Origin of the sequence: Micromonospora zamorensis (assembly GCF_900090275.1) — a bacterium.
Taxonomy (GTDB): domain Bacteria; phylum Actinomycetota; class Actinomycetes; order Mycobacteriales; family Micromonosporaceae; genus Micromonospora; species Micromonospora zamorensis.
Genome location: NZ_LT607755.1, coordinates 4,222,235 through 4,278,904, shown reverse-complemented (window position 1 = coordinate 4,278,904; position 56,670 = coordinate 4,222,235). Strand labels below are relative to the sequence as shown.

Genomic DNA, 56,670 nt, shown 5'->3' with positions numbered 1-56,670 from the left:
GAGAAACCTGCGCAGCCGGCTCAACTCCTACTTCGGCGACGTCTGGAACCTGCACGAGCGCACGCGGCAGATGGTCACCACCGCCGAGTCGGTGGACTGGATCACCGTCGGCACCGAGGTCGAGGCGCTCCAGCAGGAGTTCACCTGGATCAAGCAGTACGATCCCCGGTTCAACGTCCGCTACCGCGACGACAAGTCGTACCCCTATCTGGCCGTGACCCTCAACGAGGAATACCCACGGCTCCAGGTGATGCGTGGTGCCAAGCGCAAGGGGGTGCGCTACTTCGGTCCGTACTCGCACGCCTGGGCCATCCGGGAGACCCTCGACCTGCTGCTGCGGGTGTTCCCCGCCCGGACGTGCTCCGCCGGCGTGTTCAAACGCGCCGGCCAGGTCGGTCGTCCCTGCCTGCTCGGCTACATCGGCAAATGCTCGGCGCCGTGCGTCGGCACCGTCTCCGCCGACGAACACCGCGCGATCGTGGACGGGTTCTGCGACTTCATGGCCGGGCGCACCGACACCATGGTCCGCAAGATCGAGCGCGAGATGACCGAGGCGAGCGAGCAGCTGGAGTTCGAGCGGGCCGCCAAACTGCGCGACGACGTGGCCGCGTTGCGCCGCGCCATGGAGAAGCAGACCGTGGTGTTGGGCGACGGCACCGACGCCGACGTGGTCGCGTTCGCCGACGACCCGCTCGAGGCGGCCGTGCAGGTCTTCCACGTCCGCGACGGCCGGGTCCGGGGGCAGCGCGGCTGGGTGGTGGAGAAGACCGAGGACCTGACCACCGGCGACCTGGTGCACCACTTCTGCACCCAGGTGTACGGCGGCGAGCACGGCGAGGCCGACGTGCCCCGGGAGCTGCTGGTGCCCGAGCTTCCCGCGGACGCCGACGCGCTGGCGGAATGGTTCTCCAACCACCGGGGCAGCCGGGTGTCGCTGCGGGTGCCGCAGCGCGGCGACAAGCGCTCACTGATGGAAACGGTCGAGCGCAACGCCAAGGACGCGCTGGCCCGGCACAAGCTGAAGCGATCCGGTGACCTCACCACCCGGGGCAAGGCACTGGACGAGATCAGCGAAGCACTGGACATGCGCACCTCGCCGTTGCGCATCGAGTGCTTCGACATCTCCCAGATTCAGGGCACCGACGTGGTGGCCAGCATGGTGGTCTTCGAGGACGGGTTGCCTCGCAAGAGCGAATACCGACGGTTCATCGTCCGCGGCGCCACCGACGACCTCTCCGCGATGTCCGAGGTGCTGCGCCGTCGCTTCGCCCGCTACCTGGACTCGCGGGCGGAGACGGGCGAGGTGGGCGTCGAGTCGGCCGACGACCCGATCACCCCGGAAGACGCGGCCGAGCCGCAGATCGGTGTGCTCATCGATCCGACCACCGGCCGGCCGCGGAAGTTCGCGTACCCGCCGCAGCTGGTGGTCGTCGACGGCGGTGCTCCGCAGGTCGCGGCGGCCGCACAGGCCCTTGCCGACCTGGGCATCGACGACGTGGCGTTGTGCGGCCTGGCCAAGCGGCTGGAGGAGGTCTGGCTCCCCGACGACGAGTTCCCGGTCATCCTGCCGCGCACCTCGGAGGGTCTCTACCTGCTGCAACGCATCCGCGACGAGGCCCACCGGTTCGCCATCACCTTCCACCGGCAGCGCCGCTCAAAGCGGATGACCGAGTCGGCACTCGACCACGTACCCGGCCTCGGCGAGGTGCGGCGCAAGGCGTTGTTGCGGCACTTCGGCTCACTCAAGCGGCTCTCTGCCGCAACGGTCGAGGAGATCACCGAGGTGCCCGGGGTGGGTCGACGCACCGCCGAGGCGATCCTGGCCGCGCTCGACAAGGACACGAAGACCGACGACAGCGCGGAGGCGACCCCCAACACCTGACGCCGCGCCGCGCGGCCTCGGAGTCAGTCGCACGGCACGCATGATCGCGCTCGTAGTGGCCTCGTCGGCGCCGGACGGGGCCTGTTTCGTGGAGCGAGCACGATCTCGGGTGATGCGTCGCGTGGGGCGTCCCCGGGGGTGCGGTGTCCGGTATCGCCAGGTCGATCAAGATCCGCGCAAACACATCGGGCAACCGCCCGCCGCCCGCCACCCGGGTCAAGATCCGCGCAACATCAGGGAACTTGCTGCCTCGGCGTGGTCTGAGGCAGCACTTTCCTGGAAAGTGCGCGGATCTTGGATTGCCCACGCCCGGGGTTGCGGGGTGTGGTGTCCGGTTCGGCGGATCCGGCCGTGGGGTGGGTGTCGGGTTTGGGGGTCGGTGTCGCGTGGTCGGCGCCACCCTGGCGGCGGAATCGTGGGCCGGGCGGGGTCGTTATACCTGGCATGCCACCGCGACTTTCGGGTCGTGGGGCGAGGGCGCACCGGCCGGGAACATCCGCTGGGCCGCCCCGGTTACATCCCCCGCAACGCCCGAGCAGGTCCCCCGGGGATCGCCGGCGTTCCCCCCGAGACTTTCCCGCACGGTCGCCGTTCCCCCTTGTGACGTGCCGTGCGGACACCCCCAATCGCAGAGGAGCACGCCATCATGCGTACCGATCTGATTCGTAAGACCGCTCTGACCGCTGCTGGCCTGGCCTTCACCGGCGGCGCGATCGTTGGACCGATCACCGCCGCGTACGCCGCGGACGCGAAGCCGGCGTCGCAGACGCAGTCTGACCGCAAGCCGTCGGGTGAGCGTCAGCTGGGTGTGCGCTACGAGGCGCAGCCGAACTTCTACTACTGCGGGCCCGCCGCGACCCGTAACGCCCTTTCCGTGCAGGGCAAGGACATCAGCGTCGACGCGATGGCCAAGGAGATGGGCACCACCGAGGCCGGCACCAACTCGATCAACGACATCACCCCGGTGCTGAACAAGGAGACCGGCAAGAACGACGCGTACCGGTCCGTGGAGATCAGCACGCCCGCGGCCGACGATAAGCAGACCGACAAGCTGCGCGCCGACATCGTCCGCACCGTCGACGACGGCCGGGCCGTGGTCGCCAACATCGCCGGCACCACCACCGACACCGACGGTGCTATCCACTCCTTCGAGGGCGGGCACTACATCAGCGTCGTCGGCTACCGCGACAACGGCCAGATCGTGAAGATCGCCGACTCCGCCGACCCGAACACCGCCTCCTACGAGGTCACCGTCGAGCACCTCGCCGACTGGATCGCCACCCGCGGCTACGCCACCAGCTGACCGCGACTGACACGAAGCGAAGGGCCGGACCCCACCACGGGGCCCGGCCTTTCGTCTTGTCCTCAGTCCTCGGCGAGGACGGCCAGAATCTGCTCGCCGTACTTGGCGAGCTTGTTCTCGCCGACCCCGCTGACGCCGGACAGCTCGGCAAGCGAGCCCGGCGCGTCGCTGGCGATCTGTCGAAGAGTGGCGTCGTGGAAGATGACGTACGCCGGAACGCCCTGCTCTTTGGCGGTGGTCGCCCGCCAGCCGCGCAGCCGCTCGAAGAGCGACGCGGCGGCCGGGGTCAGCTCGGCCACGACGGTGGCCGAGCCGCGCGGCTTCGACGAGCGGGTCGAAGCTGGCTTCTCCGGCTCGCGGCGCATCGTGACCGTACGACGGCGACCCAGGACGTCGGCACTGGCCTCGGTCAGCGCGAGCGTGCCGTAGTCACCCTCGACGGCGAGCAGCCCTTCGGCGAGCAGTTGCCGGACGACGCCCCGCCACTCCGCCTCGCTCAGCTCGGAGCCGATGCCGAAGACGGTCAGCGAGTCGTGACCGTGCTGGCTGATCTTGTCGTTCTGCTTGCCGAGCAGGATGTCGATGCAGTGCCCCGCGCCGAACCGCTGGTTGCGCTCACGGTCGAGACGAAAGACCGCGGAGAGCAACTTCTGGGCGGCGACAGTGCCGTCCCAGGTCTCCGGTGGGGTGAGGCAGGTGTCGCAGTTGCCGCAGGCCGCCGTGGACGTCTCGCCGAAGTATTCGAGCAGCTGGACCCGCCGGCAGCGCACCGTCTCGCAGAGGGCGAGCATCGCGTCCAGGTGCGCGGCGAGGTTGCGGCGGTGGGCGAGGTCGCCGTCGGACGTCTCGATCATCTTGCGTTGCTGGACCACGTCCTGCAGCCCGTACGCGAGCCAGGCGGTGGACGGCAGGCCGTCCCGCCCGGCGCGGCCGGTCTCCTGGTAGTAGCCCTCGACGGACTTGGGCAGGTCGAGGTGGGCGACGAACCGCACGTCGGGCTTGTCGATGCCCATGCCGAAGGCGATCGTGGCCACCATCACCAGACCGTCCTCCCGTAGGAAGCGTTGCTGGTTGGCGGCGCGGGTGGCCGCGTCCAGACCCGCGTGGTACGGCAGTGCGGCGACCCCGTTGGCGACGAGGAACTCGGCGGTCTTGTCGACCGAGGCCCGGGACAGGCAGTAGACGATGCCGGCGTCGCCGGGGTGCTCGTCGCGCAGCAGCGTCAGCAGTTGCTTGCGCGGCTCCCGTTTGGGCACGATCCGGTACTGGATGTTGGGCCGGTCGAAGCTCGCCACGAAGTGCCGGGCGTCGTCGAGGTTGAGTCGGGTGGCGATCTCGGTGCGGGTGGCGCTGGTCGCGGTGGCGGTCAGCGCGATCCGCGGCACCTCTGGCCAGCGTTCGTGCAGCATCGACAGCGCCAGGTAGTCGGGGCGGAAGTCGTGCCCCCACTGGGACACGCAGTGCGCCTCGTCGATCGCGAACAGGGAGATGCGCCCCCGGTCCAGCAGGGCGAGGGTGGACCGGACGCCGAGCGCTTCCGGGGCGAGGTAGAGCAGGTCCAGCTCGCCGGCGACGTAGGCCGCCTCGACCCGACGTCGGGCGTCGAGGGTCTGGGTCGAGTTGAGGAACCCGGCGCGGACGCCGACGGCGGTGAGGGCGTCCACCTGGTCCTGCATGAGGGCGATCAGCGGGGAGACGACGACCGCGACGCCGTCGCGGACCAGGGCCGGGATCTGGTAGCACAGCGACTTGCCACCACCGGTGGGCATCAGCACCAGCGCGTCGCCGCCGGCGACCACGTGGTCGATCACGTCCTGCTGGAAACCGCGGAAGGCGTCGTAGCCGAACACCCGGCGCAGCACCGGCAGCGCGTCCTCGGTACGCAGGTCGGTGGGGGAAGCCATCTGCGGAGTCTACGAGCCCACCCCGACACCGCCGACCCGGCGCACCCGAGCGAAGGGTGTTCACCCCACGACCCGTGGCGGGTGCGTGGGCTTGCGCCGGTGGCGGGATAGAGTCGCTGATTGACCAATCGCGGCCAACGGAGGCCGCGGCGCCACGGCTTGGGGGTACGGGTGAGCGAGGCGCGCACAACCGGTGACCGGATCGACGACCCGGCGGTGGTTGACGGGCAGGTGGCGGCCGAGTCGGAGACCACACTCGTGGTCGTCACCGGCCTCTCCGGCGGTGGCCGCAGCACGGTTGCCAGGGCGTTGGAGAACGTCGGCTACTACGTGGTCGACAACCTGCCGCAGGCACTGATGCTGGACATGGCCGAGCTGGCGTTCAAGGCGGGCGGGGCCGCTCGGCGCACCGCGATGGTGCTGGACGTGCGGTCCCGGGCCTTCTCCACGGACCTGGCCGGGGCGATCCGTGAGCTCAAGGACCGTGGGTTCTCGCCCCGGGTGGTCTTCGTCGACGCCGACGACGAGGTGTTGATCCGACGGTTCGAGAGCGTGCGTCGGTCGCATCCGCTTCAGGGCGACGGACGGCTGGCCGACGGCATCGCCGTGGAGCGCGGTCTGCTGGAGGAGGCGCGCGACCAGGCCGACGTGATCGTCGACACCAGCCACCTGAACGTCAACCAGCTCCGTCGGCGCATCGAGGAGCTGTTCGGCGGCGAGGACGCCCGCCGGCTGCGGGTAACCGTGCTGTCGTTCGGCTTCAAGTACGGTCTGCCGCCGGACGCCGACTTCGTGCTGGACGCCCGCTTCCTGCCCAATCCGTACTGGGTGCCGGAGCTGCGCGAGCACACCGGTCGGGAGGAGGCGGTCAGCGCGTACGTGCTGGGTCAGGAGGGTGCGGACGCCTTCGTCGCCTCGTACGCCGACCTGGTCAACGCCACCACCGCCGGCTTCGAGCGGGAGGGTAAGCGCTACCTCACGGTCGCCGTGGGCTGTACCGGCGGCAAGCATCGCAGCGTGGCCATCGCCGAGGAGCTGGCCGGGCGGTTGCGCCACTCCGGGTTGGCGGCCAACGCCCAGCACCGTGATCTGGGGCGGGAATGACGGCCCGGCGGGTGGTGGCGTTCGGCGGCGGGCACGGGCTGTCCGCCTCGCTGCGCGCGCTGCGTCACTGTGCCCCCGAACTCGACCTCGACATCACCGCTGTGGTCACCGTGGGTGACGACGGGGGTTCCAGCGGCCGGTTGCGGGCCGAGCGGGGCGGTCTGCCCCCGGGTGATCTGCGTCAGGCGCTGGTGGCTCTGGCTGGGGATCACCCGGCGACCCGGCGCAGCGCCGGGCTGTTCCAGCACCGCTTCGCCGCCGTGCCGGCCGGCGTACCCCCGCTCGGCGAAGCCGACCTGGCCCCGGCGGCGACCGACCGCCGCAACCCCGACCCGCGCGACCAGGGCGCAAACAGCCAGGGCGCCGGCGCGACCGTCCCCGGCGCTGAGCGGGCGAGCATCCGCGCCGACGGGCTGGCCGGGCACGCGGTGGGCAACCTCGTGCTCTGCGGCCTCATGGAGATGCTGGGCGACCCGGTGGCCGCGCTGGAGCACGCCGGCGCGATGCTGGGCACTGTCGGCCGGGTGCTGCCGATGTCCCGTCAGCCGGTCGGCATCGAGGCGCAGGTCCGAGGTGTCGACCCGGCCGCCCCCGACGAGGTACGCACCGTGCGCGGCCAGCACCAGGTGGCGGTCACCACCGGGCGGGTCGAGTCGCTGCGCCTCACCCCGCCCGCCCCGCCGGCCTGCGCCGAGGTGATCGAGGCGATCAGGGCGGCGGACTGGTTGATCTTCGGGCCGGGCAGCTGGTACACCAGCGTTCTCCCGCACCTGCTGGTGCCGCAGTTGGCCGACGCTATCGTGTCCACCTCGGCCCGGCGGTTGGTCACGTTGAACCTCGCGGCCGAGAAGGAAACTCTCGGACTCTCCGTCGCCGATCATCTCGCGGCGCTGCACTGGTACCTGCCCGAGCTCAAGGTGGATCTCGTGCTCGCCGACGCCAAGGCGGTGGGTGACCCCGAACCGGTCGAACGTGCGGCAGAATCGCTGGGTGCCCGCCTGGTCCTCGCCCCTGTCGCCGTCACCGGTGGCACTCCCCGCCATGATCCGGCTGCCCTGGGCGCCGCACTGGTGCCTGTCCTGGGTGCCGATCGTTAGACACGTACGTAATCTCCGGCGACACGCCGGAACCGGTCCGTGAGGGGACGCACAATGGCGATGACGGCCGCGGTCAAGGACGAGCTGAGTCGGGTCGACGTGCCCAAACCCTGCTGTCGGCGGGCGGAGATGGCCGCACTGCTGCGCTTCGCCGGCGGGCTGCACATCGTCTCCGGCCGCGTGGTGGTGGAGGCTGAACTGGACACCGGGGCGGTGGCCCGACGGCTGCGCCGGGAGATCGCGGAGGTCTACGGGTACCCGAGCGAGATCCACGTGCTGGCCTCCGGTGGGCTGCGCAAGGGCAGCCACTTCATCGTGCGCGTGGTCAAGGACGGCGAGGCTCTCGCCCGGCAGACCGGCCTGCTCGACGTGCGGGGTCGTCCGGTGCGCGGGCTGCCCCCGCACGTGGTGGCTGCGAACGTCTGCTGTGCGGTCTCCGCCTGGCGGGGCGCGTTCATGGCGCATGGCTCGCTCACCGAGCCCGGCCGCTCCAGCGCCCTGGAGATCACCTGCCCGGGGCCGGAGTCGGCGCTGGCGCTGGTCGGCGCGGCCCGCCGGATCGGCATCACCGCCAAGAACCGTGAGGTACGCGGGGTGGACCGGGTGGTGGTCAAGGACGGCGACGCCATCGCCGCGCTGCTCACCCGGATCGGCGCGCACTCCAGCGTGCTGGCCTGGGAGGAGCGTCGGGTGCGCCGCGAGGTGCGGGCCACCGCCAACCGGCTGGCCAACTTCGACGACGCCAACCTGCGTCGCTCGGCGCGCGCGGCGGTCGCCGCCGCCGCCCGGGTCACCCGGGCGTTGGAGATCCTCGCCGACGAGGCGCCCAACCACCTGACCGACGCCGGGCGGCTGCGCCTGGAGCACCGGCAGGCCTCGCTGGAGGAGTTGGGCGCGCTGGCCGACCCTCCGCTGACCAAGGACGCCATCGCCGGGCGGATCCGCCGGCTCCTGGCGCTGGCCGACAAGCGGGCCCGGGACCTCGGCATCCCGGATACGGAAGCAGCCGTCACGCCCGACATGCTCGTGGTCTGATAGGACGGTGGGGCCGCACGGTGCGCCCGGGGCACTACCCGGCGCAGCGGGGTCTCGCACGCTCGGATAGGGTCGCTGCGTACGGCAAGGGGGCCGACACAGGCACTCCTCGTCGTGCGCACCGCCTCGGGCGGTCAGGTCCTCAGACCGCGGCGGGGTGGCCGAGAAGAACCGTCAACGGCCGGCTCCAACGGTCGGCGCACACCACTCCGCCGGCCCGTTGTCTGAAGCCGGCGGACCAGAACGCGAGGAGCTGGAACCTGTGACCATCCGGGTTGGCATCAACGGCTTTGGCCGAATCGGCCGTAACTTCTTCCGGGCAGTGCTGGCGTCTGACGCCGACATTGAGGTCGTGGCGGTGAACGACCTTACCGACAACGCGACGCTTGCCCACCTGCTCAAGTACGACAGCATTCTGGGTCGCCTTCCCTACGAGGTCAAGGCCACCGCCGACGAGATCACCGTCGGTGGCAAGACCATCAAGGCGTACGCCGAGAAGGACCCGTCGAAGCTGCCGTGGGGCGATCTGAACGTCGACGTCGTCATCGAGTCGACCGGCTTCTTCACCGACGCCACCAAGGCCAAGGCGCACGTCGACGGCGGGGCCAAGAAGGTCATCATCTCCGCCCCGGCGAAGAACGAGGACGTCACCGTCGTCATGGGTGTCAACCACGACACCTACGACCCGGCGAAGCACACCATCATCTCCAACGCTTCGTGCACCACCAACTGCCTCGCCCCGATGGCGAAGGTCCTGCACGACACGTTCGGCATCCAGCACGGTCTGATGACGACGATCCACGCGTACACCCAGGACCAGAACCTCCAGGACGCGCCGCACTCGGATCTGCGTCGTGCCCGGGCCGCCGCGCTGAACATCGTCCCGACCTCCACCGGCGCCGCCAAGGCGATCGGTCTGGTCCTGCCGGACCTCAAGGGCAAGCTCGACGGGTACGCCCTGCGGGTGCCGATCCCGACCGGCTCGGTCACCGACCTCACCGTCAACGTGGGTCGCGAGACCACCGTGGACGAGGTCAACGCCGCGCTGAAGGCCGCCGCGGACGGCCCCCTCAAGGGCATCCTGGTCTACAACGAGGACCCGATCGTCTCCAGCGACATCGTCACCGACCCGGCGTCGTGCATCTTCGACGCGCCGCTGACCAAGGTCGTCGGCAACCAGGTGAAGGTCGTCGGCTGGTACGACAACGAGTGGGGTTACTCCAACCGGCTCGTCGACCTGGTCAAGTTGGTCGGTAGCTCGCTGTGAGCATCCGGACCCTCGACGACCTGCTCGCCGAGGGGGTGTCAGGTCGGCGCGTGCTGGTGCGCGCCGACCTGAACGTCCCGCTCGACAAGCAGACCGGTGCCATCACCGACGACGGGCGCATCCGCGCGGTGCTGCCGACCCTCGGCGCGCTGGTCGAGGCCGGCGCGAAGGTGGTCGTCTGCTCGCACCTGGGCCGCCCGAAGGGCGCGCCGGACCCGCAGTTCAGCCTGGGCCCGGTCGCCGGGCGGCTCGGTGAGCTGCTCGGCGCCCCGGTGCACTTCGCCACCGACACCGTCGGCGATTCCGCCCGCTCCACCGTCGCGGACCTGGCCGACGGCCAGGTCGCCCTCCTGGAGAACCTGCGTTTCAACGCGGGTGAGACCAGCAAGGACGAGGCCGAGCGGGGCGCGTTCGCCGACCAACTCGCCGCGTTCGGCGACGCGTACGTGGACGACGCGTTCGGCGCGGTGCACCGCAAGCACGCCAGCGTCTTCGACGTGCCGGCCCGGCTGCCGCACGTCGCGGGCCGACTGGTGCTGCGTGAGGTCGAGGTGCTCTCCAAGCTCACCGGTGACCCCGAGCGGCCGTACGTGGTGGTGCTCGGTGGGTCGAAGGTGTCCGACAAGCTTGCCGTGATCGAGGCGCTGCTGCCCACCGTCGACCGGCTGCTCATCGGTGGCGGGATGTGCTTCACCTTCCTCAAGGCCCAGGGCCTTGAGGTGGGCACCTCGCTGCTGGAGAAGGACATGGTCGACACCTGCCGCAACCTGCTGGAGCGGTCCGGCGGCAAGATCATGCTGCCGGTCGACGTGGTGGTGGCGGACGCGTTCGCCCCGGATGCCGCGCACGACACGGTCCGCGTCGACGGCATCCCGAGCCACCGGCTCGGGCTGGACGTCGGCCCGGAGACGGTCGCCGGTTTCAGCGCCGCACTGTCCCAGGCGAAGACGATCTTCTGGAACGGCCCGATGGGCGTGTTCGAGATGCCGGCCTTCGCGGCGGGCACCCGGGGCATCGCCGAGGCGATCACCAAGGCCGACGCGTTCAGCGTCGTTGGTGGCGGTGACTCGGCGGCGGCGGTCCGTGCCCTGGGGCTGGACGAGTCGTCCTTCGGGCACATCTCCACGGGTGGCGGCGCCTCCCTGGAATACCTCGAGGGCAAGACCCTCCCCGGCATCGCGGCCCTGGAGAACTGAATGTCGAGCACCACCCGCCGGCCGTTGATGGCCGGCAACTGGAAGATGAACCTCAACCACCTCGAGGCCAACCTGCTGGTGCAGAAGCTGGCGGCCAGCCTCACCGAGAAGCAGCTCACCGCCGTCGAGACGGTCGTGCTGCCGCCCTTCACCGACCTGCGTACCGTGCAGACCGCGGTGGACGGCGACAAGCTGCTGATCGGCTACGGCGGGCAGGACCTGTCGCCGCACGCGTCCGGCGCGTACACCGGGGACATCTCCGGTCCGCTGCTGGCCAAGCTCGGCTGCACGTACGTGGTGGTCGGGCACTCCGAGCGGCGGGCCTACCACCACGAGGACGACGCGCTGGTCAACGCCAAGGTGAAGGCGGCGCTGACGCACGGCCTGACCCCGATCCTCTGCGTGGGGGAGGGGCTGGACGTGCGCGAGCAGGGCACCCACGTGGCGCACTGCTCCGACCAGCTCGACGGGGGCCTCGCCGGGCTCACCCCCGAGCAGGTGCGCCAGGTCGTGATCGCGTACGAGCCGGTCTGGGCGATCGGCACGGGCAAGACCGCGACGCCGGAGGACGCCCAGGAGGTCTGCGGGGCGGTCCGCCAGCGACTGGCGGAGCGCTTCGACCAGGACACCGCGAACCAGGTCCGGGTCCTCTACGGCGGCTCGGTCAAGGCGTCAAACGTCGCCTCGATCATGGCCCAGCCGGACGTGGACGGGGGCCTGGTGGGGGGTGCCAGCCTGGACGCGGAGGAATTCGCTCAGATCTGCCGCTTCCCGGAGCACCTCGCTCGCTGATCGCTCGGTATCCTTGACACCGCCCGTCCACCGGTCGGTGCCACCGTGCCCGATCAGACCGGGCGAGGATCGCTACGAGAGGAACTGACCCCAGCCATGCCGATCTGGTTCGCATACACGTTGATCGTGTTGCTGGTCATCACGAGCATTCTGCTCACCCTGCTGATCCTGCTGCACCGCGGCAAGGGCGGCGGTCTGTCGAGCATGTTCGGCGGTGGCGTCAGCTCCAGCCTCGCCGGCTCTTCGGTCGCGGAGAAAAACCTGGACCGTTACACCGTCCTGGTGAGCGTCGTCTGGTTCGCCGCCATCGTCGGGCTCGGGCTCTGGCTCCGCCTCCAGATGAACAGCGGCGCCTGAGCAGGCTCGCCAAGTCGTACAATCTGCGCGCGGTCCGTCACTCGACGGGCCGCGCGCAGGCTTTTCTCCGCTGCACCGCGTCGCCCGCCGCCCATCCTGAGAAAAAGACGGCGGGTCCCCTCCGACGACAGGAGCGAGCAGCCGTGCCAAGTGGCAACGTCATCCGCGGCGCCCGAGTCGGGTCCGCACCCATGCGGCCCGACGAGCGGCACCAACCCGCCCCCCGACAGGACGTCACCTACTGGTGCCGCAACGACCACCGGATCGACATCCGGATCGCCGCGGACGCCGAGGCGCCGGCCCTGTGGGACTGCCCCCGCTGCGGCCTGCCCGCCGGGCGGGACGCGCAGAACCCGCCCGGCCGGGTCCGCGCCGAGCCGTACAAGAGCCATCTGGCGTACGTGAAGGAGCGGCGTACCGCCGAGGAAGGCGAGGCGCTGCTGGCCGAGGCGCTCGCAGCGCTCCGCCGCCGCCGCGGCGAATAAGAAGGAAGGGCCCCCGTCGAGGGGCCCTTCCTGTCGGTCAGCGGAGGCTGCGCAGCCGGGCGGGTACGTCGGCTGCGGCGGCCCGATCCAGCAGCCAGCGGGTGCGACCCACACCGTGCACCCCGGCGGCCGGCAACTGCACCGGCCCGGCCCCGGCCAGCGCCATACCCACCGCGCGGGCCTTGTCGGCGCCGCCGGCCACCAGCCAGACCTCCTCGGCGGTGTTGATCGCCGGCAGGGTGAGGGTGGTCCGCACGGCCGGCGGCTTGGGGCTGCCCCGCACGGCGCTGCACGGGCGGGTGTCGTAGTGCACCGGGTGCTCGGGGAAGATCGACGCCACGTGCCCGTCCTCGCCGACGCCCAGCATCAGCACGTCGAAGTGCGGCAGCGTGCCGTGCCCGGGTCCGGCGGCGCGGGCCAACTCCTCCCCGTACCAGGCCGCAGCGGCCTCGGGGTCGTTGCCGGCGGGGCCGTCGGAGGCCGGCATCGGGTGCACCCGGGCCGGGTCGAGCGGCACCACGTCCAACAGGGCGGCCCGGGCCTGGGTCTCGTTGCGGTCCGGGTCGCCGGCGGGCAGGAACCGCTCGTCACCCCACCACACGTCGACCCGGGACCAGTCCACCGCGTCGCGGGCGGGCAGCGTCGCCACCGCCCGGTACACGGCGGCGGCGATCCGACCGCCGGTGAGCACCACCGACGCCTCACCCCGGTCGGCCTGGGCGTCGAGCATCTTCACCAGCAACCGGGCGGCCACGGCCTGCGCCAGCAGATCGGCGTCGGCGTGGACCGCGACACTCGCCTCACTCATGGGTTGCGCCTTCGTTTCCCGACCGCGTGCGGTCGCTGTCGAGTCGTACCCGGGCTGGAGGCCCGAGGTGGCGGGGCGAGTGCCCCGGAGGTTCCGGGGCAGGGCCCGGTGGGTGACCCGGCCCTGCCCCGACGTTGTCGTGCCCCGGTCGGGCTCAGCCCTCGCCGCTGGTGCCGGCGTGTGCGGTGACCCCGGCCTCGGCGCGCCGGGCGGTGGCCGGATCCTTCCAGACGTGCACCCGCTGCGGGGGACGCTGCTCCAACCCCCGCAGACCGACCGTCGCACCCAGCGCCTCCGCGTACACCTGGTCGGCGTCCAGTCGGCGCAGCTCCTCGGCGAGCTCGTCACCGAGCGGACGGCGGACCAACGGCAGAGCCCGGTCGTCCTGGCCGGTCCGCCGGAAAACGGCCATGCTCTCCTCGCGGGTCAGCGTGAGCTGATCGCCGTTGGCGCAGCTCAACTGCACCTCCCGCATCCGGGGGAACTCGTTGGTGTCCACCCGGCGCGGGGTGATGCCGAGCCGGCTGGACAGCCAACCGACCATCAGCGCCGCCGTCGGGTCGCTGGGCGGCGCGACGACTGTCGCCTCGGTGACCCGCTCGCTGGTGGTGTCGAACGCCCCGGCGACAAGGGTCCGCCACGGGGTGATCCGGGTCCACGCCAGGTCGGTGTCGCCCGGGGCGTAGTCCCGGGCACGCTGGTGCAGCGCCTCCACCGGGTCGGCGGCCTGCGCCGAGTCGGTGATCCGCCGGTCGGCGACCACCCCGAGGAAGTCGGTGGCGATCTCCGCCGGTGGCTCGCCGTGCCACCAGGTGACCACCGGCACGTCGGGGACGAGCAACGGCATCACGACCGACTCGGCGTGCAGGGCCAGCCGCCCGTACATCCGGGTGACCACGGCCTCGCACGGGCCGAGCCGGCCACCGACGACGATCTCCGCGTCCAGCCGGTTGCGGTCCCGCTCGATCTCGGAGCGAACCACCACCACCAGCCGGCACGGGTGGGCGGCGGCGGCGATCGTCGCCGCCGCCTCCGCCTCCCGGACCCGCTTCTCGTCCACCACCACGATGAGGGTGAGCGCCATGCCGCTGGCCACCCCGCCGGCACTGCGCCGCTCGGCGGCGAGCGCCTTGACCACCTCGTTGCCGGTGGTGTCCCACAGCCCGATCATGCTCGTCTCCAAGCGCGGCCCTCGCGGGCCAGCATCTCGTCTGAGGCGCGTGGACCCCACTCGCCGGCCCGGTACGGCTCCGGCGTGGTGCCAGCCCAGGCGTGCTCCAGCGGGTCGATCACCTGCCAGCTCTGCTCGACCTCGGACGCGTCCGGGAACAGGGTGCGGTCGCCGATCAGCACGTCCAGGACCAGCCGCTCGTACGCCTCGGGGCTAGACTCGGTGAACGCCTCGCCGTACTGGAAGTCCATCGCGATGTCGCGGACCTCCATCGTGGTGCCCGGCACCTTCGAGCCGAACTTGAGCACCACACCCTCGTCCGGCTGCACCCGGATCACGAGCTGGTTGTTGCCCAGCGACTCCATGTCGGCGTCGTTGAACGGCAGGTGCGGTGCCTTCTTGAACATGATGGCGACCTCGGTGACCCGCCGGGGCAGCCGCTTGCCGGCCCGGATGTAGAACGGCACCTCGGCCCAGCGGCGGTTCTGGATGCCCAGCCGCACCGCCACGTACGTCTCCGTGGTGGAGTCGCTCGGAACGTCCTGCTCCTCCAGGTAACCGACAGCGCGCTCGCCGCCCACCCAGCCGGGCAGGTACTGACCGCGAACGGTGTCCCGGGCGACGTCCTTGGGCAGGGTGATGGCCTTGAGCACCTTCAGCTTCTCGGCCCGGATCTCGTCGGCGTCGAAGCTGGTCGGCTCCTCCATCGCCACCAGGGCGAGCAGTTGCAGGAGGTGGTTCTGGAGCACGTCACGGGCGGTGCCGACGGTGTCGTAGAAGCCGGCGCGGGTGCCGATCCCGACATCCTCGGCCATGGTGATCTGCACCGAGTCGACGTACTTGGAGTTCCACAGCGGCTCGAACAGGTTGTTGGCGAACCGCAGGGCCAGGATGTTCTGGACCGTCTCCTTGCCCAGGTAGTGGTCGATCCGGAAGACGTCCTCCCGGGTGAACACGTCGTCGACGAGGTCGTTGAGCGACTTCGCCGACGGCAGGTCGTTGCCGAACGGCTTCTCCACGACGACCCGACGCCAACCGCCGGACTTCTCGTTGTCGGCCATCCCGGTGCGGGCCAGCTGCTTGAGCACGACGGGGAACGCGGCCGGGGGGATGGAGAAGTAGAACGCCGCGTTGCCGGTGATGCCGTGGGTCTGGCGCAGGTCGTCCAGCGTCGAGGCGAGCTGGTCGAAGGCCGCGTCGTCGTCGAACGACCCGCCGACGAACTTGATGTTGCCGGCCAGCCGTGCCCACACCTCGTCCCGCCACGGAGTACGAGCGTGCTTGCGGGCGGCCTCGCAGGCCAGCGTCTCGAAGTCGCCGTCTCCCCAGTCGCGGCGCGCGAAACCGAGCACCACGAAACCCGGCGGCAACAGCCCTCGGTTGGCCAGGTCGTAGACGGCAGGGAGCAGCTTCTTGCGGGCCAGGTCGCCGGTCACCCCGAAGATCACCAGAGCGCAGGGCTCCGGGATCCGGGGCAACCGGCGGTCCTGCGGGTCGCGCAGCGGGTTCACCGAGCCATCGTCGGTTCGCGACTGCGGGGCTCGCAAACCCGGCTCACTCCTCGCGCTCACGGCGCCCCCTCGCTTCCGCCTCAGTCACGTCGTCCATCCTCACGCCCGCAGATCACCGGCCGCGTCGAGCAGTTGGGCGACACCGGCGGCACGGTCGGTCAGATGCAGCCGCAGCACCGGGCGCTCCCGGCCGGCGAGCGCCTGCCGGTCCCCGGCAGCCTGCGCCGCCTGCAACTCACCGAAGGTGTACGGCTTGCCCGGCACCGCCAGGTCCTCCGCGACCGCGCCGGTCACCTGGAGGTAGCTGCCCACCTGCGGGCCGCCCTTGTGGTACTGACCCGTCGAGTGCAGGAACCGCGGTCCCCAACCGAAGGTGACCGGCCGGCCGCCCGCCTGGGCCAGCAGCGGCCGCAGCTTGGCCATGTCGGCGTCGGCGAACCGGTCGAGGTACGCCATCACCGCGAGGTAACCGTCGTCGCCCAGCCCGTCGAGCAGCCAGCGCAGCACCCCGGCCAGGTCCCCGGGGGCGCCCTGCGGGGCGTACACCTCGATCGCGCCCTCGGTGAACGACGGCGTCTCCGCCGGCAGGCCCGAGGCCAGGATCTTGTTGGTGTTCTCCTTGGACTCGGTGACGTTCGGCTGGTTGAACGGGTCGATGCCGAGCACCACACCGGCCACCGCGGTCGCGTACTCCCAGGCCAGGAACTGCGCGCCCAGCGGGCCGTTGACGGCCACGTCCGGGGCCGCGCCGCCCCCCGGCATGTCACCAGGTGCCAGCGCGCCGCCGTAGCTGACGGTCAGCACGTCCGCACCACTGGCGCCGGGGCTCTGCGGAGACTCCACGACCACCGGCAGGATGCCCACCCCGGCCTTGCCGGTCGACTCGGCGATCAGCTGCTCGGCCCAGTCGCCGAGCCCGTCGATGCCGGTGCCGTCGGAGACCAGCGCGATCTTGTCCCGGGCCAGCGTCGCCGCCGCGCCCAGGGCGGCACCCAGGGCGAGCGCCGGGTTGTCCCGGTCCGCGCCGAGCGACGCGGCCAGCGCGTCGGCCTGGTCGAGCAGTTCCGCGACCTCGACCCCGGCCAGCGCCGAGGGCACCAGGCCGAACGCGGTCAGCGCCGAGTACCGGCCGCCCACGTTCGGGTCGGCGAGCACGGTGAACGCGCCCATCTCGGTCGCGGTGGCCTCCAGCGGCGAGCCCGGGTCGGTGACGATGACGAAGTGCCGGCCGGCCTCCGCCTCCGTCATCCCGGCGTCCAGGAACGCCTGCCAGTAGGCGCGCCGGTGGCTGTCGGTCTCCACGGTCGAACCGGACTTGCTCGCCACCACGACGACGGTGCGCTCCAGCCGGTCGCCGAGCGCCGCTCGGACCTGGCCCGGGTCGGTGGTGTCCAGCACGGTCAGCGGGCGGCCCAGGGTCCGCGTGATCACCTCGGGGGCCAGTGACGAGCCACCCATCCCGGCGAGCACCACGTGGTCCAGGTCGGCCAGCTCCGCGGTCAGCTCGGCCAGCTGGGCCAGCAGCTCCCGGCTGCGCTGGTGGGTGTCCACCCAGCCGAGCCGGACCTTCGCCTCGGCCTCGGCGTCCGGACCCCACAGGCTCGCGTCCTTGCCGGCCAGCTTGCCCGGGACGCCGGCCTTGACCAGCGCGTCCCGGGTCGAGGCGGGAGCGGACTTGTCGACCGCGTCCGCGCCGTACACGGCCAGCCCGGCGGCGGCCTCCACCTTCCCTGCCAACAGGTCACTCATGCCGCTACCTCACTGCGCTCGACGGTGGCACGGATTCGCTCGCTCATGCGCCACCGGCCTTCTCGGCGCCCTTGGCGTTGCCCTTGGCAGCCTTGTTCGGAGAACCCTTACCCTTCGCCGCCGCCTCCAGCGACTTGCGGACGCCGTCGAGCAGCTCCTGCCAGCTGGCCTCGAACTTCTCCACGCCCTCGCGCTCCAGGGTGGCGATCACGTCGGCCATGTCCACCCCAACCGACTCCAGGTCCGCGAAGACCTTGCGGGCCGCGTCGTAGGCGCCGGTGATGGTGTCGCCGCGGGTCTCGCCGTGATCGGCGTACGCGTGGATGACCGACTCCGGCATGGTGTTGACAGTGCCGGGGGCGATCAGCTCCTCGACGTAGATGACGTCGCGGTAGTCCGGGTTCTTCGTCGAGGTGGACGCCCACAGCGGCCGCTGCGGGTGCGCCCCCGCGTCGGCGAGCGCCTTCCAGCGGTCGGAGGAGAACACCTCGGTGTAGCGCTCGTACGCCAGCTGGGCGTTCGCGACGGCGGCCTTGCCCCGGAGCGACTTGGCCTGCTCGGAGCCGATCTTTTCCAGCCTCTTGTCCACCTCGGCATCCACCCGGGAGACGAAGAACGACGCGACCGAGCCGATGGTGGACAGGTCGTGGCCGTTGGCCTTGGCCTTCTCCAGGCCGGCGAGGAACGCCTCCATCACCGCCGAGTAGCGGTCCAGGCCGAAGATCAGCGTCACGTTGACGCTGATCCCCTCGGCCAGCGTGTCGGTGATCGCCGACAGGCCCTCCTCGGTGGCCGGGATCTTGATGAAGAGGTTGGGGCGGTCGACCAGCCACCACAGGGCCTTGGCCTCGGCAACCGTCCGGTCGCTGTCGTGCGCCACCCGGGGGTCCACCTCGATGGAGACCCGGCCGTCGACCCCCGCACTGCCGTCGTAGGACGGGCGCATCACGTCGCAGGCCCACCGCACGTCGTACGTGGTGAGCATCCGCACCGACTCTTCGACCTCAATGCCACGGGTGGCGAGGTCGCGCAGCTGCCAGTTGTACTCGTCGGCGTCGCTCAGCGCCTTTGCGAAGATCGTCGGGTTGGTGGTGACACCGGCCACGTGCTTCTCACGGCGGAGCTGGTCCAGCCCGCCGGAGCTCAGTCGTACCCGGGAAAGATCGTCGAGCCACACCGCCACGCCTGCGGCGGTGAGCTCATTCAGCTTGTCCGTCATGCCGTCCACGCTCCCTCAGTTGCCGGTCGTGAAACCGGTGATGTCGCCCACCCGGGCCAGCGAGGCGTGCGCCGCCGCCACGATCCGGTCGCCGGTGAAGCCGAACTGCTCGAAGAGCACGGTGTGCGGGGCGCTCGCTCCGTAGTGCTCCAGGCTGACGCTTTCGCCGAGGTCGCCGACGACGCCGCGCCAGGACATCGCGATGCCCGCTTCCACGCTCACCCGTGCCTTTACCCCGCGTGGGAGCACCGACTCCCGGTACGCCTCATCCTGCTCGTAGAACCACTCCTGGCAGGGCATCGAAACCACCCGGGTGGGGGTGCCGTCGGCCTCCAGGCGCTCCCGCGCGGTCAGGCAGAGCTGCACCTCGGAACCGGTGCCGACGATGATCACCTGAGGCTTGCCGTTGGACGCCTCGGCCAGCACGTAGCCGCCCTTGGCGACCCCCTCCGCGCTGCCCAGGACGTCCCGGTCCAGGGTTGGCAGCGGCTGGCGGCTCAGCGCCATGGCGGTCGGCCGGTCGGTGTGCTCCAGCGCCATCCGCCAGGCCCAGGCCGTCTCGTTGGCGTCCGCCGGGCGGACCACGTCCAGACCGGGGATGGCGCGCAGCGCGGTCAGGTGCTCCACCGGCTGGTGGGTCGGGCCGTCCTCGCCCAGGCCGATCGAGTCGTGCGTCCAGACGTAGGTCACCGGCAGCTTCATCAGCGCGGCCAGCCGCACCGACGGGCGCATGTAGTCGCTGAACACCAGGAACGTGCCGCCGTACGGGCGGGTGCCGCCGTGCAGGGCGATGCCGTTGAGGATCGCTCCCATGGCGTGCTCACGGATGCCGAAGTGCAGCGTGCGGCCGTACTCGTGGCCGGGGAAGTCCTTGGTGGCGTGCGAGGCCGGGATGAACGACGGCTCGCCCTTCATGGTGGTGTTGTTGCTCTCCGCCAGGTCGGCCGAGCCGCCCCACAGCTCCGGCAGCACGGGCGCGAGCGCCTCCAGGACCTTGCCGGACGCGGCACGGGTGGCCACGCCCTTGGCGTCGGCGGGGAAGACCGGCAGCGCGTCGGCCCAGCCGTCGGGGAGCACCCGCCCGGCCATCCGCTCGTAGAGCGCGGTGCGCTCCGGGTTGGCCTTCTTCCAGGCGTCGAACTCGCCGGTCCATGCCTGCTCGGCGTCGGAGCCGCGGCCCATCACCGTGCGGGCGTGGGCGAGCACCTCCTCGTCGACCTGGAAGGTCTGCTCCGGGTCGAAGCCGAGGATCTGCTTGGTGGCCTTCACCTCGTCGGCGCCGAGCGCCGAGCCGTGGATCTTGCCGGTGTTCTGCTTGTTGGGTGCGGGCCAGCCGATGATGGTGCGCAGGGCGATGAAGGAGGGACGGCCGGTCTCCGCCTTGGCGGCCAGCAGCGCGGCGTGCAGGGCCTCGGCGTCCTCGTGGTAGTCGCCCTGGTCAGCGTCGCCGCTACGCCAGTCGACGGTCTGCACGTGCCAGCCGTACGCCTCGTAGCGGGCTGCCACGTCCTCGCTCTTGGCGATGCGGGTGTCGTCCTCGATCGAGATCTCGTTGTCGTCGTAGATCACCGTGAGGTTGCCCAGCTGCTGGTGCCCGGCGAGGGCACTGGCCTCGTGGCTGATGCCCTCCTCGATGTCGCCGTCGGAGACGATGCACCAGATGTTGTGGTCGAAGACCGACGCGCCCGGCTCGGCCTCCGGGTCGAACAGGCCGCGCTCGCGACGGGCCGCCATGGCCATGCCGACCGCGTTGCCCAGACCCTGCCCGAGGGGGCCGGTGGTGGTCTCGACGCCCGGGGTGTGCCCGTGCTCGGGGTGACCCGGCGTGAGTGAGCCCCACTGCCGCAGCGACTTGAGGTCGTCCAGGGCCAGCGGGTAACCGGACAGGAACAGCTGGATGTAGAGGGTCAGGCTGGAGTGCCCGGCGGAGAGGACGAACCGGTCACGGCCGGGCCAGTTCGGGTCGGCCGGGTTGTGCCGCATGACCCGGTTGAAGAGGAGGTACGCCGCGGGCGCAAGGCTCATCGCGGTGCCCGGGTGGCCGTTGCCGGATTTCTCCACGGCATCCATGGCCAGCACGCGGACGGTATCGACGGCCCGGCGATCGAGGTCGGACCAGTTCAGTGCGGAGTGCTCGGGTCGTTTGGCAGCCACGATGGTTGTGCTCCTCGGCAGATGGGCGGAACCCTCACTGATGACCCTATCGAGCGTCCCTAAACGCGCGCCCGGGGATCTCCGCATGGTGTGCGCTACGTGACGAACCCGTCGCGCCGGTCAACCCGGTGGTGTGACCGTCCGCACCGTTGTCGGGTCGGCCGGGCAGCCAAAACGACAACGCGTAGTGTGTGGGTCGGTATGCGGACCCGGGCGGTCCCGACCAATCCGATCTCCCCGTGCCCGATGCCGGAAGGTGGCAATCCGTGAGCATGATCACCGAGCGCCCCGCGAGCAACCCGGCCGGGCAGCACCCGGCGCGGGCGGCCGAGGGCCCGGTGGCCCGGCGGGACGTACGCGCGGTCCTCTCGGCGTACGTGGCGCTCACCAAGCCGCGGATCGTCGAGCTGCTGCTGGTCACCACCATCCCGGCGATGATGCTCGCCGAGGGCGGGCTCCCGTCGCTGTGGTTGATGGCCATCGTGCTGATCGGTGGCTCGCTCGCCGCCGGCGCGGCCAGCGTGCTCAACTGCTACATCGACCGGGACATCGACCAGTTGATGCGGCGTACCAAGCGTCGGCCACTGCCGGCGCACACCGTGTCGCCACGCAGCGCGCTGGTCTTCGGTCTGGTGCTGGCGGCGATCTCGATCGTCCTGATGGCGGCGTTCACCAACCTGCTCGCCGCCGGGCTGACCCTTGCCGCGATCGTCTACTACGACGTCGTCTACACGCTGTGGCTCAAGCGCTCCACCCCGACGAACACGTTCTGGGGAGGCGCCTGCGGGGCCGCTCCGGTGCTCATCGGATGGGCGGCGGTCACCGGCGGGCTGGCCCCGGCGGCCTGGGGGCTGTTCGCGGTGGTCTTCTTCTGGCAGATGCCGCACTTCTACCCGCTCGCCATGAAATACAAGGACGACTACGCGCGGGCCGGCATCCCGATGCTCCCGGTGGTGGCGTCGACCCGACGGGTGAACGCCGAGATCCTGATCTTCGCGTGGCTCACCGTGCTCACCTCCCTGGCTGTCTGGCCGCTGGGGCTCAGCGCGATCTACGGCGTGCCGACCCTGGTGGTGGGCGCCATCTTCATCGTCGAGGCACACCGACTCTGCCGGCGCGCGACGCGGGGCGAGGCGGTCAAGCCGATGCGGCTGTTCCACTGGTCGACCACGTACCTGACGATCGTGTTCGTGGCCGTCGCGCTCGACGCGCTGATCTGAGGCCCGCCTCGCGTCTGAGGCCCGCCTCGCGGTTCCGCCCCGCCGTATCGAGTGGGTGGCCTTCGTCGTCCGACTAATCATGCCCATGGATGAGTTGTCCGGTTTAACGTCACATCAGGGTAACTTTCGGCATGAGCCGGATGGGCTCAACCTGTGGCGGATGCGCAGGGGTTTGCCGCGAAGTTTTGCGATGAAAAGTCCGTATATAAACGGACAGCTTGCCTGTGGTCGGCCTTAAACCTGTAGGTAATTGGCATCACAAAAGGTTCATGGTTCTCGCCCGAGAGGGTGCGGGTCTGCTTAGGCTTCGCGTCATGGCAGATGGTTCCGATACGACGCTGACGGCCGAGCAGACCGCCGGCGAGCAGACGCCCCAGGGCCTGGTTGCGGGCCTCAAGGCGTTCGCCGCCGGGCACGGCGGCGCGAAGGCGGTCATCGAGTACGTCGGCAAGCGTGGCGCGCGAATCGTCCTGGTCGGGTCCGACGGTGAGTGGGGCGACCAGTTCGCCGACGACACCGTCACCGCCCGGGAGGCGTGCGCCAAGGCGGGAGTCACCGTCGAGAACGCCTGGGAGCGTGAACTGATGGACCAGATGCGTCCGAGCAACGACCTGTGGCGGTCGATGGCCCGGCGCACGATGGCCCGCTGAATAGACACCTGAATTGACCACCGATCACCAGTCGACCCGGGGGGAACCCCGGGTCGCTCTCGTCACCTGCGCCGACCTCGCCGACCTCGACCCGGACGACCGGCTGGTCCTCGCCCCGCTCAGCGCCCATGGCATCGCCGTCGACACCGCGGTGTGGGACGACCCCGATGTCGACTGGTCCTCGTACGACCTGGTCGTGCTCCGCTCACCCTGGGACTACGCGCTGCGCCGCGACGAGTTCGTCGCCTGGGCGGCAACCGTCCCAACGCTGGTCAACCCGGCCGACGTGGTCCGCTGGAACACCGACAAGCGCTACCTGGCCGAGCTGACCGCCGCCGGGGTGCCGACCGTTCCGACGTCGTGGGTCGAGCCGGGGGAGAGCTGGCAACCGCCCGCCGAAACCGGCGAGTACGTGCTCAAGCCCTCGGTCAGCGCCGGCAGCCAGGACACCGGCCGCTACGACCTGGCCGACCCGGAGCACCGGGACCTGGCCGCCGCACATGTCCGCCGGCTCTCCGACGCCGGCCGGGTGACCATGGTCCAGCCGTACCTGCGCGCCGTCGACACCGAGGGCGAGACGGCACTGCTCTTCCTGGCAGGGCCGGACGGGCTCACGTTCAGCCACGCGATCCGCAAGGGGCCGATGCTGACCGGCCCGGACCTCGGCCCGGACGGGCTCTACAAGGCCGAGGAGATCACCTCCCGTACCGCCCGACCCGAACAGCTCGCGGTGGCCGAGAAGACCCTCGCCACGGTGCCCGGCGGCACGCGGCAGCTGCTCTACGCCCGGGTCGACCTGATCCCCGGCCCCGACGGCGAGCCGGTCCTGGTCGAGCTGGAGCTGACCGAGCCGTCGCTCTTCATCGGGTACGCCGACGGGGCCCCCGACCGCCTCGCCGCCGCGATCGCCACCCACCTGGCCCGCCGCGCCTGACCGCCCCCGGCGCACCGCCCGCCGTGCCACCGCGCAGCGCGCCACCGCGCAGCGGGCCACCGCGCCCCGCCAAGATCCGGGCAACTTCGGTGAAGTTGGTGCCTCAGGGCCCCGGGACACAGCACTTTCCCCGAAGTTGCGCGGATCTTGGCGGGGCGCGGGGCGGCAGGCGTCAGGCGTCGTCCGGCCGCTCCTTGCGGAAGCGCAGAACCGGACGCCCGACGCGGGAGGGCTCGGACCGGTGGCGCGGGGCGCGGGGCCGCGCCCTGGGGTCAGGCGGTGACCGGGACGGATTCCTCGGCGCGGGTCGCTGCGACATCTGCTGCCGGGGTGACCGGGCGGCGTTCGCGGGTCGACCACTGCACCGACAGCGCGGCCAGCAGCACCAGGCAGGAGCCGAGCATGTGTGCGCCGACCAGGATCGCCGGCACGTGGGTGAAGTACTGCACGAAGCCGATCAGGCCCTGGCCCAACTCCACGGCGACCAGCACGATCGCGGCGCGGGTGGCCCGCTGGGCGCCGACGGCGCGGAACGCGAAGATCAGCGCCACCGACAGCCCGATCAGCAGGAAGACGCCGTCCGCGTGCACCTGCGAGATCGTCTCCGGGTCGAGCCCGTTGCGGGCGGCGCCGTGGTCGCCGGCGTGCGGGCCGCTGCCGGTGACCCAGGTGCCGACGACCAGCACGGCGACGGTGACGCCGGTGGTGACCCGGGCCAGCGCGCGAAGCGGTGCGGGCACCACGGCCACGGGCGGGCCGTCGGGGTCGCCGATGCGCCGCCAGAGGGCGTACGCGGCGGCGATCACCGCCATCGAGGCGAGGAAGTGCAGCCCGACCACCCACGGGTTGAGGTTGGTCAGCACGGTGATGCCACCGATCACCGCCTGGGCGGGGATGCCCAGGAAGACCGCCACGGCCAGGGCGAGGAGCCCGGGTCGGCGGGGTCGGTGCAGGAGTACGGCCAGCACGGTGGCCAGCGCGATGAGGCCCACCGCGAACGTCAGCATCCGGTTGCCGAACTCGATCACCCCGTACACGCCCATCTCGGGCGTGGTGACGTAGGAATCGTCGGTGCACCGGGGCCAGGTGGGGCAGCCGAGGCCCGAGGCGGTCAACCGGACGGCCCCGCCGGTGACGACGATGCCCACGTTCGCGATGATCGAGGCGAGCGCGAGGCGGCGCAGCAGGATGCCGGAGACCGGACGGACGATTCGGTTCACGGCGCAAATCCTACGCACTGTAGTGATCGAGGTTCGTCCGACTCCGTCGGCTCGGTGGTTCGGATCACCGGGGCCCGGGTTTGCGACCCTCCGGGTAATTACGTAACGTTGGCGTTGTGAAAAACGCGGCGGCGCTCTCCGGGCACCAGTCGGCGGCTGTTCCGGCCGTCGGCGCGTCCGCGTCCGCGCTCGTCACGACCACCTCGACCGCCCTCGGCGCCGGCACGGCGACCGAGATCTCCACCCGGGACCGGGTCACCCAGTTGCTGCTGGAGCGGGGTGCGACCACCGCTGCTCAGCTTGGCGCGGCCCTCGGGCTCAGCCCGGCGGCGATTCGCCGGCACCTGGACGCGATGCTCGCCGAGGGTGACGTCTATGCCCGCGAGCAGACCGTGCAGGGCAGCCGCGGGCGTGGGCGTCCGGCCAAGGTGTTCATGCTGACCGAGGCCGCCCGGGTGCGCTGTGGCACACACCACTACGACAACATGGCCACCGCCGCGTTGCGGTGGATCGCCCGCAGCGGCGGTTCGGGCGCGGTCGAGGCGTTCGCCACCGAGCAGGTGTCGGCCCTGGAATCCCGCTGTCGAGCGGCCATGGAAGACGCCGGCGAGGACCCTCTCGCGCGTGCCGAGGCACTCGCCTCGGCGCTCACCGCCGAGGGTTACGCTGCCAATGCGACCACGATCGCCTCCGGCGGTCAGCTCTGCCAGCACCACTGCCCGGTGGCGCACGTGGCCGCCGAGTTTCCCCAGCTGTGCGAGGCCGAGACCGCGGTGATTTCCCGTCTGGTCGGCACCCACGTGCAGCGCCTGGCCACCATCGCGCACGGCGACGGGGTGTGCACCACGCACATTCCGACCCAGCCGGGCCGTGTTCAATCCGGTAATCCCGTCACCACTGTGAGGACAGATAGATGACCGAGCAGATCGTCCAGCCCCTGACCCAGGAAGAGCAGCTCGCGGCCCTGGGTCGGTACGAGTACGGCTGGTCCGACCCGGACGCCGCCGGGGCGGTTGCCCAGCGCGGCATCAACGAGGCGGTGGTGCGGGACATCTCGGCCAAGAAGAGCGAGCCGGCGTGGATGCTCGACCTGCGGCTGAAGGGCCTGCGGCTGTTCGGCCGCAAGCCGATGCCGGCCTGGGGCGCGGACCTCAGCGGGATCGACTTCGACAACATCAAGTACTTCGTGCGGTCCACCGAGAAGCAGGCCACCAGCTGGGAGGACCTGCCGGAGGACATCAAGAACACGTACGACCGGCTGGGCATCCCGGAGGCGGAGAAGCAGCGGCTGGTCGCGGGTGTCGCGGCGCAGTACGAGTCCGAGGTCGTCTACCACAAGATCCGTGAGGACCTTGAGGAGCAGGGAGTTCTCTTCCTGGACACGGACACGGCGCTGCGCGAGCACGAGGACGTCTTCAAGGAGTACTTCGGCACGGTGATCCCGGTCGGCGACAACAAGTTCGCCGCCCTGAACACCTCCGTGTGGTCCGGTGGCTCGTTCATCTACGTGCCGAAGGGTGTGCAGGTGGAGATCCCGCTGCAGGCCTACTTCCGGATCAACACGGAGAACATGGGCCAGTTCGAGCGGACGCTGATCATCGTTGACGAGGGTGCGTACGTGCACTACGTCGAGGGCTGCACCGCGCCGCTCTACTCCTCCGACTCGCTGCACAGCGCGGTCGTGGAGATCATCGTCAAGAAGAACGCGCGCTGCCGTTACACGACCATCCAGAACTGGTCGAACAACGTCTACAACCTGGTCACCAAGCGCGCCGTCTGCCACGAGGGCGCGACCATGGAGTGGGTCGACGGCAACATCGGCTCCAAGGTGACGATGAAGTACCCGGCGGTCTACATGACCGGCGAGCACGCCAAGGGCGAGGTGCTCTCGGTGGCGATGGCTGGCGAGGGCCAGCACCAGGACGCCGGCGCCAAGATGGTGCACGCCGCGCCGCACACCTCCTCGACCATCATCTCCAAGTCGATCGCCCGGGGCGGCGGCCGCACCTCGTACCGGGGTCTGGTGCAGGTGCTGGAGGGTTCGCACCACAGCCGGAGCACTGTCAAGTGCGACGCGCTGCTGGTCGACACCATCTCCCGCTCGGACACCTACCCGTACGTCGACATCCGTGAGGACGACGTGTCGATGGGTCACGAGGCGACCGTGTCCAAGATCAGCGACGACCAGCTCTTCTACCTGATGAGCCGGGGCCTGAGCGAGGACGAGGCGATGGCCATGATCGTGCGTGGCTTCATCGAGCCGATCGCCAAGGAGCTTCCGATGGAGTACGCCCTGGAGCTCAACCGCCTGATCGAGCTTCAGATGGAGGGCGCGGTCGGCTGACGCCGCCGCTCCCGCGTGGCGGGCCGGGAACCTCGGCCCGCCACACCAGGACCCCACCTCGTCGCCACGGAACAGACAGACCAAGGAAGAAATGACTACCCAGGCTTCCGCGCCACCCAGCACCAAGTCGCAGGCGCTGCGCTCGTACGACGTCGCCGACTTCCCGGCCCTCACCGGCCTGGAGGAGGAGTGGCGTTTCACCCCGCTCAAGCGCCTCCGCGGCCTGGCCACGGCGGACACCTCCGCCGCCACCGGCCGGGGCGTCACCATCGAGCACCCGGACCTGCCGGCCGGGGTGTCGGTGCGGCTCGTCGAGCCGAGTGACGCCAGCGTCGCGTCCGCGCCGGTGCCGACCGACCGGATCAGCGCACTGGCGCACGGCGGTGCCGCGCGGGTCACGCTGGTCGAGGTGGCCGCCGACGCGGTGGTGTCCGACGCGGTGATCGTCCGACTGCTGGGCGCGTACCCCGAGGAGCTGGCCTTCGCCCGGACCCAGGTCCAGGTGGGTCGGTTCGCGGAGGCCACTGTCGTGCTCTCCCAGGAGGGCTCGGCCACGCTGGCCGACAACGTCGAGGTGTTCGTCGCCGACGGCGCGAAGCTGACCCTGGTCACGATCGCCGACTGGGCCTCCGACGCGGTCCAGGCGCAGCACATCCAGGTGAAGCTGGGCCGCGACGCCCGGGTCGTGCACATCCAGGTCACCCTCGGTGGTGACCTCGTCCGGCAGTTCACCAGCGTGGAATACACCGGTCGGGGTGGCGAGGCCGAGCTGTACGGCGTCTACTTCGCCGACTCCGGTCAGCACCTGGAGCACCGGCAGCTGGTCGACCACTCCGTGCCGGACTGCCGCAGCTACGTCGGCTACCGGGGCGCCCTGCAGGGCGAGGACGCGCACACCGTCTGGGTGGGCGACGTGCTGATCCGCGCCGAGGCGACCGGCACCGACACGTACGAGATCAACCGGAACCTGCTGCTCACCGAAGGCGCTCGGGCGGACTCCGTACCCAATCTGGAGATCGAGACCGGCGAGATCGCCGGCGCCGGCCACGCCAGCGCGACCGGCCGCTTCGACGACGAGCAGCTCTTCTACCTGATGGCCCGGGGTATCCCGGAGAGCGAGGCCCGCCGCCTGGTGGTCCGCGGCTTCTTCGCCGAGCTGATCAACAAGATCCCGGTGGAGTCCCTGCGCGAGCGCCTGGGCGACGCGATCGAGGCCCGGCTGACCAAGGCGGGCGCCTGATGATCCGGATCTGCTCCACCGAGGACGTACCGAAGGGCACCGCCATCAGCGCGGACGTCGACGGCACGTCGATCGCCCTGGTGCACGGCGAGGACGGCAACTTCTACGCCGTGTACGACGAGTGCTCGCACGCCTCGGTCGCCCTCTCCGAGGGCGAGGTCGACGGCTGCACGCTGGAGTGCTGGTTGCACGGCTCGCGCTTCGACCTGCGCACCGGTGAGCCGACCGGGCTGCCCGCCACCGAACCCGTCCCCGTCTACCCCGTCGAAGTCCGCGACGGCGACATCTACCTCAGCCTGACGCCGAGTAATGGAGTGACCCGATAATGAGCACCCTGGAGATCCGCGACCTGAAGGTGTCGGTCAAGCTGCCCGAGGGTGAGCTCAAGCCGATCCTGTCCGGCGTCGACCTGACCGTGAAGTCCGGCGAGACCCACGCGATCATGGGCCCGAACGGCTCCGGCAAGTCGACCCTGGCGTACTCGATCGCCGGTCACCCCAAGTACGAGATCACCGGCGGCACGGTGACCCTCGACGGCGAGGACGTGCTCGCCATGACTGTCGACGAGCGGGCCCGCGCCGGCCTCTTCCTGGCCATGCAGTACCCGGTCGAGGTGCCCGGCGTCTCGGTGGCCAACTTCCTGCGCACCGCGAAGACCGCCATCGACGGCGAGGCACCGAAGCTGCGCACCTGGGGTGGCGAGCTGCGCGGCGCGATGGAGCGCCTGCAGATGGACCCGGCGTTCGCCCAGCGCAACGTCAACGAGGGCTTCTCCGGTGGTGAGAAGAAGCGGCACGAGATCGTCCAGCTGGAGCTGCTCAAGCCGAAGATCGCCATCCTCGACGAGACCGACTCGGGCCTCGACGTGGACGCGCTGCGCGTGGTCAGCGAGGGCGTCAACCGGGTCCGCGACGACGGCGACACCGGCGTGCTGCTGATCACCCACTACACGCGGATCCTGCGCTACATCAAGCCGGACTTCGTGCACGTGTTCATCGCCGGCCGGATCGTCGAGCAGGGCGGCCCGGAGCTGGCCGACAAGCTCGAGGCCGAGGGCTACGAGCGGTACGCCGCCGGGGCCGGCACGGCCAAGGCCTGAGCGGGAGAGGCGCTGCCGAGATGACCAGCATCGCGATCCCCGAGGGGATGCCGCAGTACGACGACGTGCCGCGTTTCGACGTGGCCCGGGTACGCGCCGACTTCCCGATCCTGGATCGCGAGGTCAACGGGCACCCGCTGGTCTACCTCGACAGCGCCAACACCTCGCACAAACCCCGCCAGGTGCTCGACGTTCTCGACGAGCACTACGCGCGGCACAACGCCAACGTCTCGCGGTCGGTGCACACCCTGGGCACCGAGGCCACCGAGGCGTACGAGGGGGCGCGGGCGAAGATCGCCGCGTTCATCAACGCGCCCAGCGTCGACGAGGTGGTCTTCACCAAGAACTCCACCGAGGCGATCAACATCGTGGCGTACGCCTTCTCGAACGCCTCGCTGCGCCCGGACGCGGACCCGCGGTTCCGCCTGGGCCCCGGCGACGAGGTGGTGATCTCCGAGATGGAGCACCACTCGAACATCGTCCCGTGGCAGTTGCTCTGCGAACGGACCGGCGCGACCCTGCGCTGGTTCCCCGTCACCGACCAGGGCCGACTGGACGAGTCGGGCCTGGAGGACCTGGTCACCGAACGGACGAAGATCGTCTCGCTGGTGCACGTGTCGAACATCCTCGGCACTGTCAACGCGACCTCCCGCATCACCGCGCGGGTCCGCGAGGTGGGCGCGCTGCTGTTGCTGGACTGCTCGCAGTCGGTGCCGCACCTGCCCATCGACGTGGTCGACCTGGACGCCGACTACATCGTGTTCACCGGCCACAAGATGTGCGGCCCGACCGGCATCGGGGTGCTCTGGGGCCGGGGTGAGCTGCTCGCGGCCATGCCACCGGTCTTCGGCGGCGGCTCGATGATCGAGACGGTCACCATGGCCCGATCGACGTTCGCCGCCCCGCCGGCCCGGTTCGAGGCCGGCACCCCGCCGATCGCCGAGGCGGTCGCGCTCGGCGCTGCCGTCGACTACCTGACCGGTGTCGGGATGCGGGCCATCCAGTGGCACGAGAAGGAGCTGACGGCGTACGCGCTGGACGCCTTCGGCTCGGTGCCGGACCTTCGGATCTTCGGCCCGACCGTGCCGGTTGGCCGGGGCGGCACCATCTCGTTCGCGCTCGGCGACGTGCACCCGCACGACGTGGGTCAGGTGCTCGACTCGCTCGGCGTGCAGGTGCGGGTGGGTCACCACTGTGCCAAGCCGGTGTGCAGCCGGTTCGGCGTCCCGGCCATGACCCGGGCCTCGTTCTACCTCTACACCACCACCGAGGAGATCGACGCTCTGGTGGCCGGTCTGGAGCAGGTGCGGAAGGTGTTCGACTGATGCAGCTCGACCAGCTCTACCAGGAGATCATCCTGGACCACTACAAGCGCCCACACGGGCGCGGTCTGCGCGACGCCGAAGACTCGGGCGACCGGGTCGAGGAGGCGCACCACGTCAACCCGACCTGCGGCGACGAGGTCACCGTCCGGGTGGCCACCGACGGCACTGTGCTGCACGACATCTCGTACGACGGCATGGGCTGCTCGATCAGCCAGGCCTCGGCGAGCGTCCTGCACGAGTTGCTGCGCGGTCGGGGTGCCCGGGAAGCATTCGAGGTGCACGAGGCGTTCGTGGAGTTGATGTCCGGACGTGGTCAGGTCACGCCGGACGAGGACGTGCTGGGTGACGGGGTGGCCTTCGCGGGTGTGGCCCGTTATCCCGCCCGGGTCAAGTGCGCACTGCTGCCGTGGATGGCGTTCAAGGACGCCGCGGCACGCGCGGGTGTGGGCGCGAGCCCGGAGGTGAAGGCGTGATCGAGCGTCAGCGAGCCAATCATTGTTGCAGCACCGTGGCGCCTGTCGGCGTCACGGAGCGAAGCGGAGGGACGGCATGAGCGAGAACACGGCTACCGAAGCGACGCCGGAGGCCGGTGACGCCGTCGCGGCGTCGCAGGTCGACTCCGTGACGACCGACGCCACCGCGACGCCGGAGGCCGGCGACGCACCGACGGCCGGCGTCAGCAAGGCCATGATCGCCGACATCGAAGAGGCCATGAAGGACGTCGTCGACCCGGAACTCGGGATCAACGTCGTCGACCTGGGTCTGGTATACGGCGTGCACGTCGACGACGAAAACGTCGCCACCCTGGACATGACGCTCACCTCGGCGGCCTGCCCGTTGACCGACGTGATCGAGGACCAGACCCGGCAGGCGCTGACCACCGGCCCGGGCGGCGGCCTGGTCAACGACATCCGAATCAACTGGGTGTGGCTCCCGCCGTGGGGCCCCGACAAGATCACTGACGAGGGTCGGGACCAGCTCCGTTCCCTCGGCTTCAACGTCTGAGCCGACTCCGGTCGGCTCTGCCCGTCGAGCGCGATGCCCCCAGGGGCGTCGCGCTCGACGCGTTCCGCCCCCCGTGCCGCGCGCGCCGCCGCACCCGTCCACCCGGCAAGATCCGCGCAACATCAGCGATGTTGCTGCCTCCGGCGTCTCGGAGGCAGCAACATCCCCGAAGTTGCACGAATCTTGGTCGCAGCCCCCGCGAGGAGGGCTTGGGACAGCGCCGGAACGGCTCGGGGTGCGGGGTGCACGGCGCGGGGACGTGGGGCGGCAGGGCGGAGTGCGCCGGCCGCGGGCCGCGGGAAATCTGGTGGCGCGGGCGTGGGTTCGGCGCGCAGGATGCGCGTGTGATTGAGGCGTACACGATGCAGGTCCCTGTCCGTGCGGCCACCGCCGTGCGTCGACAGCGGCCGGCCCGGGGACGGGCCTCGACCCGACACCGACGTCCGTGAACGGGGCGTTCCTGGCCGGTCTGGTGGCCGGCTACGGCGTCGCCATCCCCGTCGGCGCGATCGCGATCCTGATTCTGGGCCTGAGTGCGCGTACCTCGTTTCGGGTCGGTGCGGCCGCAGCGCTCGCGGTGGCGACGGCCGACGGGCTCTACGCGGCGGCCGCAACGCTCGGGGGTGCCAGCCTGGCCGGCATCATCGCGCCGGTCGCCGGGCCGTTGCGGGTGGTCGCCGCCGTCGTCCTGCTCGGTCTCGCCGCGCACGGTCTGTGGCGGACCTGGTCCACCCACCGCTCGCGGCGGACGCCGACGGCACCCGTCGGGCGGGGTCTGAGCACGCCCGGGCGGGCCTACGCGGCGCTGCTCGGGTTGACCCTGCTGAACCCGATGACGGTGCTCTACTTCAGCGCGCTGGTGCTCGGTCGGCGGGACACCGCCGACGCGGACCCGGGCGCGGCGGCGCTGTTCGTGGCCGGTGTGTTCCTGGCGTCGGCGAGCTGGCAGCTGCTCGTCGCGGGCGGCGGCACGATGGTCGGGCGGGCCCTGACCGGGCCGCGCGGGCGGCTGATTACCGGGCTGGTCTCCAGCGCGCTCATCGCCGCGCTGGCGGTGGTCGCGCTGCTGCCGGGCTGAGCGCCGCGCCCGACCGCCCGATCCGCGTTGTCGTGCCGTACGGTCGGGCGGTGACCAGTCGACCCGCAGCCGGGGGAGGTCGGTGGGTGGAGGTCGACCCGGCCCGCGTCGGGCGCTGGGTCGAGGGCTTCGCCGACCGGCACGGCCCGTACACCACGACCGAGCGGGAGTACGGCCTGCTGCTCACCGCCGCGGACGGGGCCACCGCCGAGCTGTACGCCCCACCCGGCGCGCCGGTCAGCGGTGACGTTCCCGGGTTCGTGGCCGCCGCCGTGACGCCCCGCCGGATCGGCCTGCTGCTGGCCCGCAAGGGCGCGGTGGCCGTCGGCGTGGCCGAGGGCGCCGACCTTGTCGTCTCCAAGGTGGACACCCGCTACGTGCAGGGGCGCACCGCGGCTGGGGGATGGTCCCAGCACCGGTTCGCCCGGCGTCGCGACAACCAGGCCAAGGCGGCGCTGGGTGATGCGGCGGACCTGGCCGTACGCCTGCTGTTGCCGGAGGCGGCGGCGCTGACGGCGATGGTCTGCGGCGGCGACCGGAAAGCGGTGGACACGGTGCTGGCCGATCGGCGGTTGGCTCCGCTCGTGCCGCTGCGGGCCGAGCGGTTGCTCGACGTGCCGGAGCCTCGGCACGCGGTGCTCGTGGCAGTGGTCGCCGCGGCTCGTGCGGTGCGGATCAGGTTGCGCGACCCGGCACCCGACTGACCTCGGCGCTCGACGGAGGGAAACCGGCGTTCCTGGTCTGCTGATGTGCCGACGGTCCGAGGATGGGCGCATCGCCCCGGTAACCCGTGGCCGCAACACCTCAGGGAGAGCATCATGTCCGACGCGCAGATCCTGCGTACCGTCCTCGACCGGTGGAAGTCGGCGGTCGACGCCCACGAACCGGACCGGGTCGCGTCGTACTTCACCGAAGACGCGATCTTTCAGGGGCTGCACCCGTACGCCGTCGGCCGTGCCGGGGTTGCCGCGTACTACGCCGCCCAGCCGCTCGGCCTGACCGCCGCCTATGAGATCCGGGAGACCCGGCGTCTCGCCGACGACCTGGTCCTCGGCTACCTGGAGGTGGAGTTCGGCTTCACCGACCGTCCGGCGCTGACGGTGCACCTGGGCGTGCTGCTGCGGCGGATCGACGACGACTGGCTCATCGCGCACTACCAGGTCTCGAGGCTGAACTGACCCAGCCCCGCGCCGCGCCCTCCGCGCGTCGATCATGGAGTTGTGGTGGTGGACGAAGGTCGCTCGTCCGCCCATATCGGGCACCACAACTCCATGATCGACGCGAACGGCGACCGGTGCCAGTGTCAGAGCTGGTCGGTGCCGAAGGTGTCGCAGGTCTTCGGGTCGCCGCTGTCGTGGCCCTGCTGGAACCAGCGCTGCCGCTGCTGCGAGGTGCCGTGGGTGAACGAGTCCGGGTTGACCTGCCCGCCGGAGCGTTCCTGGATGCTGTCGTCGCCGATCGCCTCGGCGGCCTTCAGTGCCTCGGTGATGTCGCCCGGGGTGATCGACTTGAACAGCGGTTCCTGGCCGGTCTTGTCCTTGGTCTCGGTGGCGTGCTTGGCCCAGGCGCCGGCGTAGCAGTCGGCCTGCAACTCCAGCCGCACGGACGCGGAGCGGGGGCCGCTCTGGTCGCCCTGGCCGGCCTTCTCGTTGGTGCCGAGCAGGTTCTGGACGTGGTGGCCGTACTCGTGGGCGAGCACGTAGGGCTGGGCGAACTCGCCCTTGGCGCCGAACCGGGAGGCCAACTCCTCGTAGAAGGCCAGGTCGATGTAGACCTGCCGGTCGGCGGGGCAGTAGAACGGGCCGACGCCCGAGTCGGCCTGACCGCAGCCGGTGTTCACGGCGGCCTGGAAGTAGTTGGTGTCGGTCGGCTCGTACTTCCCCTTGCCCAACTCCGGGTACGCCTCCTGCCAGTAGCCCTGGATGCTGTTGACGTAGGCCAGGTTGCGGCAGCGCAGGTCGTCGAAGCGCTGGGGGTTGTCGCGCGAGCACAGCTGCTCCAGGTCGGTGCCGCCGGCCTGCCCGCCCTCGTCGCCGTTGGTCATCGCGTTCAGGCCGAACCCGCCGCCGAGCAGTGCGACCAGCACAGCCACCACGATGCCGATGAGCCCGCCGCGACCACCGCCGCCGGGAAGTGGAATGCCGAGGCCGCCGCCCCCTCCACCGCCCCGACCCCGGTCGTTGACCTGGGAGGTGTCGAGCTCGGCCCGCTCGTTGAGTTCCATGCTGACCCCGATCGCCGTATGCCGGTGAATGTCGTCTGAATGTCGTTCTGTCCTGTAAATGCCGGACGGGGTCCGGACAGCGCTTCCGGTACCCGATGATCTTGATCGGTAATCCGGGCGGGCCCTCCAGCGGCGCCCGGTACACTTGTCAGGTGCTGCGCTGCGAAGGCTGAACCGCCCCGCGCCGTCGGGCCCCTTGAGCCCGCCGGCGGTTTCGCGTGCCCCGAGTCAGCCTTCCAGACCCCGAGAGCGAGCCCGAAAACATGATCACTGCCACCGGCCTGGAACTGCGTGCCGGTTCCCGGATCCTGCTGTCCGACACCACGCTGCGCGTACAGCCCGGTGACCGGATCGGCCTGGTCGGTCGCAACGGCGCCGGCAAGACCACCACGCTGAAGGTGCTCGCCGGCGAGGGTCAGCCGTACGGCGGCCAGATCGACCAGCGCAGCGCCATCGGCTACCTCCCGCAGGACCCGCGCACCGGCGATCTGGAGGCGACCGGTCGCGACCGGGTGCTCTCCGCACGCGGCCTGGACGTCCTGATGTCGCAGATGCAGGAGGTCGAGGCCCGCCTCGCCGAGGACGCCAGCGACAAGTTGGTCCGTCGCTACGGCGCGCTGGAGGACCAGTTCGCCGCCCTGGGTGGGTACGCGGCCGAGGCCGAAGCCGCCCGGATCTGCGCCAACCTCGGCCTGCCGGACCGGGCACTCGCGCAGACCATCGGCACCCTCTCCGGTGGTCAGCGCCGCCGCATCGAGCTGGCTCGGATCCTGTTCCGCGACGCCGGCGAGAACGGCGGCGGCATCCTGCTGCTCGACGAGCCGACGAACCACCTCGACGCCGACTCGATCACCTGGCTGCGCGGCTTCCTCGCCAACCACAAGGGCGGCCTGATCGTGATCTCCCACGACGGCGCCCTGCTGGAGTCGGTGGTCAACAAGGTGTGGTTCCTCGACGCCACCCGGTCGGTCATCGACGTGTACAACCTGGGCTGGAAGGCGTACCTGGAGGCACGCGAGACCGACGAGCGGCGCCGACGCCGGGAGCGGGCCAACGCGGAGAAGAAGGCCGGCGCGTTGATGGCGCAGGCCGACAAGATGCGGGCGAAGGCCACCAAGACCGTGGCCGCGCAGAACATGGCCCGCCGTGCCGAGAAGCTGATCTCCGGCCTGGAGGAGGTGCGGGTCTCCGACCGGGTGGCCAAGGTGCGCTTCCCCAGCCCCGCGCCGTGCGGCAAGACCCCGCTCACCGCGACCGGCCTGTCCAAGTCGTACGGCTCGCTGGAGATCTTCACCGACGTCAACGTCGCGGTCGACCGCGGCTCCCGGGTGGCCATCCTGGGGCTCAACGGCGCCGGCAAGACGACCCTGCTGCGGATGCTCGGCGGTCTGCTCAGCCCGGACACCGGCGAGGTGCACGCGGGTCACGGCCTGCGGCTGGGCTACTACGCCCAGGAGCACGAGACGCTGGACGTGGAGCGGACGGTCCTGGAGAACATGCGCGCCGCCGCCGTCGAGCAGTCCGACACCGACCTGCGCAAGATCCTCGGTGCGTTCCTCTTCTCCGGTGACGACGTGAACAAGCCGGCCGGGGTGCTGTCCGGTGGCGAGAAGACCCGGCTGGCGCTGTCCACCCTGGTCTGTTCCGGCGCCAACGTGCTGCTGCTCGACGAGCCGACGAACAACCTCGACCCGGTCAGCCGGGAGCAGGTGCTCGACGCGATCGCCAACTACCCGGGTGCGATCGTCCTGGTCACCCACGACCCGGGCGCGGTGCTCGCGCTCAAGCCGGACCGCGCGATCCTGCTGCCCGACGGCGACGAGGACGCCTGGAGCGACGACCTGCTCGAACTGGTCGAGCTGGCCTGACCGGCCCGGCCTGCCGCCGGCCCGGCCGTCGCGTCCTGCGGGCGGTCGACCGGGCCGTCCTCAGCCGAGCAGGTCGACCAGCCGGCCGAGCACACCGGAGCTGACCAGGATCAGCACGCCGATGCCGATGAAGATGGTCGGCACCAGCCAGTGGCCGGCGCGTTCGACCAGCCGGACCACCCGGGGGTGCCCGCCCAGCCAGGCGCCGGCGGCACACCACAGCGCGATGAGCAGCACGAAGACCAGGAGGAACACCGCGCTGTCGGCCGCGCCGAGGGCCCGGAAGACGGGTACGTAGACGGCCACGTTGTCGGCGCCGTTCGCGATCGTCACCCCGGCCACACCGAGCGTTCCGGTGACGACCGCGGGGGTGACGTCGTCGTCAGAGGCGCGCAGCGCGCGTACGCCCAGCGCGATCGGCAGCAGGCCGAGCAGCCCCGTCCACGGGTCCGGCACGACCAGCAGCCCCGCCGCGACCACCGCGCTGGCCAGCGCGAGCGCGCCGATTCCAAGGTATTGACCAGCGACAATCTGCCAAGGGTGGGGTCGACCGGTGGTGCGCGCCGCGACGAAGAACAGGGTCAGGATGACGATGTCGTCGATGTCGGTCGCGGCGAAGACCACTGCTGCTCCGCCCGCGGTGCTCAACAGGTCGATCACGACCGAAGGCTACGGGTCGTCGGCAGGCGTCACCGTGCCACGGTGGTACGCCCGGAGGCAGCGCGGGGGCCGATCGCCAGGATCACTCTATCGGGAAGCTGACATTGCATAGCGTGTCGGTTGGCGAAGAGTTGATATCTGGCGCATGATCGTTCGAGGCGGTCTAATAGGTGGGACCGTATCCGAACCGCACAGTCTGGGACGTGAGGACACAGCATGGCAGCCACTGGCACAGCCACCAGCACTGAGAAGGGTCGCCGGATCGTCGGAGCCGAGCGTCAGACGCTCGCCAAGGACCTGGTAAAGCGGTACACCTCGGGGGAGAGCATCCGCGCGTTGGCGGCCTCGACCGGCCGTTCCTACGGGTTCATCCACCGAGTACTCACCGAGTCCGGGGTGCAGCTGCGTCAGCGCGGTGGTGCCCGGCGCCGCAAGAAGGCGTGACCCGCCACTCAGCGTCGTCCAGCAGCGCCGCTCCCCGGGCCGTCCGGTGACCGCCGAGGCGACCGGGGTCCGGCTGACTTGCGACGGGCCGGTCGCCACGGTGACGTTGTGCCGGCCCGACGTGCTCAATGCTCAGACGCCGGCCATGTGGCAGGCGATGAGCGACTTCTCCCGCGACCTGCCCGGCGACGTGCGGGTGGTGGTGGTCCGGGGCGAGGGGCGTGCGTTCTCCGCCGGCCTCGACCTCGCGGTGGCTGGCGCGTCCGGCCCGGGCTCGTTCGCGGAGCTGGCCACGCTGCCCGAGCAGGAGTGCGCCGAGCGCATCGCGGAGTTCCAGGGCGGCTTCACCTGGCTGCACCGGCCGGACGTCATCTCCGTGGCGGCCGTGCAGGGTCACGCGATCGGTGCGGGCTTCCAGCTCGCCCTCGCCTGTGACCTGCGTGTCCTCGCCGCCGACGCGAAACTGTCGATGGCCGAGGTGACCCTCGGCCTGGTGCCCGACCTGGCCGGCACCAAACGGCTCGTCGAGCTGGTCGGTTACGCGCGGGCGCTGGAGATCTGCGCCACCGGCCGCCGGTTGGACGCCGCCGAGGCGGACCGGATCGGGCTGGCCACTCTGGTGGTGCCACCAGCCGAGCTGGACGGCGCGGTCCAGGACCTGACCGCTGGCCTGCTCTCCGGGGCCCGCGACGCGGTGGTGGAGATCAAGGCGTTGCTCGCCGGTGCGGCCGGTCGGTCGCACGCCGACCAGCAGCGCGCCGAGCGCGAGGCGCAGACCCGTCGGCTGCGCGACCTGGCCGGCCGGGGAGAATAGGTAAGGACCGCACGGGAAGATCCGGGTTACGACCGAGGTTGTCACAGTCGTCGGGAGAATTGACCTGACGGCGCGGTCTGCCCGACGACCCGGAGGTGAGCGATGTCCAACCCGATGTCCGGAGGTGGCATGGCCGGGTGGAGCATGCTCCGGTCGATGCGCAACCGGGACGAGGTCTCCACCCACCGCCTGAAGCATGGGGTGGCCCGACGCATCGTCGCCTTCGCCCAGCCCTACCGGCGCGACATCATCGTCTTCCTGGCCACCGTGGTGCTGGCCGCCATCATCGGCGTCGCCACCCCGGTGCTGGCCGGTGACGTGATCAACGCGATCAACCGGGGTGGCACCGAGGCCGGCCGGCTCGTGGTGCGGCTGGCCCTGTTCATCGCCGCGCTGGCGGTCGCCGACGCGCTGCTCTCCCTGGCCCAGCGGTGGTATTCGGCGCGCATCGGCGAGGGCATCATCTTCAACCTCCGCACCCGGGTCTACGACCACGTGCAGCGGATGCCGTTGCAGTTCTTCACCCGTACCCAGACCGGCGCCCTGGTCAGCAGGCTCAACAACGACGTGCTCGGCGCCCAGCGGGCGTTCACCTCCACCCTGTCCGGTGTGGTCAGCAACGTCATCCAACTGGTGCTCACCGCAGCGGTGATGTTCACCCTCTCCTGGCAGATCACCGCGCTGTCACTGGTGCTGCTGCCCATCTTCATCATTCCGGCCCGACGGGTCGGTCGACGGCTGGCCGACATCACCCGCGAGGCGTACAACCTCGACGCCAAGATGAACGCGACCATGACCGAGCGGTTCGGGGTGGCCGGCGCGCTGCTGGTGAAGCTCTTCGGTCAGCCCGAGATCGAGGCCGGGCGGTTCGCCGGCCGGGCCGAGCGGGTCCGCGACATCGGCATCCAGTCCGCGATGTACTCCCGCACGTTCTTCGTGGCGATGCTGCTCGTCGCCTCGCTGGCGCAGGCGCTCACCTACGGTCTCGGTGGCTGGCTGGCGGTGACCGGCGGCGTCAGCGCGGGCACCGTCGTGACGCTCGCGTTGCTGCTCACCCGCCTGTACGGCCCGCTCACCGCGCTGTCCAACGTGCGGGTCGACGTGATGAGCGCCCTGGTCTCCTTCGACCGGGTCTTCGAGGTGCTCGACCTCAAGCCGGGCATCGTGGAGAAGCCCGACGCGGTGCCGGTGCCCCGGGGCACCGGCCGGGTCGACTTCCGCGACGTGCGGTTCCGCTACCCGAGCGCCGCCGAGGTCTCCCTCGCCTCCCTCGAGGAGGTCGCCACACTGGACCGGACGGTCAACGAGCCGGTGCTCAAGGGAGTCTCGTTCAGCGTGGAGCCAGGGCAGATGGTCGCGCTGGTCGGCCCGTCCGGCGCCGGCAAGTCGACCCTGTCGATGCTGATCTCCCGGATCTACGACGTCACCGACGGCCAGGTGCTGGTCGGTGGGGTGGACGTACGCGACGCGACGCTCGCCTCCCTGCGGGACGAGATCGGTGTCGTCACCCAGGATTCGCACCTGTTCCACGAGACGATCGCCGAGAACCTGCGTTACGCCAAGCCCGACGCCACCGACGACGAGATCTGGGCCGCACTGGCCGGCGCGCAGGTGGCCGACCTGGTCCGGGCGCTGCCCGACGGGCTGGACACCACCGTCGGGGAACGCGGCTACCGGTTCTCCGGCGGCGAGAAGCAGCGCATCGCGATTGCCCGGCTGCTGCTCAAGGCGCCGTCGATCGTGATCCTCGACGAGGCGACCGCCCACCTGGACTCGGAGAGCGAGGCGGCGGTGCAACGGGCGTTGTCGGTGGCGTTGACCGGGCGGACCGCCCTCGTGATCGCACACCGGCTCTCCACCGTGCGCGACGCCGACCAGATCCTCGTCCTCGACGGCGGCCGGATCGTCGAGCGGGGGCGGCACGACGAGTTGGTAGCGGTCGGCGGGCTCTACGCCGAGCTGTACCGCACCCAGTTCGCGGTCGCCGACTCGCCCACCCCGTTCGTCGACGCGACCGGGCCCGAGCCGGTGGTCATGCCGCTGGGCACCTACCGCGCCGACGAGGTGCTGCCGCCCGCCGCGGCCAACTGACGTCCCGCGGGCACCGGGCCGAGGTCCGTCGCGGTCAGCGCCGTTCGGGCAGGCCGGTCGCCACTCGCAGCTCGGCGAACGCCACACCCAGCGTGACCGGGGTGAAGTGCGCGTTCAGGCCGCTCGGGTTGGGCAGCACCCACAGCCGGGCGCCGGCCAGTGACTCCGGCTGCGGCCCGAAGGTGGCTTTCGGCCGTTGAAAACCGATCCGGTACGCGGTCACCCCCACCACCGCCACCCAACGCGGCTGGTAGCGGCCCACCTTGTCGGTCAGGACCGCGGCACCGTCGAGGAGTTCCTCGCTGCTCAGCTCGTCCGCGCGGGCGCTGGCCCGGGCGGCCATGTTGGTGATGCCGAGCCCGAGTGCGGGCAGCTCGTCCTGTTCGCTGGGGTGCAGCAGCCGGGGGGTGAACCCGCCTCGGTGCAGCGCGGGCCAGAACCGGTTGCCGGGTCTGGCGAAGTGCCAGCCGGTTGCGGCCGACCAGAGGCCGGGGTTGATGCCGACGAAGAGCACCGCCAACCCCGGCGCGAGGACGTCGGGGATGGTCCGGTCAGCGGCCGCCGCCAGCTCCGCCCGGGTCGGACGAGTCGTCCGGGCCGCCGCCAGCTCCGCCCGGGTCGGCTGGGCTGTCCCGGGCATCGCCAGCTCTGCCTGGGTCGGCTGGGCCGTGTCGGGCGTCGCCGTCGGGTGACGCTCGGCCAGGTCCCCGGGTTCCGGCGGCCGTCCGGTGTGCCGCACGTTGATCGACTCGGGTTCCTGGAAGTCGGGGTGTCCTGGCCGCCTCGACCGCCCGGTTTCCTGAAGGCCGAGTCGATCAACGGCCGGGTGGTCGGGCTGGGCCCGCTCGGGCGGCGTCACGGCACGGCCAGGTCGGCCCCCGGCGGGGGTCACAGCCCGCGCAACGCGCCGCCGTCGACCGGGAGGGTGATCCCGGTGAGGTAGCTCGCGGCGGGGGAGAGCACGAACGCGGCCACCCGGCCGAACTCGGCGGGATCGCCGAGGCGACGCAGCGGGATGGCGGCTTCCGCCTCGGTGCGGGCGCGTTCCGGGTCGCCGGTCGCGGCGAAGAGCTCCCGGTTGCGGTCGGTCAGGATCCGGCCCGGCAGCAGCCCGACCACTCGTACGCCACGCGGGCCGTAGTCGTCGGCGATGTCCTTCGCCGCCCCGACCAGGCCGGGCCGCAGACCGTTGGAGATGCCGAGGCCGGGCACCGGGCCCCGGGCCGAGGTGGAGAGCACCAGCCCGATCGCACCGCCCTCGGGCAGCGCGGCGGCAACCGTACGCACCGCGCGGATCGTGCCCAGGAAGACGGTCTCGAAGGACTGCCGCCACTGCTCGTCGCTGATCGCGGCGGCGTTGCCCGCCGGTGGCCCGCCGACCGAGATCAGCGCGCCGTCGATACGGCCGAAGTGCTCCCGGGCGGCGGCGACGAGCTGCTCCGGGGTCTCCGGGTCGGCTAGGTCGGCGGTCAGCCCGACGGCATGCTCGGGACCGCCGAGCTGCTGCGCGGCGGCGGCCACGGCGTCCGGGTCCCGTGCCGAGAGGACCACCCGTGCCCCGTCGGCGACCAGGCACTGCGCGGTTGCGAAGCCCAGGCCGCGAGAGGCGCCGGTGAGGACGTACACGTGGTCGGTCAGGCCTAGATCCATAAGGTCGATCCTGCCGCATCCGACACACCGTCGCCACCAACTGCGGGTGGACGCGAGGCGGGGCGCAGCAGACGTACCCGACCGGCGATCTGCACCGCCACGGCGCCGCCGGCGCGGCCCACGGCCGGCATCCGGCGCGGACGTGGCGCCCCGAGCCCGTCGTAGCGCAGGCGCGCCTCCCGGACGGCCAGTTCCTCGGCGGCGGCCGGGGGCAGCGCACCCTGTTCGCGCATCGCACGGGCCAGGTCCCAACCGTCGCGCAACGACCCGGCGGTTGGTCGCCCGGCTGCCCAGCCTGCGAAGGTCGTCGACCAGGTGGCGCCGAGGCCGGCGGCGAGCAGTGGCCAGTGTCGGGCCACCTCGCCGGCACGTTTGCGTCCCAGGGCCGCCCGGGTGGCGGCCAGTTGGGCCGGTGCGAAGCCTGGCGGCGGCGGCCCTCCGGCGACCAACGTCGCGACCAGTTCCGCCTGTCGCTGGGCGAGCCCGCCGACATCGCCGGACGACCGCCTGCCGCTGTCGTCGCGCGGCCCGGTCATGTCACGGCCGGGAAGCCCGCGGCGGCGGCCAGGGCGTCCAGTTCGGCGCGCAGCTCGGCTGCCGGTGGATAGTGGCCGTCCCGTTCCAGCAGCAGCGCCGGCGGACGCTGTCGAGCGCAGAGCGCGCCGACCAGCTCCAGCACCGCCGCTGGCACCGGATCGGTGTGGGTGTCGTGGTAGAAACCGCCGTGCTCGGCGCCGCCGGCCACGTGGACGTACGCGACCCGCTCCAGCGGCAGACGGTCCAGCAACGCGAGCGGGTCGGTGCCCCGGTTGCGGGCGTTGGCGTGCACGTTCGCCACGTCCAGCAGCAACAGTGCGCCGGTCCGGTCGAGGATCTCGGTGAGGAAGTCCGCCTCGTCCAGCTCGTCGTCGGGCCACTCGACCAACGCGGCGATCGGTTCCAGCGCGATCGGCACCGGCAGTTCGGCCTGCGCCCGCGCCACGTTGGCGCAGACGGCGTCGACCGCCTCCCGGCTGCGCGGCAACGGGAGCAGATGCCCGGCCTCCAGGCCGCCGGCTCGGACGAACGCGATGTGCTCGCTGACCAGCGGGGCGTCGACCTGCTGCGCCACAGCGGCCAGGTGGGCGACGCGGGCCGGATCGACCGGCTCGGCGCCGCCGAGGGAGAGCCGCACCCCATGGGGTACGACAGTCACGCCGCGCTCCCGCAGCTGCGCAAGACCCGGCGGGAGCGGCCCGGACGAGGGCACCCCCTCGGCCACCACCTCCACGAAGCGCAGGCCGGGGAGCTCGGCCACGAAGCCAGCGATCTCCGGACGCCAGCCGATGCCGACTCCGGACGGGCCGGTCATCCGCCGCACCCCCCGCCACCGCCGCAGCCGCCACCACCGCCGCAGGAGCTGCCGCCGTCTCCACCGGAGCTGTCGCCTCCGGACGATCCGTCGGAGCCGCCCGTCCAGCCGCTGCCGGAGGCGGCCTGGCGCTGGATCTCGGCCTGCTCGGCGAAGCCGGGGTCGAGCGCCCAGAGTGAGGCGGTGCCGTACAGAGCCACGCCCATCGCCGCGCCGGCAGCTCCGTAGGTGGCGTAGGACGGCGTGGAGGCCGGAGCGAGGTGGGTGTGCTCGCGGCGTACACCGCGCAGCGTGGACCGACCGGCCCGGGTGAGCACGGGCGCCCGGCGCAGCACCAAGGTGACGATCAGGAGCGCAACAAGGGTCAGCAGCAGGTAACCGACCGGGCGACCGCTGAACAGGCCGGAGACCAACCGGAGCACGCCGAGGCCCAGCAGGGCGATCAGGATCGTGGTCCAGAAGCGGGCGCGGGCGCGTTGCGCGTCGTCGGTCAGCAGACCCCGCTGCTCCAGGCCGTTGCGGATCTGGTGCAGCGCGACACGTACGCGCTCGTCCTGCGGCAGGTCCCCGACCCGGGCGTGCTGATGGGCGGCCCAGTGGATGGCCTGGTCCAGTGGGGTGAGCCCGGTCGGCGCGACCCCGCTGGTGGTCAGTCGACGGTCCGGCCGCACGCCGATCGCGCCGCTGCCGCGCAGTCCACCCAACGCGGCGTGTACGGCGAGTCGGGGTCCACCGTTGAGGTACGCGACCTGCTGCGGCCCGAGTGGATCGGCGGTCATGGCAGCGGTCGACGCGGCCGCCAGACGGACCCGGTGGTACACCGCGACGGCCACCACCAGAGCGGCTGCCAACAGGTAGTACCGGAGGAAGGTCGGGCCGGAGATGCCCCAGGTGTCGCCGGACACGGCGTGGACGATCATCGACTGCTCCTGTCACCGGAGGGATGCGCGGCCCCATTGTGGAGCAGCCTCGCCACGGTCGGCAGTCGGGTGTACGGGCGGTCAGTGGCGGCGGACCGCCTCCTCGACCAGATCGAGCACCGGGCCCAGGTCACCGGCCGGTCGGCCCATGGCCAGGTGCAGCACGAGGCCGTCGTAGGCCAGCTCCAGGAACTGGGCCAGCACGTCGATGGGGACGTCTTCGCGCAGCACCCCGGCGTCGCGTTGGCGGGCCAGCCGGTCCCGGGTCGCCTCGGCGATAGCGGCGGACCGCTCGGCCCATCGACGGGCGAACGCCGGGTCCGTGCGCAGGCGGCGGGAGACCTCCAGTTGGCTGCCCAGCCAACCGGTGGTGTCCGGCGAGACGGCGCGGGCGAGCAGGTCGCGCATCACCTGCACCAGGCCGTTGCGGGCCACCGTCTCGACCATCGCCGCGGCGTCGTCCTCGGCGACGGCCAGGAAGAGCGAGTCCTTGTCCCGGAAGTGGTGGAAGATGGCGCCGCGGGACAGGCCGGTGGCCTCCTCGAGGCGGCGTACGGTCGCCCCCTCGTAGCCGAGCCGGGCGAAACACGCCCGGGCAGCGGCGAGGATCTCCCGCCGACGCGCGTCGAGCTGGTCCTGGCTTACTCTGGGCACGCGTCGATCGTCGCAGGTCAACCCAGGGCATGCAAACCGTACGTACGGCTTGGGATATCGCCGACTACCCTCGCCTGGTGACCCCGCCGCACACCGTGCCCACCGCCCCGCTGACCGTGGCCACCGTTCAGGCCACCCCGACGCCGGGTGACGTCGCCGGCAACGCGGTCACCGCCGCCGACCTGGTCCGCCGAGCCGGTGACCAGGGCGCCCGGGTGGCCGTCCTGCCGGAGCTGTTCCTCTGCGCGTACCACCCGCCGAGCCTTGCCGCCGATCCGGTCGGCACGGACGTCGCGGCCGACCCGGCCGGTGCGGTCGCGGATCCCCGGCTCGACCCGCTGCGCGCCGCGGCGCGCGAGGCCGGCGTCACCGCGCTGGTCGGCGCCGCCGCCCGACACCCGGACGGCCGGCGGACCATTGCCGCGCTGGTCATCGACCGGGCCGGCGCGGTGCGGGTCGGGTACGACAAGCAGCAGCTCTGGGGCGACGAACGCGAGCTGTTCAGCGCGGGCGACCGGGGTGCCACGCTGCTCGTCGACGACTGGCGGCTCGGGCTGGGCATCTGCTACGACGGCTGTTTCCCGGAACACGGCCGGGCCGCCGCCCTCGACGGCGCGCACGGCTACCTGTGCCCCAGCGGATACCTGGCCGGCTCCGAGCACCGCCGGGACCTCTACTACGCCGCCCGAGCCCTGGACAACACGATGTTCGTGGTCTTCGCCAACGCGGTCGGCGGCGTCGACCCGTGGCGGTTCAACGGCGGCGCGGCGATCTACGACCCGCAGGGCCGGGTGCTGGCCCGGGGCGCCGACGACGGCACGGAGGTGCTGGTGGCGACCCTGGATCCCGCCGTGCTCGCGGCCACTCGGGCGGCCCATTCGATGCTCGCCGATCGCCTGCCGAACCAGGGCGGCACCCGGGTGTCGATGTCCGGCTGAACCCGTCGTCAGGTGGATACCCGCCGGACCTGTTGGCGAACACGTCGGTCCCGTAGGGTGCCCGAGTGCCACTGCTCCTGCTGGACCTGGACAACACCCTGCTGGATCGGGCCGGGCCGTTCCGCCGCTGGGGTGAGCGCTTCCTGGACGGCATCGGCGCGCCCCACACCGACATCGACTGGCTGCTCTCGATCGACGCCGACGGTCTGACCGACCGCTGGGATCTCGCCGACGCCATCCGGGACCGCTACGAGCTGCGCATCCCCTCGATCGACCTGGTGGAGGAGCTGCACGACGGGGTGGTGGCGCAGACCCGGCTCGACCCGCTGACCGCCTGCGCGCTGCGGATCGCCGACGACGCCGGTTGGGTGCCGGTGGTGGTCTGCAACGGCACGGTACGCGTCGAGGACGCCAAGATTCGCCGGACCGGCCTGGACCAGTACGTCGCGGACTGGGTGATCTCCGAGGAAGCCGGCGTCAGCAAGCCCAACCCGCGGATCTTCGCGCTCGCCGCCCAGCGGGTCCGGATGCCGCTGCGGGGCGCCTGGGTGGTCGGCGACAGCCCGGAGGCGGACATCGGCGGTGCCGCCGCCGTCGGGCTGCCCAGCGTCTGGCTGCACCGGGGGCGCACCTGGACCGACGGCCGGTTCGCGCCGAGCCACACGGTGGACGGGTTGATCGCCGCGGTCGCCACAGTCCTGGCCCGCTGACGCCCGCGCCGCGCGCCGCGTCACGCCGTCTGCGCCGCCTTGCGTCGCGCCAAGATCCGCACAGTTTCCCTGATGGTGCTGCCTCCGCGCGCCACAAGGCAGCACCATCAGGGATGTTGCGTGGATCTTGATCCGACCGCGTGACAGCGGCTCGGTAATTCGGTTGACCGGCTGCCGTGGGGCCGCGAGCATTGTCAGCGCATCGTGCATCCCGGGCGTGGGCCCGGTCGTGGAGAGGAGGTCGGTCATGGCCGTCTTCGCAGGTCGCTTCCAGCTGCCTATCTCAGCCTCGACCAAGGGAACCTCACCACAGTGCGCGATTACGACCTTCCGGCGCTTGAGCGCCGGAGCCGCGGCAAGAGCCGCTTTGACGACGACGAATCACAGTTTCTGAAGCGCGGGCGGCCCACCGAGCCGCCCGCGGACCCCGACACCGAGCCTGACCCGGACACCGGCGAGCGCTGGTCGTCCTGGGACGACGCCGTGCACGGGCCCGAGCCGCACCCGGAATGGCTGGTCACCGAGCTGGCCGCCCGGGACACCGAGCTGGGCGTGCTCAAGACCGGCAAGGAGGCGGACGTCCACCTGGTGCGCCGCGCGGTGCCCGACACCGACCGGTCCTGCCTGCTGGCGGTCAAACGCTACCGCGACCCCGAGCACCGGCTGTTCCACCGGGACGCCGGCTATCTGGAGGGCCGTCGTGTGCGCCGGTCCCGGGAGAACCGGGCGATGGCCGGCCGGACGGCGTTCGGCCGACAGATGATCGCCGGGCAGTGGGCCGCGGCCGAGTTCGACGCCCTGGCCCGGCTCTGGGAGATCGGTGCCGGGCACGACCGGATCGCCGTGCCGTACCCGGTGCAGCTGCGGGGCACCGAGCTGATGTTGGAGTTCGTCGGCGACGCCGAGTCGGGGGAGGCGGCGCCCCGGCTGGCCCAGCTGCGACCCGGCCCGACCGAGCTGCGCGACCTGTGGGCCCAGATGGTGGAGGCGCTGCGGGTGCTGGCCCGGGCCGGTTACGCGCACGGCGACCTGTCGCCGTACAACCTGCTCGTGCACCAGGGGCGGCTGGTCGTTATCGACCTGCCGCAGGTGGTCGACGTGGTGGCGAACCCGCAGGGGCCGGAGTTCCTGGCCCGCGATGTGCGGGTGGTCGGCACCTGGTTCGCGGCCCGGGGTCTGCCCGCCGAGCAGGTCGACCCGGGCACGTTGACCGGGGAGTTGCTGCGTGAGGCGGGCATCCGCTGATCAGAGCGGGTCGGGCGGTCGGCCCGCCCGACCCGCCGCGTCGGTCATTGCAGGTAGCGCTCCACCTCGGGCTTGGGGCGTTCGCCCTGTGCGTCCGGGTCGCCGTGGGTCTCCCGGGCGGCCCGCCGACGGCGCAGCAGGTCCCAGCACTGGTCGAGGGATTCCTCTAGGGCGCGCAGTCGCTCGCTGGCCTCGCCCTCGGTGCCCGCCTCGTGGGCCTGGGCGTCCGCGCGCAGCTTGTGTTCCTCGTCGACCAGTTCGGAGATCCGGTTCAGGATGGTCTTGTCGTCCATGCTCCTGAGCCTGGCACAGCGCCCCACGACGCGCCTGGCTTCGTGTGCCGATAGTGGGGTCAGACCACGATCGGTGAGTCCGCCCATACTGGCAGCAACATGTCAATGTGGCCTTTTTCACGCCCATCCCCAGGTCGGCCCCCATGCCGCCCGACGTGGGGCTTCACCTGCGCAATCTTTTGAGTCGGCCACGCGGCCCGGATCCGGCACGGCCGTCGTCCCCTCAACGCGAGAAATACTCCAGATCTGTCCCATGGCAAAGCAGTTTCATGAATGGGATGCTCGCCCGGATGGTCACGCGCCATCAACAAGGCAGCACGGAGCGCAACCCGCTGTGTCGCCGGAAAGGACGGATCCGTGCAGGTGAAAGATGGCTGAGTCGACCGCCCCCGCGTACCGCCAGCCGCACGTCGCCACCCTGCGACGCACCTTTCCCAAGCTGCTCCGGGACCCACTGGGCACGTTGGTCGGGCTTGCCGACGCGTCGCCCGGGCAGGTCGTCAAACTCAACCTGGGCACTATCCGGCCGTACCTGGTCGTCGAGCCCGCACACGTCCAGCACGTGCTGCGCGACAACGCCGCCAACTACACGCGGGCCGGCGACGGCATGTTGTGGAAGTCGGTCAAGAAGATCGCCGGTGACGGCATCCTCGCCGAAGGCCCGGACTGGGAGGCGAGTCGCCGACGGCTCCAGCCGCACTTCACCGCGAAGCGGATCGACTCGGTGGTGGACGGTCTGAGCCGGGCGATCAGCGATGCGGTCGACGAGTTGAACGTCCCGGCGCGAAACGGCGAACCGGTCGACGCGGCCAGCGAGATCTCGAGGATCATCTGCCAGGCCGTCATCCGGGTCTTCTTCGGCGACAAGATCCCCGTCGCCGACGGTGTGCGGATCGTCGCGGAACAGAACACCGTGGCGACCGCACTGCGCTTCCGGCTGCTCATCCCGTTCCTGCCGGACGCCGTGCCGATGCCCGGCGACCGCGCACTGCGTCGGGCGGTCCGGAACATCGACAGCATTATCCTGCCGTTGGTCCGTGCCGAGCGATCCCGCGACGACGGAGGCGACGACTTCGTCGCGTCGCTGGCCCGGGGCCGTGACGCGCACGGCCACAAGGTCGACGACCAGCGGGTACGCGACGACCTGGTGTCGATCTTCGTGACCGCCACCGAGACCACCTACACGGCGCTCACCTGGATCTTCCCGCTGCTGGAGCAACTGCCCGACGTCGCCGCGCGGCTCTACGCGGAGATTGATCGTGTGGTCGGCCCCGGGGACGTGATCAGCCGCGAACAGCTTGGCGAGCTGCGCTACACCCGGATGGTGCTGGACGAACTCGTCCGCGCCTACCCATCCGGCTGGCTGGTGCCGCGGACCGCGATCGCCGACGACCTCATCGGCGGCACCCGGGTCAGGGCCGGTGACACGATCATCCTGAGTCCGTACGTGACCCATCGGCTGGCACGCTTCTGGGATCGGCCGACGGTCTTCGACCCGGAGCGCTTCGCCCCCGACGCCCCCCGGCGCGCCCACCGGTACGCCTACTATCCGTTCGGGGGCGGCGCCCACCAGTGCATCGGCCAGTACTTCTTCCAGGTCGAGGCGCCACTGATCATGGCGACGCTGCTCAGCCGCTTCCGGTTCCGGCTCTGCACGCCCGGACTGCCATCGCCGCGGCTCGCCGCGACGCTCCGACCAGGGGAACGGGTGCCGCTGCTGCTCACCCCCCATCGGCAACCGGCCCTGGCCTAGCGGGTGGCACAACGACAAGTGGTCGAGGACGCACTGCAGCAGGCCGCCGAGCACGGGCGCGTCTGTGCCCTGGCCGCTCAGGGCCAACGTGACCTGCAACGGTGCCTGGCCGCCCATCCGGACCTCTTCGCCGAGGGGCCCTTCGATGGCGCGCTGACCAGCAGCATCGCGTTGGCCATCGCGTTCAGCGCGCCCTGGTGCGAGGCAGCCGAGCTGCGTCTGACCAACCGGGCGGTGCTCTGGGGGTTCGCGCTGGACTGGCAGGTGGACCGGCTGGCCACCTCTGCCGTCGCGCTTGACCGACTGGTTCGCCAGCAGCTTCTCGTCGCGGACGGCGCGGCTGCGACGACGGACGACCCCCTGGGTCGCCTCCTCGCCGATCTTCTCGCCGACCTGGCCGCCGAGCCGGCCTTCGCCGAACTGGGCGGCGTGTGGCGGGCGGCGGCCCGGCGGACCCTGCACGCGATGCGGCAGGAGTGGCAGTGGAAGACGGCGATGCGGGACAACCTCCAGGCGCGGCCCACCCTCACCGAGTACCTGAACAACGCGGACAACCTGGCCTGCACCGTCGTGAACGTCGTGCACTGGATTCGCACCGGCGGGGCCGACACGGAGGCGGGGCTCGACCGGCTGGTCCTCGCCAGTGACGCGGTGCAACGCGCTCTTCGACTGGTCAACGACCTGAGCACCTACGAGCGGGACCTCCGCTGGGACGACCTGAACGCGATCATGCTGGTGGAGGACCGGGCAGTGGTGGAGCAGGAGTTGGCGCGCCTGGTCACGGAGGCGACCGACCTGCTCGGCGAGTTGCGGGCCGACTCCCCGAGGGAGGCGGCATACCTGACCCGACAGCTCGGCTACACCACAGGCTTCTACCGGAGCACCGACTTCTGGGGTGTGTCGTGAGCACCGAGGCACTGACCCGGGACCCCGGCGGGGCGAAGGATTCCGGGTCGACGCGCGCCGTCGACGAGCTGATGGCCGAGCTGAGCCGGCACCCGTCCGGTCGCACATCCGCGTCGCCGTACGAGACCGCCCGTCTGGTCTCCCTGGCACCCTGGCTGCCCCGACACGCCGACCGGATCCAGTACCTGCTCGCCGGGCAGCGCCCGGACGGAGGTTGGGGCGGGCCGGAAGGGTACGCCCTGGTACCCACCCTGAGCGCCGTGGAGGGGCTGCTCGCGGCCTCGCTGAACGACGAGCCGGTGGGCTGGTCCCCGGCGGCGGTGCACGACGCGATCGACAGGGCGCTACGCCTGCTGTTCGACCGGCTGGCCGGCCCCTCGACCTGTCCCGTGCCGGACCTGCCGGCCGCCGACCTGATCGTCCCGGCAATGGTCGACCGGATCGCCGACCACCTCGCCGATCCGCCGACGTGGTTGGCCCACTGGCGAGGCGTCGGCCCGCCGCCGATGCCCGCGGGCATGGATCGGCAGCGACTCGACCGGGTACGCCTGCTGGTCGGATCCGGTCGGCCGATTCCGCCGAAGCTGCTGCACGCGCTGGAGATCCTCGGGCCGGCCGCCCGGCAAGCGGCAGGTGTCACCGCCACCGCCGCCGGCCCGGTCGGAGCCTCTCCGGCCGCCACCGCCGCGTGGCTCGGTGACCCCGACGGTACTCAATCCGCCGCGCTGGACTACCTGACCCGGGCGCTCGGCGAGCACGGCGGAGCGGTTCCGTGTGCCACACCGATCACCGTGTTCGAACGGTCGTGGGTGCTGAGCACCCTGGCGCGGGCGGGTGTGCTCCCGACCGCGCCGGCGCAACTGGTTACCGGGCTGCGCGACGCCCTTGGGCCGGACGGCGCGGCCACCGGGCCGGGGCTGCCCACCGACGCCGACACGACGGCGGTGACGCTCTACACGCTGGCCCTCCTGGGTCACCCGACCGATCCGACGTGCCTGCGGCGGTTCGACACCGGGGAGCACTTCGGCACCTGGCAGGGCGAGGACGGCGCGTCGGTGACCACGAACGCGCACGTGTTGGAGGCGTTCGGGCGATGCCTCGGCGGCGACGACCCGGCCGCGGCACCGGTGCTGCGCCGGCTCACCGGCTGGCTGATCGACCACCAACACGCCGACGGTCGATGGACGGACCGTTGGCACGCCTCGCCCTACTACGCCACCTACTGCGTGGTGCTCGCACTGCGGGAGTACGGCGGTCCGTCGGCCGACGCGACGCTGCGGCGGGCCGTCTCGTGGGTGCTCGAGAATCAGCGGGCCGACGGTTCGTGGGGACGATGGCAGGGCACGGCGGAGGAGACCGCCTACGGCCTGCTGGTGTTGCTGGCAGTGCCGCCGTCATCCACGACTCGTGACGCAACGGTCGCCGCTGCTCACCGTCTGTCCACAATGCAAGACGAGGCCATTGAGAGTCCACTGTGGCATGACAAGGACCTCTACCATCCGGTACTGATCGTACGAGCGGCGGTGGTGGCTGCCCGGGCGGCGGCTGCGGTACGGGTGAACGGTTCCGCCCATATGCCAGCAAGCCGCTGGACTGCATCGCTTGAGTGAAATTCCGGACACTGCTAGCGTGCGCCGGGCCGGGGGCTGGGCTCATTCAGCCAATCGAAACGGTCGAGGGACGGGTGGGATGGCTTCCCGCAGTGCAAGTTTGCGCACCAAGATTGTGGCCCTGCTGGTCTCGCTCGCCGCGCTCTGGGCGTTCGCGGCGTGGGTGACCCTGCGCGACGGGTTCAACGTGCTCGGTGTGCAGACGCTTGACGCGCAGGTCGCCCAACCCAGTGAATCGCTGTTCACCGAGCTCCAGCGGGAGCGCCGGTTGTCGGTGGCCTACCTTGGACGTCGCGACCCGGGCATGGTGCAGCAGCTGCAGGCCCAGCACGAGCGCAGCGAGAAGGAGTCCGCCGCCTTCGCCGAGGCGTCCCGCAACTGGCGCGCCCGATTCGCGTCGAGCGACGAGCTGATCACGCGGATCGACGCGGTGATCACCCGGCTGGATGGGCTCGGCCAGATGCGGGAGGCCGTTGTCGCCGGCACGGTGGACCGGGCTGGCGCGGCGGCGGCGTACACCGAGGTCCTCGATGGGCTCTTCCGGGTCTACGGGGCCATGGGTCAGCTCGACGACGAGCAGATCGCCAAGGACACCGTCACCCTCACTCAGCTGTTCCGCGTGCGTGAGCTGATGTCGCAGGAGGACGCCCTCTTCGCCGGCGTCGCGGCGGCGGGTCGAATCAGCGACAAGGAGGCAGCCCAGTTCGCACACCTGGTGGGCGCGCAGCGGTTCCTCGTCTCTGAGGCCCTGGCCGAACTGCCCGAGGCCGACCGCCAGCGGTACCTCCAGATGACCGAGGGACCGGCCTTCACCAAGCTTCAAGCGCTTGAGGACCGCCTGGTCGCCAGCGCTCGACCCAACGCCCCTCTGCCGGTCGCCGCCGACGACTGGCAGGCAGCCCTCGCTCCCGCTCTGGAGGAGCAGGAGGCCGTCGTGCTGGTCGGTGGGGACGCGCTGGTCCAGCGGGCCACCCCGGTCGCGATCTGGGTTGTCATCCGGCTGGTGCTCGCCGCCGGCCTCGGTCTGCTCGCCGTCATCGCCTCCATCGTCGTCTCGATCACCACGGCCCGGGCCCTGCTGCGTCAGCTGGAACGGTTGCGCCAGGCCGCCTGGCAGCTCGCCGACGAGCGGCTGCCCCGGGTGGTGGAGCGCCTGGGTCGCGGCGAGGAGGTCGACGTGGCCACCGAGGCGCCTCCCCTCGATTTCGGCAACAACGAGGTCGGCCAGGTCGGCAAGGCGTTCAACGCGGTGCAGGAGACCGCCCTGCGTACCGCCGTCGAGCAGGCCGAGCTGCGGCGCAACGTCCGCGAGGTCTTCCTCAGCCTGGCCCGGCGTACCCAGGCGTTGGTGCACCGCCAGCTCACCCTGCTGGACGCGATGGAGCGGCGCGAGCACGACGCGGAGGAGCTGGAGGATCTGTTCCGGGTCGACCACCTGGCCACCCGGATGCGGCGTAACGCGGAGAACCTGATCGTCCTCTCCGGCTCGACTCCGGGCCGGGCCTGGCGGCGCAACGTGCCGATGGTCGACGTGGTGCGCGGCGCGGTGGCCGAGGTCGAGGACTACACCCGGGTCAACGTGCTGCCGCTCGGCCCGGTCTCGCTGGCCGGCCGTGCGGTCGGTGACGTCATCCACCTGCTCGCCGAGTTGATCGAGAACGGTCTCTCGTTCTCCCCGCCGCACACCACCGTGGAGGTTCGCGGTCAGCTGGTGGCCAACGGTTTCGCCATCGAGATCGAGGACCGGGGCCTCGGCATGAGCGAGGACGACCTGGCCGCCGCGAACGACCGCATCGTCGACCAGTCGGAGCTGAACCTCGCCAACGCCGCGCGGCTCGGGCTCTACGTGGTGAGCCGGCTGACCGAGCGGCACGGCGTGCGGGTCCGGCTCAAGGAGTCGGCGTACGGCGGCACCACGGCCGTCGTGCTGATCCCGGCGGAGCTGATCCCGGAGGCCGCGGACGCGGAGACCTCCGGCGGGATCCGGACCGGTTCGCCGGCGATCCCGCTGCCCGCGCGGCCGACCGCCCCCTCCGACAGTGTCCGCCCGGCCACCCTGGCGCTGGCCGCGCGGCCGACGGCACCGGGAACGCCCGACTCGGACACACCGCAGGTCACGACCGAGGCGCGGATCGCCAACGGAACGGATGAGGCCGACGGTGCCGAGGCGGACGCGTTGCCCACCCGGCGGCGGACGACGCTGGCCACCGGGACGCCGGCCACCGGGACGCCGGAGCTGCCCACGCGGGTCCGGCGTACCCAGGGGCAGCCGGCCCTGGAGGGCCCGACGTTGCCCACCGGCCTGCCCGCGGTCAACGGCGCCCGGCCGACGGCCGGCACGGACCCCATGGAGTCGGACGTTAACGGTGACGACAGGCCCGGACCGGAGCGTGCCGAGGCGGACCGGACGAACGCGGGCCTGCCGGTCCGGGTCCGGCAGGCGAGCATTGCGCCGGAGTTGCGCGACGAGCCCGCGACGGAGAGCGACCACGACGACGTGGTACGCCAGCCGGAGCAGGTGCGCAAGATGATGAGTTCCTACCAGACCGGCACGCGGCGTGGTCGGACCGACGCGGCGCGGCTGCTGGGAGGCGCCTCCGACGCCCAACCGGCAGCGACGCCGGAGCCGGCCGAGGATCCGGACGTGACCTGACCGGCTGCCGGTGATGCGGTCTCCGCGCAGCGTGACGGTCAACCCCAGACGAGTACGGCGACAACGCCGGGCGAGAAGAGGACGACGAAGTGGCCCAGAAGACGGCTTCGAGTGCCGACCTGACGTGGTTGCTGGATGACCTGGTGGGCCGGGTGAAACAGGCGGAGCACGCGGTCGCCCTCTCCAGCGACGGCCTGTTGATGGCCGCCTCCCGAGGGTTGAGCCGGGACGACGGCGAGCACCTCGCAGCGATGGCGGCGGGGATCCAGAGCCTGGCCCGGGGCGCCGGTAAGCGCTTCGGTGGCGGGCAGGTGCAGCAGACCATCATCGAGATGCAGTCGTCGTTCCTGTTCGTCACCGCGGCCGGCCGCAACGCCTGTCTGGCGGTGCTGGCCAGCGATGAGGCCGACGTCGGCCTCATCGCCTACGAGATGGCGATGCTCGTCACCCGCGTCGGCAAGTACGTCGCATCCCCGTCCCGGGGACCTGAGCAGCCGGCCAGCGAGAGGTAGCGGCATGACGGTGCAGGGTGAGGCAGCGGACCATCAGTGGGTGGACGACCATGCGGGTCCGGTCGTGCGCCCGTACGCCATGACGCGCGGTCGGGCCCGCCCCGTCACCGGCACGTTCGACCTGATCTCCCTGGTCACCGCGACCCGAGCCGAGGTCACGCCGGAGGTCGGTATCGGCCCGGAACATCTGGCGATCATCGGGCTGTGCCAGCGCATACAGTCCGT

At 71.3% G+C, this 56,670-nt stretch carries 54 protein-coding genes (2 of these 54 only partly in view); 37 read left to right on the top strand and 17 right to left on the bottom strand.

Annotation, left to right across the window (positions count from 1 at the left end; translation table 11 throughout):
- On the top strand, positions 1–1,882 hold the 3' portion of the coding sequence (gene uvrC / locus GA0070619_RS18725; RefSeq protein WP_088949257.1) for an excinuclease ABC subunit UvrC. It extends 107 nt beyond the left edge of the window; the window shows 1,882 of its 1,989 coding nt (coding positions 108–1,989); the start codon falls outside the window, past its left edge; its stop codon occupies positions 1,880–1,882.
- A 646-nt stretch (positions 1,883–2,528) separates the two neighbouring features.
- Positions 2,529–3,185: a C39 family peptidase gene (locus GA0070619_RS18720; RefSeq protein ID WP_088949256.1), complete on the top strand. Its 657-nt coding sequence runs from the start codon at positions 2,529–2,531 to the stop codon at positions 3,183–3,185.
- Between the two features lie 62 nt (positions 3,186–3,247).
- Here the strand turns inward: GA0070619_RS18720 and recQ are convergent, their stop codons facing one another.
- On the bottom strand, positions 3,248–5,089 hold the full coding sequence (gene recQ, locus GA0070619_RS18715) for a DNA helicase RecQ (protein ID WP_088949255.1): 1,842 nt from the start codon (positions 5,087–5,089) through the stop codon (positions 3,248–3,250).
- A 216-nt stretch (positions 5,090–5,305) separates the two neighbouring features.
- Here recQ and rapZ point away from each other — a divergent pair, with 216 nt between their 5' ends.
- The 8 genes from rapZ to GA0070619_RS18675 all read left to right on the top strand — a co-directional run bounded on the left by rapZ (position 5,306) and on the right by GA0070619_RS18675 (position 12,422).
- A complete protein-coding gene (rapZ, locus tag GA0070619_RS18710) occupies positions 5,306–6,193 on the top strand; it encodes an RNase adapter RapZ (protein WP_088951899.1) in 888 nt (295 codons plus the stop codon).
- Entirely contained in the window at positions 6,190–7,290 is a 1,101-nt protein-coding gene (locus GA0070619_RS18705; protein ID WP_088949254.1) for a gluconeogenesis factor YvcK family protein, read from the top strand. Before rapZ ends, GA0070619_RS18705 begins: the two co-directional genes overlap by 4 nt.
- A gap of 54 nt (positions 7,291–7,344) precedes the next feature.
- A complete protein-coding gene (whiA, locus tag GA0070619_RS18700; RefSeq protein WP_030337350.1) occupies positions 7,345–8,325 on the top strand; it encodes a DNA-binding protein WhiA in 981 nt (326 codons plus the stop codon).
- 262 nt (positions 8,326–8,587) lie between these two features.
- Entirely contained in the window at positions 8,588–9,592 is a 1,005-nt protein-coding gene (gene gap / locus GA0070619_RS18695; RefSeq protein WP_088949253.1) for a type I glyceraldehyde-3-phosphate dehydrogenase, read from the top strand.
- Positions 9,589–10,788 (top strand): phosphoglycerate kinase, encoded by a 1,200-nt coding sequence (locus GA0070619_RS18690; RefSeq protein WP_088949252.1) that lies wholly within the window; start codon positions 9,589–9,591, stop codon positions 10,786–10,788. Before gap ends, GA0070619_RS18690 begins: the two co-directional genes overlap by 4 nt.
- Positions 10,789–11,580 (top strand): triose-phosphate isomerase, encoded by a 792-nt coding sequence (gene tpiA / locus GA0070619_RS18685; RefSeq protein ID WP_088949251.1) that lies wholly within the window; start codon positions 10,789–10,791, stop codon positions 11,578–11,580.
- A 96-nt stretch (positions 11,581–11,676) separates the two neighbouring features.
- Positions 11,677–11,937, top strand: a complete 261-nt coding sequence (gene secG / locus GA0070619_RS18680) for a preprotein translocase subunit SecG (RefSeq protein WP_030337344.1) — start codon at positions 11,677–11,679, stop codon at positions 11,935–11,937.
- A 143-nt stretch (positions 11,938–12,080) separates the two neighbouring features.
- Positions 12,081–12,422, top strand: coding sequence for an RNA polymerase-binding protein RbpA (locus GA0070619_RS18675; RefSeq protein WP_088949250.1), 342 nt, complete (start codon positions 12,081–12,083; stop codon positions 12,420–12,422).
- 37 nt (positions 12,423–12,459) lie between these two features.
- On the opposite strand, the gene pgl is transcribed toward GA0070619_RS18675, so the two are convergent.
- The 6 genes from pgl to tkt all read right to left on the bottom strand — a co-directional run bounded on the left by pgl (position 12,460) and on the right by tkt (position 21,034).
- Positions 12,460–13,230 (bottom strand): 6-phosphogluconolactonase, encoded by a 771-nt coding sequence (pgl, locus tag GA0070619_RS18670; RefSeq protein ID WP_088949249.1) that lies wholly within the window; start codon positions 13,228–13,230, stop codon positions 12,460–12,462.
- A gap of 154 nt (positions 13,231–13,384) precedes the next feature.
- A complete protein-coding gene (locus GA0070619_RS18665) occupies positions 13,385–14,401 on the bottom strand; it encodes a glucose-6-phosphate dehydrogenase assembly protein OpcA (RefSeq protein WP_088949248.1) in 1,017 nt (338 codons plus the stop codon).
- Positions 14,398–15,912 (bottom strand): glucose-6-phosphate dehydrogenase, encoded by a 1,515-nt coding sequence (gene zwf / locus GA0070619_RS18660; RefSeq protein WP_088949247.1) that lies wholly within the window; start codon positions 15,910–15,912, stop codon positions 14,398–14,400. Before zwf ends, GA0070619_RS18665 begins: the two co-directional genes overlap by 4 nt.
- A gap of 99 nt (positions 15,913–16,011) precedes the next feature.
- Positions 16,012–17,661 (bottom strand): hypothetical protein, encoded by a 1,650-nt coding sequence (locus GA0070619_RS18655; RefSeq protein WP_088949246.1) that lies wholly within the window; start codon positions 17,659–17,661, stop codon positions 16,012–16,014.
- A 43-nt stretch (positions 17,662–17,704) separates the two neighbouring features.
- The gene (gene tal / locus GA0070619_RS18650) at positions 17,705–18,880 is read right to left on the bottom strand and encodes a transaldolase (RefSeq protein ID WP_088949245.1); all 1,176 of its coding nucleotides are present in this window, start codon (positions 18,878–18,880) and stop codon (positions 17,705–17,707) included.
- Positions 18,881–18,895: 15 nt separating this feature from the next.
- Positions 18,896–21,034: a transketolase gene (gene tkt, locus GA0070619_RS18645; RefSeq protein WP_088949244.1), complete on the bottom strand. Its 2,139-nt coding sequence runs from the start codon at positions 21,032–21,034 to the stop codon at positions 18,896–18,898.
- Positions 21,035–21,300: 266 nt separating this feature from the next.
- Between tkt and GA0070619_RS18640 the strand changes: the two genes are divergently transcribed.
- The 3 genes from GA0070619_RS18640 (at position 21,301) to GA0070619_RS18630 (ending at position 23,838) form a co-directional block, all read left to right on the top strand.
- Positions 21,301–22,254 carry a heme o synthase gene (locus GA0070619_RS18640; protein ID WP_088949243.1) on the top strand — a complete coding sequence of 318 codons (954 nt, stop codon included), beginning with the start codon at positions 21,301–21,303 and terminating at the stop codon, positions 22,252–22,254.
- Positions 22,255–22,568: 314 nt separating this feature from the next.
- Positions 22,569–22,904, top strand: coding sequence for a hypothetical protein (locus GA0070619_RS18635; RefSeq protein ID WP_088949242.1), 336 nt, complete (start codon positions 22,569–22,571; stop codon positions 22,902–22,904).
- A 13-nt stretch (positions 22,905–22,917) separates the two neighbouring features.
- Entirely contained in the window at positions 22,918–23,838 is a 921-nt protein-coding gene (locus GA0070619_RS18630; protein ID WP_088949241.1) for an ATP-grasp domain-containing protein, read from the top strand.
- A gap of 272 nt (positions 23,839–24,110) precedes the next feature.
- Here the strand turns inward: GA0070619_RS18630 and GA0070619_RS18625 are convergent, their stop codons facing one another.
- A complete protein-coding gene (locus GA0070619_RS18625; protein WP_172862070.1) occupies positions 24,111–25,076 on the bottom strand; it encodes a COX15/CtaA family protein in 966 nt (321 codons plus the stop codon).
- Between the two features lie 218 nt (positions 25,077–25,294).
- Here GA0070619_RS18625 and GA0070619_RS18620 point away from each other — a divergent pair, with 218 nt between their 5' ends.
- The 11 genes from GA0070619_RS18620 to GA0070619_RS18570 all read left to right on the top strand — a co-directional run bounded on the left by GA0070619_RS18620 (position 25,295) and on the right by GA0070619_RS18570 (position 34,327).
- Positions 25,295–25,975 (top strand): helix-turn-helix transcriptional regulator, encoded by a 681-nt coding sequence (locus GA0070619_RS18620; protein ID WP_414855642.1) that lies wholly within the window; start codon positions 25,295–25,297, stop codon positions 25,973–25,975.
- Positions 25,972–27,402 (top strand): Fe-S cluster assembly protein SufB, encoded by a 1,431-nt coding sequence (sufB, locus tag GA0070619_RS18615; protein WP_088949238.1) that lies wholly within the window; start codon positions 25,972–25,974, stop codon positions 27,400–27,402. The genes GA0070619_RS18620 and sufB overlap by 4 nt, the downstream gene beginning before the upstream one ends.
- A gap of 91 nt (positions 27,403–27,493) precedes the next feature.
- Entirely contained in the window at positions 27,494–28,642 is a 1,149-nt protein-coding gene (sufD, locus tag GA0070619_RS18610; RefSeq protein ID WP_088949237.1) for a Fe-S cluster assembly protein SufD, read from the top strand.
- Entirely contained in the window at positions 28,642–28,968 is a 327-nt protein-coding gene (locus GA0070619_RS18605; protein ID WP_088949236.1) for a non-heme iron oxygenase ferredoxin subunit, read from the top strand. Before sufD ends, GA0070619_RS18605 begins: the two co-directional genes overlap by 1 nt.
- Entirely contained in the window at positions 28,968–29,741 is a 774-nt protein-coding gene (gene sufC, locus GA0070619_RS18600; protein ID WP_088949235.1) for a Fe-S cluster assembly ATPase SufC, read from the top strand. The genes GA0070619_RS18605 and sufC overlap by 1 nt, the downstream gene beginning before the upstream one ends.
- A gap of 20 nt (positions 29,742–29,761) precedes the next feature.
- Positions 29,762–31,066, top strand: a complete 1,305-nt coding sequence (locus GA0070619_RS18595) for a cysteine desulfurase (RefSeq protein WP_088949234.1) — start codon at positions 29,762–29,764, stop codon at positions 31,064–31,066.
- On the top strand, positions 31,066–31,539 hold the full coding sequence (gene sufU, locus GA0070619_RS18590; RefSeq protein WP_088949233.1) for a Fe-S cluster assembly sulfur transfer protein SufU: 474 nt from the start codon (positions 31,066–31,068) through the stop codon (positions 31,537–31,539). Before GA0070619_RS18595 ends, sufU begins: the two co-directional genes overlap by 1 nt.
- 76 nt (positions 31,540–31,615) lie before the next feature.
- A complete protein-coding gene (locus GA0070619_RS18585; protein ID WP_088949232.1) occupies positions 31,616–32,071 on the top strand; it encodes a metal-sulfur cluster assembly factor in 456 nt (151 codons plus the stop codon).
- Between the two features lie 445 nt (positions 32,072–32,516).
- Positions 32,517–33,149: a LysE family transporter gene (locus GA0070619_RS18580; protein ID WP_088949231.1), complete on the top strand. Its 633-nt coding sequence runs from the start codon at positions 32,517–32,519 to the stop codon at positions 33,147–33,149.
- 50 nt (positions 33,150–33,199) lie between these two features.
- The gene (locus GA0070619_RS18575; protein WP_088951898.1) at positions 33,200–33,853 is read left to right on the top strand and encodes an acVLRF1 family peptidyl-tRNA hydrolase; all 654 of its coding nucleotides are present in this window, start codon (positions 33,200–33,202) and stop codon (positions 33,851–33,853) included.
- 114 nt (positions 33,854–33,967) lie between these two features.
- Positions 33,968–34,327 (top strand): YybH family protein, encoded by a 360-nt coding sequence (locus tag GA0070619_RS18570; protein WP_088949230.1) that lies wholly within the window; start codon positions 33,968–33,970, stop codon positions 34,325–34,327.
- Positions 34,328–34,452: 125 nt separating this feature from the next.
- On the opposite strand, the gene ypfJ is transcribed toward GA0070619_RS18570, so the two are convergent.
- Entirely contained in the window at positions 34,453–35,373 is a 921-nt protein-coding gene (gene ypfJ, locus GA0070619_RS18565) for a KPN_02809 family neutral zinc metallopeptidase (RefSeq protein WP_088949229.1), read from the bottom strand.
- A gap of 263 nt (positions 35,374–35,636) precedes the next feature.
- On the opposite strand from ypfJ, the gene GA0070619_RS18560 reads away from it, so the two are divergent.
- Entirely contained in the window at positions 35,637–37,241 is a 1,605-nt protein-coding gene (locus GA0070619_RS18560; protein WP_088949228.1) for an ABC-F family ATP-binding cassette domain-containing protein, read from the top strand.
- 60 nt (positions 37,242–37,301) lie between these two features.
- Here GA0070619_RS18560 and GA0070619_RS18555 read toward each other — a convergent pair whose 3' ends face one another.
- Positions 37,302–37,901, bottom strand: coding sequence for a cadmium resistance transporter (locus GA0070619_RS18555; protein WP_172862069.1), 600 nt, complete (start codon positions 37,899–37,901; stop codon positions 37,302–37,304).
- A gap of 216 nt (positions 37,902–38,117) precedes the next feature.
- On the opposite strand from GA0070619_RS18555, the gene GA0070619_RS18550 reads away from it, so the two are divergent.
- The 3 genes from GA0070619_RS18550 to GA0070619_RS18540 all read left to right on the top strand — a co-directional run bounded on the left by GA0070619_RS18550 (position 38,118) and on the right by GA0070619_RS18540 (position 41,250).
- Positions 38,118–38,345 (top strand): helix-turn-helix domain-containing protein, encoded by a 228-nt coding sequence (locus GA0070619_RS18550; RefSeq protein ID WP_007462679.1) that lies wholly within the window; start codon positions 38,118–38,120, stop codon positions 38,343–38,345.
- Positions 38,346–38,391: 46 nt separating this feature from the next.
- On the top strand, positions 38,392–39,159 hold the full coding sequence (locus tag GA0070619_RS18545; protein ID WP_088949227.1) for an enoyl-CoA hydratase/isomerase family protein: 768 nt from the start codon (positions 38,392–38,394) through the stop codon (positions 39,157–39,159).
- A 114-nt stretch (positions 39,160–39,273) separates the two neighbouring features.
- The gene (locus GA0070619_RS18540) at positions 39,274–41,250 is read left to right on the top strand and encodes an ABC transporter ATP-binding protein (RefSeq protein WP_172862217.1); all 1,977 of its coding nucleotides are present in this window, start codon (positions 39,274–39,276) and stop codon (positions 41,248–41,250) included.
- 34 nt (positions 41,251–41,284) lie between these two features.
- Here GA0070619_RS18540 and mug read toward each other — a convergent pair whose 3' ends face one another.
- From mug to GA0070619_RS18510, 6 genes are all read right to left on the bottom strand, one after another.
- Positions 41,285–41,890: a G/U mismatch-specific DNA glycosylase gene (gene mug, locus GA0070619_RS18535; RefSeq protein WP_088951896.1), complete on the bottom strand. Its 606-nt coding sequence runs from the start codon at positions 41,888–41,890 to the stop codon at positions 41,285–41,287.
- Positions 41,891–42,138: 248 nt separating this feature from the next.
- The gene (locus tag GA0070619_RS18530; RefSeq protein WP_088949225.1) at positions 42,139–42,900 is read right to left on the bottom strand and encodes an SDR family oxidoreductase; all 762 of its coding nucleotides are present in this window, start codon (positions 42,898–42,900) and stop codon (positions 42,139–42,141) included.
- Positions 42,891–43,436, bottom strand: coding sequence for a hypothetical protein (locus GA0070619_RS18525; protein WP_088949224.1), 546 nt, complete (start codon positions 43,434–43,436; stop codon positions 42,891–42,893). Before GA0070619_RS18525 ends, GA0070619_RS18530 begins: the two co-directional genes overlap by 10 nt.
- Positions 43,433–44,251: an MbnB/TglH/ChrH family RiPP precursor modification enzyme gene (locus GA0070619_RS18520; protein ID WP_088951895.1), complete on the bottom strand. Its 819-nt coding sequence runs from the start codon at positions 44,249–44,251 to the stop codon at positions 43,433–43,435. Before GA0070619_RS18520 ends, GA0070619_RS18525 begins: the two co-directional genes overlap by 4 nt.
- Positions 44,248–45,171 (bottom strand): TIGR04222 domain-containing membrane protein, encoded by a 924-nt coding sequence (locus tag GA0070619_RS18515; protein ID WP_088949223.1) that lies wholly within the window; start codon positions 45,169–45,171, stop codon positions 44,248–44,250. Before GA0070619_RS18515 ends, GA0070619_RS18520 begins: the two co-directional genes overlap by 4 nt.
- Before the next feature lie 81 nt (positions 45,172–45,252).
- Positions 45,253–45,825, bottom strand: a complete 573-nt coding sequence (locus GA0070619_RS18510; protein ID WP_088949222.1) for a TetR/AcrR family transcriptional regulator — start codon at positions 45,823–45,825, stop codon at positions 45,253–45,255.
- A 77-nt stretch (positions 45,826–45,902) separates the two neighbouring features.
- Here GA0070619_RS18510 and GA0070619_RS18505 point away from each other — a divergent pair, with 77 nt between their 5' ends.
- The 3 genes from GA0070619_RS18505 (at position 45,903) to GA0070619_RS18495 (ending at position 48,718) form a co-directional block, all read left to right on the top strand.
- Positions 45,903–46,763, top strand: coding sequence for a carbon-nitrogen hydrolase family protein (locus GA0070619_RS18505; protein WP_231927098.1), 861 nt, complete (start codon positions 45,903–45,905; stop codon positions 46,761–46,763).
- A 65-nt stretch (positions 46,764–46,828) separates the two neighbouring features.
- Complete coding sequence (locus tag GA0070619_RS18500) at positions 46,829–47,473, top strand: HAD family hydrolase (RefSeq protein ID WP_088949220.1); 645 nt, start codon at positions 46,829–46,831, stop codon at positions 47,471–47,473.
- A 312-nt stretch (positions 47,474–47,785) separates the two neighbouring features.
- Positions 47,786–48,718, top strand: a complete 933-nt coding sequence (locus GA0070619_RS18495) for a serine protein kinase RIO (RefSeq protein ID WP_088949219.1) — start codon at positions 47,786–47,788, stop codon at positions 48,716–48,718.
- Between the two features lie 44 nt (positions 48,719–48,762).
- On the opposite strand, the gene GA0070619_RS18490 is transcribed toward GA0070619_RS18495, so the two are convergent.
- Positions 48,763–49,011: a DUF2630 family protein gene (locus GA0070619_RS18490; protein ID WP_088949218.1), complete on the bottom strand. Its 249-nt coding sequence runs from the start codon at positions 49,009–49,011 to the stop codon at positions 48,763–48,765.
- Positions 49,012–49,381: 370 nt separating this feature from the next.
- On the opposite strand from GA0070619_RS18490, the gene GA0070619_RS18485 reads away from it, so the two are divergent.
- From GA0070619_RS18485 to GA0070619_RS18460, 6 genes are all read left to right on the top strand, one after another.
- Positions 49,382–50,764: a cytochrome P450 gene (locus GA0070619_RS18485; protein WP_088949217.1), complete on the top strand. Its 1,383-nt coding sequence runs from the start codon at positions 49,382–49,384 to the stop codon at positions 50,762–50,764.
- A 3-nt stretch (positions 50,765–50,767) separates the two neighbouring features.
- Positions 50,768–51,670, top strand: coding sequence for a terpene synthase family protein (locus GA0070619_RS18480; protein ID WP_231927097.1), 903 nt, complete (start codon positions 50,768–50,770; stop codon positions 51,668–51,670).
- Positions 51,667–53,280, top strand: a complete 1,614-nt coding sequence (locus tag GA0070619_RS18475; RefSeq protein ID WP_088949215.1) for a prenyltransferase/squalene oxidase repeat-containing protein — start codon at positions 51,667–51,669, stop codon at positions 53,278–53,280. Before GA0070619_RS18480 ends, GA0070619_RS18475 begins: the two co-directional genes overlap by 4 nt.
- 100 nt (positions 53,281–53,380) lie before the next feature.
- The gene (locus tag GA0070619_RS18470; RefSeq protein ID WP_462686451.1) at positions 53,381–55,933 is read left to right on the top strand and encodes a sensor histidine kinase; all 2,553 of its coding nucleotides are present in this window, start codon (positions 53,381–53,383) and stop codon (positions 55,931–55,933) included.
- A gap of 89 nt (positions 55,934–56,022) precedes the next feature.
- Complete coding sequence (locus tag GA0070619_RS18465; protein WP_088949213.1) at positions 56,023–56,445, top strand: roadblock/LC7 domain-containing protein; 423 nt, start codon at positions 56,023–56,025, stop codon at positions 56,443–56,445.
- 4 nt (positions 56,446–56,449) lie between these two features.
- Positions 56,450–56,670, top strand: partial view of a DUF742 domain-containing protein gene (locus GA0070619_RS18460; RefSeq protein WP_088949212.1) — the 5' portion only. The gene runs 166 nt beyond the window's last position; the window shows 221 of its 387 coding nt (coding positions 1–221); its start codon is at positions 56,450–56,452; its stop codon lies beyond the right edge, outside the window.

Excerpts from the sequence above, each read along its gene's own strand:
- GA0070619_RS18720 (WP_088949256.1), top strand. The coding sequence starts at position 2,529 with ATGCGTACCGATCTGATTCGTAAGACCGCTCTGACCGCTGCTGGCCTG.
- recQ (WP_088949255.1), bottom strand. The coding sequence starts at position 5,089 with ATGGCTTCCCCCACCGACCTGCGTACCGAGGACGCGCTGCCGGTGCTG.
- GA0070619_RS18705 (WP_088949254.1), top strand. The coding sequence starts at position 6,190 with ATGACGGCCCGGCGGGTGGTGGCGTTCGGCGGCGGGCACGGGCTGTCC.
- whiA (WP_030337350.1), top strand. The coding sequence starts at position 7,345 with ATGGCGATGACGGCCGCGGTCAAGGACGAGCTGAGTCGGGTCGACGTG.
- tpiA (WP_088949251.1), top strand. The coding sequence starts at position 10,789 with ATGTCGAGCACCACCCGCCGGCCGTTGATGGCCGGCAACTGGAAGATG.
- secG (WP_030337344.1), top strand. The coding sequence starts at position 11,677 with ATGCCGATCTGGTTCGCATACACGTTGATCGTGTTGCTGGTCATCACG.
- pgl (WP_088949249.1), bottom strand. The coding sequence starts at position 13,230 with ATGAGTGAGGCGAGTGTCGCGGTCCACGCCGACGCCGATCTGCTGGCG.
- GA0070619_RS18665 (WP_088949248.1), bottom strand. The coding sequence starts at position 14,401 with ATGATCGGGCTGTGGGACACCACCGGCAACGAGGTGGTCAAGGCGCTC.
- GA0070619_RS18655 (WP_088949246.1), bottom strand. The coding sequence starts at position 17,661 with ATGAGTGACCTGTTGGCAGGGAAGGTGGAGGCCGCCGCCGGGCTGGCC.
- tal (WP_088949245.1), bottom strand. The coding sequence starts at position 18,880 with ATGACGGACAAGCTGAATGAGCTCACCGCCGCAGGCGTGGCGGTGTGG.
- GA0070619_RS18635 (WP_088949242.1), top strand. The coding sequence starts at position 22,569 with ATGGCAGATGGTTCCGATACGACGCTGACGGCCGAGCAGACCGCCGGC.
- sufB (WP_088949238.1), top strand. The coding sequence starts at position 25,972 with ATGACCGAGCAGATCGTCCAGCCCCTGACCCAGGAAGAGCAGCTCGCG.
- sufD (WP_088949237.1), top strand. The coding sequence starts at position 27,494 with ATGACTACCCAGGCTTCCGCGCCACCCAGCACCAAGTCGCAGGCGCTG.
- GA0070619_RS18605 (WP_088949236.1), top strand. The coding sequence starts at position 28,642 with ATGATCCGGATCTGCTCCACCGAGGACGTACCGAAGGGCACCGCCATC.
- sufC (WP_088949235.1), top strand. The coding sequence starts at position 28,968 with ATGAGCACCCTGGAGATCCGCGACCTGAAGGTGTCGGTCAAGCTGCCC.
- GA0070619_RS18595 (WP_088949234.1), top strand. The coding sequence starts at position 29,762 with ATGACCAGCATCGCGATCCCCGAGGGGATGCCGCAGTACGACGACGTG.
- sufU (WP_088949233.1), top strand. The coding sequence starts at position 31,066 with ATGCAGCTCGACCAGCTCTACCAGGAGATCATCCTGGACCACTACAAG.
- GA0070619_RS18585 (WP_088949232.1), top strand. The coding sequence starts at position 31,616 with ATGAGCGAGAACACGGCTACCGAAGCGACGCCGGAGGCCGGTGACGCC.
- GA0070619_RS18570 (WP_088949230.1), top strand. The coding sequence starts at position 33,968 with ATGTCCGACGCGCAGATCCTGCGTACCGTCCTCGACCGGTGGAAGTCG.
- ypfJ (WP_088949229.1), bottom strand. The coding sequence starts at position 35,373 with ATGGAACTCAACGAGCGGGCCGAGCTCGACACCTCCCAGGTCAACGAC.
- GA0070619_RS18560 (WP_088949228.1), top strand. The coding sequence starts at position 35,637 with ATGATCACTGCCACCGGCCTGGAACTGCGTGCCGGTTCCCGGATCCTG.
- GA0070619_RS18550 (WP_007462679.1), top strand. The coding sequence starts at position 38,118 with ATGGCAGCCACTGGCACAGCCACCAGCACTGAGAAGGGTCGCCGGATC.
- GA0070619_RS18540 (WP_172862217.1), top strand. The coding sequence starts at position 39,274 with ATGTCCGGAGGTGGCATGGCCGGGTGGAGCATGCTCCGGTCGATGCGC.
- mug (WP_088951896.1), bottom strand. The coding sequence starts at position 41,890 with ATGCCCGGGACAGCCCAGCCGACCCGGGCGGAGCTGGCGGCGGCCCGG.
- GA0070619_RS18530 (WP_088949225.1), bottom strand. The coding sequence starts at position 42,900 with ATGGATCTAGGCCTGACCGACCACGTGTACGTCCTCACCGGCGCCTCT.
- GA0070619_RS18525 (WP_088949224.1), bottom strand. The coding sequence starts at position 43,436 with ATGACCGGGCCGCGCGACGACAGCGGCAGGCGGTCGTCCGGCGATGTC.
- GA0070619_RS18520 (WP_088951895.1), bottom strand. The coding sequence starts at position 44,251 with ATGACCGGCCCGTCCGGAGTCGGCATCGGCTGGCGTCCGGAGATCGCT.
- GA0070619_RS18515 (WP_088949223.1), bottom strand. The coding sequence starts at position 45,171 with ATGATCGTCCACGCCGTGTCCGGCGACACCTGGGGCATCTCCGGCCCG.
- GA0070619_RS18490 (WP_088949218.1), bottom strand. The coding sequence starts at position 49,011 with ATGGACGACAAGACCATCCTGAACCGGATCTCCGAACTGGTCGACGAG.
- GA0070619_RS18485 (WP_088949217.1), top strand. The coding sequence starts at position 49,382 with ATGGCTGAGTCGACCGCCCCCGCGTACCGCCAGCCGCACGTCGCCACC.